At 73.8% G+C, this 44,938-nt stretch carries 35 protein-coding genes; 18 read left to right on the forward strand and 17 right to left on the reverse strand.

Features of this window, described 5'->3' with window-relative positions; genetic code table 11:
- Positions 1-72: 72 nt before the first annotated feature.
- On the reverse strand, positions 73-243 hold the full coding sequence (locus AB0K92_RS28895) for a hypothetical protein (RefSeq protein ID WP_365927668.1): 171 nt from the start codon (positions 241-243) through the stop codon (positions 73-75).
- Between the two features lie 478 nt (positions 244-721).
- On the opposite strand from AB0K92_RS28895, the gene AB0K92_RS28900 reads away from it, so the two are divergent.
- Both AB0K92_RS28900 and AB0K92_RS28905 read left to right on the forward strand, forming a co-directional pair.
- Positions 722-2,077 (forward strand): diacylglycerol kinase family protein, encoded by a 1,356-nt coding sequence (locus AB0K92_RS28900; RefSeq protein WP_365927670.1) that lies wholly within the window; start codon positions 722-724, stop codon positions 2,075-2,077.
- 154 nt (positions 2,078-2,231) lie between these two features.
- A complete protein-coding gene (locus AB0K92_RS28905) occupies positions 2,232-2,852 on the forward strand; it encodes a hypothetical protein (protein ID WP_365927672.1) in 621 nt (206 codons plus the stop codon).
- Positions 2,853-2,882: 30 nt separating this feature from the next.
- On the opposite strand, the gene AB0K92_RS28910 is transcribed toward AB0K92_RS28905, so the two are convergent.
- Positions 2,883-3,626, reverse strand: coding sequence for a sporulation protein (locus tag AB0K92_RS28910; RefSeq protein ID WP_365927674.1), 744 nt, complete (start codon positions 3,624-3,626; stop codon positions 2,883-2,885).
- Between the two features lie 113 nt (positions 3,627-3,739).
- Between AB0K92_RS28910 and AB0K92_RS28915 the strand changes: the two genes are divergently transcribed.
- Both AB0K92_RS28915 and AB0K92_RS28920 read left to right on the forward strand, forming a co-directional pair.
- Positions 3,740-4,933 (forward strand): polyprenyl synthetase family protein, encoded by a 1,194-nt coding sequence (locus AB0K92_RS28915; RefSeq protein ID WP_365927676.1) that lies wholly within the window; start codon positions 3,740-3,742, stop codon positions 4,931-4,933.
- A 216-nt stretch (positions 4,934-5,149) separates the two neighbouring features.
- Positions 5,150-6,430 carry a hypothetical protein gene (locus AB0K92_RS28920; protein ID WP_365927678.1) on the forward strand — a complete coding sequence of 427 codons (1,281 nt, stop codon included), beginning with the start codon at positions 5,150-5,152 and terminating at the stop codon, positions 6,428-6,430.
- 107 nt (positions 6,431-6,537) lie between these two features.
- On the opposite strand, the gene AB0K92_RS28925 is transcribed toward AB0K92_RS28920, so the two are convergent.
- Together AB0K92_RS28925 and AB0K92_RS28930 are read right to left on the reverse strand one after the other, a co-directional pair.
- The gene (locus AB0K92_RS28925; RefSeq protein ID WP_365927680.1) at positions 6,538-6,960 is read right to left on the reverse strand and encodes a helix-turn-helix transcriptional regulator; all 423 of its coding nucleotides are present in this window, start codon (positions 6,958-6,960) and stop codon (positions 6,538-6,540) included.
- A 31-nt stretch (positions 6,961-6,991) separates the two neighbouring features.
- The gene (locus tag AB0K92_RS28930; RefSeq protein WP_365927682.1) at positions 6,992-7,402 is read right to left on the reverse strand and encodes a VOC family protein; all 411 of its coding nucleotides are present in this window, start codon (positions 7,400-7,402) and stop codon (positions 6,992-6,994) included.
- 204 nt (positions 7,403-7,606) lie between these two features.
- Here AB0K92_RS28930 and AB0K92_RS28935 point away from each other — a divergent pair, with 204 nt between their 5' ends.
- The 3 genes from AB0K92_RS28935 to AB0K92_RS28945 all read left to right on the forward strand — a co-directional run bounded on the left by AB0K92_RS28935 (position 7,607) and on the right by AB0K92_RS28945 (position 10,798).
- A complete protein-coding gene (locus tag AB0K92_RS28935; RefSeq protein WP_365927684.1) occupies positions 7,607-7,984 on the forward strand; it encodes a hypothetical protein in 378 nt (125 codons plus the stop codon).
- A gap of 117 nt (positions 7,985-8,101) precedes the next feature.
- Positions 8,102-10,378 (forward strand): catalase, encoded by a 2,277-nt coding sequence (locus AB0K92_RS28940; RefSeq protein WP_365927686.1) that lies wholly within the window; start codon positions 8,102-8,104, stop codon positions 10,376-10,378.
- 234 nt (positions 10,379-10,612) lie between these two features.
- Complete coding sequence (locus AB0K92_RS28945) at positions 10,613-10,798, forward strand: hypothetical protein (protein WP_365927688.1); 186 nt, start codon at positions 10,613-10,615, stop codon at positions 10,796-10,798.
- 130 nt (positions 10,799-10,928) lie between these two features.
- On the opposite strand, the gene AB0K92_RS28950 is transcribed toward AB0K92_RS28945, so the two are convergent.
- Positions 10,929-13,421 (reverse strand): SpoIIE family protein phosphatase, encoded by a 2,493-nt coding sequence (locus tag AB0K92_RS28950; RefSeq protein ID WP_365927690.1) that lies wholly within the window; start codon positions 13,419-13,421, stop codon positions 10,929-10,931.
- Between the two features lie 211 nt (positions 13,422-13,632).
- Here AB0K92_RS28950 and AB0K92_RS28955 point away from each other — a divergent pair, with 211 nt between their 5' ends.
- Positions 13,633-15,702 carry a SpoIIE family protein phosphatase gene (locus AB0K92_RS28955; RefSeq protein ID WP_365927692.1) on the forward strand — a complete coding sequence of 690 codons (2,070 nt, stop codon included), beginning with the start codon at positions 13,633-13,635 and terminating at the stop codon, positions 15,700-15,702.
- Positions 15,703-15,832: 130 nt separating this feature from the next.
- On the opposite strand, the gene AB0K92_RS28960 is transcribed toward AB0K92_RS28955, so the two are convergent.
- From AB0K92_RS28960 to AB0K92_RS28970, 3 genes are all read right to left on the reverse strand, one after another.
- On the reverse strand, positions 15,833-19,417 hold the full coding sequence (locus tag AB0K92_RS28960; RefSeq protein WP_365927694.1) for a hypothetical protein: 3,585 nt from the start codon (positions 19,415-19,417) through the stop codon (positions 15,833-15,835).
- A gap of 97 nt (positions 19,418-19,514) precedes the next feature.
- Positions 19,515-20,312 (reverse strand): GNAT family N-acetyltransferase, encoded by a 798-nt coding sequence (locus tag AB0K92_RS28965; RefSeq protein ID WP_365927696.1) that lies wholly within the window; start codon positions 20,310-20,312, stop codon positions 19,515-19,517.
- A 145-nt stretch (positions 20,313-20,457) separates the two neighbouring features.
- On the reverse strand, positions 20,458-20,637 hold the full coding sequence (locus AB0K92_RS28970; RefSeq protein WP_165995262.1) for a hypothetical protein: 180 nt from the start codon (positions 20,635-20,637) through the stop codon (positions 20,458-20,460).
- Positions 20,638-21,182: 545 nt separating this feature from the next.
- Between AB0K92_RS28970 and AB0K92_RS28975 the strand changes: the two genes are divergently transcribed.
- The 5 genes from AB0K92_RS28975 to AB0K92_RS28995 all read left to right on the forward strand — a co-directional run bounded on the left by AB0K92_RS28975 (position 21,183) and on the right by AB0K92_RS28995 (position 25,553).
- The gene (locus AB0K92_RS28975; protein ID WP_365927698.1) at positions 21,183-21,761 is read left to right on the forward strand and encodes a phosphotransferase; all 579 of its coding nucleotides are present in this window, start codon (positions 21,183-21,185) and stop codon (positions 21,759-21,761) included.
- 70 nt (positions 21,762-21,831) lie between these two features.
- On the forward strand, positions 21,832-22,986 hold the full coding sequence (locus AB0K92_RS28980) for an aromatic acid exporter family protein (RefSeq protein WP_365927700.1): 1,155 nt from the start codon (positions 21,832-21,834) through the stop codon (positions 22,984-22,986).
- Positions 22,987-23,150: 164 nt separating this feature from the next.
- Complete coding sequence (locus AB0K92_RS28985; protein WP_166004516.1) at positions 23,151-23,522, forward strand: phage holin family protein; 372 nt, start codon at positions 23,151-23,153, stop codon at positions 23,520-23,522.
- Positions 23,519-23,932 (forward strand): DUF3618 domain-containing protein, encoded by a 414-nt coding sequence (locus tag AB0K92_RS28990; RefSeq protein WP_365927703.1) that lies wholly within the window; start codon positions 23,519-23,521, stop codon positions 23,930-23,932. The genes AB0K92_RS28985 and AB0K92_RS28990 overlap by 4 nt, the downstream gene beginning before the upstream one ends.
- Positions 23,933-24,332: 400 nt before the next feature.
- Positions 24,333-25,553: an MFS transporter gene (locus tag AB0K92_RS28995; protein WP_365927705.1), complete on the forward strand. Its 1,221-nt coding sequence runs from the start codon at positions 24,333-24,335 to the stop codon at positions 25,551-25,553.
- A 17-nt stretch (positions 25,554-25,570) separates the two neighbouring features.
- On the opposite strand, the gene AB0K92_RS29000 is transcribed toward AB0K92_RS28995, so the two are convergent.
- From AB0K92_RS29000 to AB0K92_RS29025, 6 genes are all read right to left on the reverse strand, one after another.
- Positions 25,571-27,175 (reverse strand): glycoside hydrolase family 13 protein, encoded by a 1,605-nt coding sequence (locus AB0K92_RS29000; RefSeq protein ID WP_365927707.1) that lies wholly within the window; start codon positions 27,173-27,175, stop codon positions 25,571-25,573.
- A 52-nt stretch (positions 27,176-27,227) separates the two neighbouring features.
- The gene (locus AB0K92_RS29005; protein WP_365927709.1) at positions 27,228-28,103 is read right to left on the reverse strand and encodes a carbohydrate ABC transporter permease; all 876 of its coding nucleotides are present in this window, start codon (positions 28,101-28,103) and stop codon (positions 27,228-27,230) included.
- Positions 28,104-28,118: 15 nt separating this feature from the next.
- Positions 28,119-29,105 carry a sugar ABC transporter permease gene (locus tag AB0K92_RS29010; protein WP_365927711.1) on the reverse strand — a complete coding sequence of 329 codons (987 nt, stop codon included), beginning with the start codon at positions 29,103-29,105 and terminating at the stop codon, positions 28,119-28,121.
- Between the two features lie 20 nt (positions 29,106-29,125).
- Positions 29,126-30,538 (reverse strand): extracellular solute-binding protein, encoded by a 1,413-nt coding sequence (locus tag AB0K92_RS29015; protein WP_365927714.1) that lies wholly within the window; start codon positions 30,536-30,538, stop codon positions 29,126-29,128.
- 136 nt (positions 30,539-30,674) lie between these two features.
- Positions 30,675-31,676, reverse strand: coding sequence for a LacI family DNA-binding transcriptional regulator (locus AB0K92_RS29020; RefSeq protein ID WP_365927716.1), 1,002 nt, complete (start codon positions 31,674-31,676; stop codon positions 30,675-30,677).
- Between the two features lie 86 nt (positions 31,677-31,762).
- The gene (locus tag AB0K92_RS29025) at positions 31,763-35,218 is read right to left on the reverse strand and encodes a CARDB domain-containing protein (protein ID WP_365927718.1); all 3,456 of its coding nucleotides are present in this window, start codon (positions 35,216-35,218) and stop codon (positions 31,763-31,765) included.
- Positions 35,219-35,540: 322 nt separating this feature from the next.
- On the opposite strand from AB0K92_RS29025, the gene AB0K92_RS29030 reads away from it, so the two are divergent.
- A complete protein-coding gene (locus AB0K92_RS29030) occupies positions 35,541-37,508 on the forward strand; it encodes a protein-arginine deiminase domain-containing protein (protein WP_365927720.1) in 1,968 nt (655 codons plus the stop codon).
- 89 nt (positions 37,509-37,597) lie between these two features.
- Complete coding sequence (locus AB0K92_RS29035; RefSeq protein WP_365927722.1) at positions 37,598-39,241, forward strand: carboxylesterase family protein; 1,644 nt, start codon at positions 37,598-37,600, stop codon at positions 39,239-39,241.
- Between the two features lie 25 nt (positions 39,242-39,266).
- On the opposite strand, the gene AB0K92_RS29040 is transcribed toward AB0K92_RS29035, so the two are convergent.
- The gene (locus AB0K92_RS29040) at positions 39,267-39,857 is read right to left on the reverse strand and encodes a cysteine hydrolase family protein (RefSeq protein WP_365927724.1); all 591 of its coding nucleotides are present in this window, start codon (positions 39,855-39,857) and stop codon (positions 39,267-39,269) included.
- 186 nt (positions 39,858-40,043) lie between these two features.
- On the opposite strand from AB0K92_RS29040, the gene AB0K92_RS29045 reads away from it, so the two are divergent.
- Entirely contained in the window at positions 40,044-41,039 is a 996-nt protein-coding gene (locus AB0K92_RS29045; protein ID WP_365927734.1) for a DJ-1/PfpI family protein, read from the forward strand.
- A 100-nt stretch (positions 41,040-41,139) separates the two neighbouring features.
- Here the strand turns inward: AB0K92_RS29045 and AB0K92_RS29050 are convergent, their stop codons facing one another.
- Together AB0K92_RS29050 and AB0K92_RS29055 are read right to left on the reverse strand one after the other, a co-directional pair.
- Complete coding sequence (locus AB0K92_RS29050) at positions 41,140-42,495, reverse strand: M28 family metallopeptidase (RefSeq protein ID WP_365927726.1); 1,356 nt, start codon at positions 42,493-42,495, stop codon at positions 41,140-41,142.
- Positions 42,496-42,739: 244 nt separating this feature from the next.
- On the reverse strand, positions 42,740-43,489 hold the full coding sequence (locus AB0K92_RS29055) for a PP2C family serine/threonine-protein phosphatase (RefSeq protein ID WP_365927728.1): 750 nt from the start codon (positions 43,487-43,489) through the stop codon (positions 42,740-42,742).
- 342 nt (positions 43,490-43,831) lie between these two features.
- Between AB0K92_RS29055 and AB0K92_RS29060 the strand changes: the two genes are divergently transcribed.
- Together AB0K92_RS29060 and AB0K92_RS29065 are read left to right on the forward strand one after the other, a co-directional pair.
- Complete coding sequence (locus AB0K92_RS29060) at positions 43,832-44,113, forward strand: zinc-ribbon domain-containing protein (protein WP_365927730.1); 282 nt, start codon at positions 43,832-43,834, stop codon at positions 44,111-44,113.
- A 65-nt stretch (positions 44,114-44,178) separates the two neighbouring features.
- Positions 44,179-44,913, forward strand: coding sequence for a hypothetical protein (locus AB0K92_RS29065; RefSeq protein ID WP_365927732.1), 735 nt, complete (start codon positions 44,179-44,181; stop codon positions 44,911-44,913).
- Positions 44,914-44,938: the final 25 nt, after the last annotated feature.

Here is a 44,938-nt window from a genome sequence, read left to right on the forward strand (position 1 = left end):
CCGCTGGAGTGCGGCGGGGCGGTGAGCGTGAGCCGCGGGCGCGGTGCGCGCGGCGGCCGGGAGAGCGGAAGCTCAGTCCACTTCCAGGACGGAGTTGTCGCCGAAGTTGACCACCGTGGTGATCTCGGTGTCGCCGATTTCGATGCCGTAGAAGTCGTAGTCGTCGGCGGCGGCGGCACCGGCACCTCCGACGACGACGGTGGCGGCGGGCCCGGCGGCGACGAGAATCGAGCGCAGACGCATGGTGTACCTCCTGGTGATCGGGACTACCGCTGCGAAGCCTCACCGGACTCCCGGCGACGGCAACTCGCGTGGGCCGTTGGCGGGAACGCCCCGCGCCGGACGCGGGCGCCGGGACCGGCCGCGCGGCGGGTGGGCGCCGAGCCCCGGGAGGGCGTTCGCGGGGTGCGTGTGTGTGAGTCTTGCGGGCGGCGCGGTCCGTACCCGCGGCGCATGGTGCGTACGGTGCGCAGGATGCCCGAGCCGAGCAGGGCTCGTGCGGTGCGCAGGGCGCGTACGGTGCGCAGGCCGCGCGGACGGACGCGTCGTGCGCAGGGCGCGTACGGTGCGCAGGCCGCGCGGACGGACGCGTCGCCGGGAGCGCCGCCCGCGCGGCCGCCTCCGACGCCGTACGCCCGTGGGCCGTCGCCGTTTTCGGGGAACTGAACGGGAGGACGACGACCGCCGGGAGGGGTCCGGCGGCGTCAGGGGGAGGAGACGAGTGATACCGGTGGTCAGGGAGTGGGCGCATCGCCGTCAGTCCTGGGCGGCCAGGGCCTCGCTGCTGGCCGCGGCCGCGGCACTGCTGCTGCCGCTCGTGGAGGGCGGTGTCCGCGGTCTGCTGCTGCTCGTGGCGGGGTTCGCGGGCCTGGTCGTGACGTTCGCCGCGCTGTGGTGGACGCTGTCGCGCCGGGGTGCGACACGGCTGGCGGCGGCGACGCTGGCGCTGCTCACGCCCGTCACGGTCGTCACGCTCTTCGCGCGGGCGAACCTGCTGTGGGTGGTCGTGGTGTCCGCGCTGCTGTGGTCGGCGGCCGTGGGGAGCGGCCGGTACGCGCTGCGCACCACGGGTCTGCGGAGCTCGCGGGCCAGGGAGTACCGCACTCCTCCCCCGCGGCGCCCCTTCCTGCTGCTCAACCCCCGTTCGGGCGGCGGGAAGGTGGAGAAGTTCGCGCTGCGGGAGAAGGCCGAGCGGCTCGGCGCGCGGGTCGTGCTGCTCGATCCGGACGAGCGGCAGGACGTGGTCGCGCTGGCCCGGGCGGCCGTCGCCGACGGCGCCGACCTGCTCGGGGTGGGCGGGGGCGACGGAACCCAGGCCCTGGTGGCGGCCGTGGCGGCGGAGCACGGCCTGCCGTTCATGGTGATCTCGGCGGGTACCCGCAACCACTTCGCGATGGACCTGGGCCTGGACCGCGACGACCCGGCGGCCGGCCTGGACGCGCTGACCGACGGTGTGGAGGTCCGCGTGGACCTGTGTTTCGCCGGGGACCGGCCGTTCGTGAACAACGCCTCGTTCGGCGTGTACGGGACGGTCGTGCAGAGCCCCGGCTACCGCGACGACAAGGTCGGCACAGCGCTCGAGCTGCTGCCCGAGCTGCTGACCCGGCAGCGCGGTCCGCGGCTGACGGCCACGGTGGGCCGCAGGACGATCGCCGATCCGCAGGCCCTCCTGGTCAGCAACAACCCCTACCGGCTGGACGATCCGTTCGGCTTCGGCCGGCGCCCCCGGCTGGACTCCGGCCGGCTCGGGGTGGTCGCCGTGAAGGTCGACAACGCGATCGAGGCGGCCGAGCTGTTCCTGGCCCCGCGGGGCCGGCTCACGACGACCTCGCACGACGTGATCGTCGACGCCGACACACCCGAGGTGGAGGCCGGGCTCGACGGTGAGGCCGTGGTGCTGCCCACCCCGGTCCGCTGCCGTATCGAACGCCGCGCGCTGCGCGTCCGCGTCCCCCGCGAACGGCCCGGCCTCTTCGACCCGCCGCCCCGCCTGGACTGGCGGCGGCTGCGCAAACTGGCGGCGGCGGTGGGGCATACGGCCGTCCGGTCCCGGGGCGAGCGGCGGGCGCGCGCGTGAGAGCCGGGCGGGGATTCCGCCTGGAGCGGAGGTGAACCGAGGGGCCACGGCGGCCGTGTACCTCATCACCCGCGCGGACCGGACGCTTTCGGCGCCCACCGGCCGTCACCCGGACCGCGGCGCGGGGAGAGCCGTGGAAGGAGCAGTACGTCCCGTGCCCACTGATCACGCGTGCCGCGCGGCCGCCGAGCAGGCCGCGCGCTGTCTGACCCCCGTGCGCCCGGTCCTGGTGCCCGCCGGCCAGGCGGAGCCGGCCGCCGACGCCGAGGTCATGCCGGTCGTCCTGCGCGAATACCTGGGCGTGCGCGCGCGTCCGTCCGCGTCCCGGGCCTCCGGGGGCAGGCGTCCGGCGCCGGTGGACGTCGCCACGGGCGCGGTCGTCCTCGGGATGTGTCTGGACGGCCTGCGGGCAGAGCTGACCGGCACGCTGGCGGCGTGGCACGCGGATCTGGGCACGCGGCTGCGCCAGGCGCTCACCGGTCCGCCCGCGGCGGGGCGGCAGGCCGACGCCTGGCAGCCGCTGGCGGATCTGCAGCAGCGCGCCCACGAGGTGCTGACCGCCGTCGCCGGCAGCGGCCGGGGCGGCGCGGCGGGGCCGCGGTCGCTCGTCGCGCGGTTCGTCCTGCTGGAGGACGCCGTCTGCGGCGTACTGCGCCGGATGGGCGTTCCCGCCGGGACGGCAGGCGCGTGTGCGGGCGGGCTCACCGCAGCGGCCGGTTCCCTGTTCGGGCTGGCCCTGGGCGAGGGCGACGGCGTGGCGGGCCGGCCCGTGTGACCGGACCGGCCGCCACGCCCTGACGCCGCGTCAGCGCAGGAAGGTGGCGCGCATGTGCTCGTCGATGCGCTTGGTCCAGGCGGCCTGGTCCAGGTCGGCGTAGGTGAACAGGTGCGGGCCGGACGAACCGGTGATCAGGTCGAGCGAGTCGGGGCGGGCCACGAACACCGACTCCAGCTGGCCGTCGCCCCGGCCGTACTCGCGCGGGAACCAGGTCTCGATCTCCTGCCAGTAGCCGACCTTGGAGTTCTCCCCGCCCCTGGGCGTGCCCAGCTTCACCTCGGCCTCGTCGAAGCGGAAGCCGAGGTCGACGTAGGCCTGGAGGATCGCGTCCTGGGCGGGCAGCGCGTGGACCTGGAACTCGTCGAAGTCGCCCTTGTCCACGGAGTTGTCGATGGCCAGCTCGGTGCGCACGGCCACGCGCGCGCCGCGCAGCCGCCGGCCGCCCAGCACATGGGTGAGCGGCATCTCCCACGGCAGCTGGATCGCGATCCGCTCGGTGCGCTGCTCGCCCGCGTGCAGGGTCAGCGGGCCGTTCAGGGTCTCGGAGACGATGGTGAACGGGTTGTCCCAGCCGGTCTCCGACTGCTCGCGGTCCTCCGCGCGCGTCACCACGTCCAGCCGCAGCCGCTCCACGTCCACGTCCGCGCCGCCGCCGCGCAGGTGGACGGTGGCCTCCAGGACGTCGCCCGGACGGACCGTGGAGGTGGCCAGCACGGTGTCGACCTCGGGCGCGTTGATGCCGAGCGAGCTCAGGAACTTGCGGAATGCCATGAAAGGGGTCCCCCCTCGGGACGATCATGCCGAACTGTCCCGCGCACCCTACCCGCCGCCTCCGCGAGGGCCTGGGCGGCCCCGGCCGCGACCGGCGTGCAGGTTCGGGCGCCATGGCCGACACCGCTGATCTCATCGAGGAGACGAGGGCCCGCGTCGCCGGGTACGAGAGCCGCTTCAACGCGCGGTTCGCCGCCTGCTTCGACACGCTGGCCGCGACCCTGGACGCACCGGGATCCAGCCGCTTCACGCCGGAGTGCGTGGGGCTGCTGCGGGAGCTGTCGCTGCGCGGCGGCAAGCGGATGCGGGTGGCGCTCCTGTACGAGGCGGCGCGCCTGGTGACGGCCGGTCCCGTCGCGGGGCTGGACGCGGCCGCGCTGAGCGTCGAGCTGCTGCAGACCCATGGGCTGATCCACGACGACATCATCGACGACAGCCCCGTCCGCGACGACAGCCCCGTCCGCAGGGGCGGCCCGAGCACCCACCAGGCCTACCGCGAGCGGTTCCCCGGGCATCCGCGGACCGCGCTCGGCCTGGCCGTCCTGGCGGGAGACCTGGCGCTGGCGCTGTCCCTGCGGGTCCTCCTCGACTCCGACGCGCCGCTGCCGGTGCGGCACGCCATGGTCGAGGCGCAGACCCGGGCGGCGGCGGACACGTTCATCGGGCAGATCGTCGATCTGGAGCGGGACTTCACCGCCGGTCCACCGGACGAGGAGGTCCTGCACGCGGTGGCGGACTACAAGTCGGCCCGCTATTCGCTGCTGGCCCCCATGGAACTGGGGCTGCTGGCCGCCGGCGCGCCGCCGGGGCGCTACGCGGCGGAACTGCGGCGTTACGCCCGGCTGGTGAGGATCTGCGGGCAGATGCGCGACGACTACCTGGACCTCTTCGGTGGCCCGGAGGTCACGGGCAAGCCGGTCGGCACCGATCTGCGCGACGGCAGGCGCACCTTTGCGGTCCGCGCCCTGCTGTGCGCCGTCGGGGGTGCGGAGCCCGGCGTCGGAGGTGCGGAGCCCGGCGTCGGCGGTGCGGAGCCCGGCGTCGGAGGTGCGGAGCCCGGCGTCGGCGGTGCGGAGCGCGCCGTCGTCACCTCCGCGCTCGGCGACCCGTCCTGCTCGGCGGAGACCGTCGCCGCCGTCCGGGAGATCGCCGAACGTCACGGTGTCCCGGAGCGGATGCGCGCCGAGATGCGCCGCCACGCGGAGTCGGCCTCCGCGCTGGCCGGCACCTGGCGCGGGCGGTGGCGGGACGAGGCGGTCGCCTTCTTCGCGTACCTGCCGGTGTGGAGCGTGGAACGCACGGCGTGACGGTGGCCGGCGCACGGTCGGTCCGGTCCGGTCCCGGTGACCGGGACGACACGGCGCCGGTGGTGGCCCGGACCGTCACCCGGTCGCTGAGGCCGGGAGCGGCGATCGCGCCGCGGACGCACCACTTCCCGGAACGCGGCACGGCAGGTCGACTGGAGGACGTGCGGCCTTCGGCCCAGGCTGGTGAGGTCACTGTCGGCCTGACCGAGGAGCGCCATGCCGGATTCCGAGAAGCGTCGCCGGCTGCCGCGGCTCCTCCCGGCGCTCGTCGCCGCGGCCTTCGTGCTGCTGCACGTCGTCGGCTATCCGGCGACGCGCTTCTCCAACGACTCCTACCGGTACGCCCGTCAGGCCTACGAGTTCCTCGGTGACTCCCCGCGTGAGGCCACGCGCAAGGCGGTCGCCGCCTACTGCGCGGACACGGCCAGGCTGGTCGAGCGCAACCGCAGGCTGCACCAGCTGCAATTCCGGGAGCCCGGCCGCGAGGCCGCCTACGCGGCGCGCTGCGAACGCGAGTACGCGCGCGGTCTCGAACCCACCGACCCCCGCTACGAGGAGATCTTCCACGCCCGGCCCGGATACCCGCTGCTCGCGGCGCCCTTCGTGGCGCTGCTCGGCGCCAAGGCCGGGCTCACGCTGGTCGCCCTCGCCTGCGTCACGCTCGCCGGATACCTCGTCTTCCGGCTGCTGCGCGCCCTGCGTGCCCCGCCCGCGGCCGCCCTGCTCGGCCAGATCCTCTGTTACGTCACCCCGCTCGCCTCCTGGGGCGGCCGGCCGCTGGCCGAGGGCCCGACGATCGCGCTGATGACCACGCTGCTGCTGGCCTCGGTGTGGCTGCTGCGGAACCGGGTGCTGCCGGGTGCGGTGCTGTTCACCGGAGCCCTGGTGTGCGGACTCGCCGTCAGGTACTCCAGTTTCCTGGTCGTGGCCCTGTTCCTGACGGCCGCCGCCGTGTCCTCGCTGCTCTTCGTGCGGTCCGTCCGGCACCGCGGCGGCCGGTGGCTGGCCGGGCTGTCGGCGGGCGGCGCGCTCGCCGCCGTCGCCTTGAGCAAGGCCCTCGGTCTGCCCGGCACGACCGACTCGCTCCAGGACACCTTCACCCTGCACTGGACCCGGCCCGAGATCGCCGATCCCTGGCAGGCCCTCGTGCGCCTCAACCTCAACTACTGGGAGCAGTGGCTGCAGAAGGAGGCGCTCGCCCCGATGCTGCTGTTCCTGCTCGCGGCGGGCGTGTGGGGCGTGTGGCAGCGCTCGGTGCCGGTCGCCCTGTGCGTCGTCGCCATGGGGGCCACCGGTTTCGCGACGGCGGCGGCGCACCCGCTCGCGGTCGAACTCGACCGGCTGTACGTCGCCGTATGGCTGATCCCCGTCATCGGCGTCCCCCTGGCACTGGCCCGGCTCACCCAGCCCGCGCCGGAGCGGTCACCGGCGGCTGAGGACCGGCCCGCGACCGGGGACGACGACGGCGCGGCGGAGCCGGAGACCGCGTCGCGGTGAGGGGAGACGGGAGGCGTGTGGAGATGAGGCGACCGGAAATCGCGCGGAGATGAGGCGACGGGAGACCGCGTGAGGGCCACGGGGCCCCGTGGAGCCGAGGGGTGCGCTCAGGGCGTGCGGGCCGGCTCCGGGGCGTACCGCTCCGGGGACGGGGGCCGCGGCGCCGCGTGCGGCCGGTAGGCGCCGGGCGACATGCCGGTCCGTGCGGCGAAGTGGGCACTGAAGGCGGTCGGTGAGCTGCAGCCGACGGCGCGGCGGACGCCGGGGACGTGGAGGTCGCCGCGGCACAGCAGCGCTTGCGCGCGTTCGACGCGTCGCCTCATCAGGTACGCGTACGGCGACGCGCCGTACGCCAGCCGGAACTGGCGGCAGAGGTGGCCGGTGGACATGCCCGCGCCGCGCGCGAGCGCCGGCACGTCCAGTGGCCGGGCGTACTCCCGGTCGATACGGTCGCGGACGCGGCGCAGTCGTGCGAAGTCGGCGAGCCGCTGGGCGGCGATGCGTGCGCGTCCCCAGGCGGGATGACACATGGAGGAACTCCTTCTCCGGGGATGCGGCGGGTCAGTGGAGTTCCTGGATGCGGATGAGATTGCCGGCGGGATCGCGGAACGCGCAGTCGCGGATGCCGTACGGCTGCTCGGTGGGTTCCTGGACCACCTCGGCGCCGTGGGCGCGCACCTTCTCGAAGGTGCCGTCGAGGTCCCGGGTGGCCAGCAGGATCCAGCCGTAGGTGCCCTTGGCCATCATCTCGCGGATGGTCTGCCGCTCGGCCTCGGTGATGCCGGGGTCGACGGCCGGCGGGGCGAGCAGGATGGACGTGTCGGGCTGGCCGGCGGGGCCGACGGTGATCCAGCGCATCCTGCCCTGCCCGACGTCGGTGCGGACCTCGAAGCCGAGGGCGTCCCGGTAGAAGGCCAGGGAGGCGTCCGGGTCCTCGTGCGGCAGCGAGGTGGTGTGAATGGTGATGTCCATAACGATCAGGCTAGGCGCGGGTCCGGCACCCGCGCTTCTCCATTCCTGACCGAAGCCCCCGGAAATGACCGCGGCGTCGCGTCCGCCGCTTCCCCGGCCCGTGGGTGTCGCCCGGCTGAGCCCGTCCGGTCGGGGCGCGGGCGGAGGGCGGTGACGCTGAGGGGGCGCGGGGGCACGGGGGCACGGGTGAGAAGGAGTAGTGCGATGAACACGTCGTCGTGGGTGCCGGCCGCGGTGCTCGCCGTGTCGGTGCTGTGCGCCGCGGCCCCCGCATCGGCCGCCGCCGCCGCGCAGACCGCCGCCGACCCGGTCACCGCCGCCCCGGTCACCGCCGCCGCGCAGACCGCCGCCGGACCGGTCACCGCCACCACGCGGGCCGTCCCGGCACCGGCCGTCGCCGCGCCGGCCGCCTCACCACAGGTGGTTCCCGCCCAGGGCGCCGCCAGGGCTCCCCTCGACATCACCGCGGGCGAGTGCGTCCAGGGCGGCGGGATGATCATCATCGTCGCGGACGGCACGGTGCCGGGCGGGTTCTCGAAGACCTGCCAGGGCGGCGTCCACGACGGCCAGACGATCATCTGACCGTGTCCTCGGCGAACCCGCGTCCCCGGTGGCGCTACTGACCGGCGCGGATGTGGGTACCCGCCGCGCGCGCCCGCAGGGCGGCACCACACGACACGAGCCAAGGAGTCAGGACGTATGAGCGAGGCCAACCCTCTCAAGCGCGCGGTCCACAAGGTCGCCGACAGCCTGACGGGCGACGGCGGGCCCGCGGAGGGGATCCCCGGGAAGCCGGGGGCCGAGTCGCCGTCGGCCGCCGAACCGACCGAGCCGAGGGAACCGCTGCCGCCGAAGCCCGACCAGAGCGGCCCGGAGACGGTGTCGCCGACCGGTCAGCCCACCGGCGCGGACCAGGCGCGGATGGCTCAGTCCGGCGCCTACCTGACGACCGCCCAGGGAACGCGGCTGCACGACACCGACCACTCGCTGAAGGCGGGTCCGCGCGGACCGGTGCTGTTGCAGGATCACCATCTGCGCGAGAAGATCATGCACTTCGACCACGAGCGCATCCCGGAGCGCGTGGTGCACGCCCGGGGCGCGGCGGCGCACGGGGTCTTCCAGAGCTACGGCACGGCGGCCTCCGTGACGAAGGCCGCGTTCCTCGGCAAGGACGTGGAGACACCGGTGTTCGTGCGGTTCTCCACGGTGCTGGGGTCGCGCGGATCGGCGGACACCGTGCGTGACACCCGCGGGTTCGCGACCAAGTTCTACACCAGCGAGGGCGTCTTTGACCTGGTCGGAAACAACATCCCGGTCTTCTTCATCCAGGACGCGATCAAGTTCCCGGACGTCATCCACGCGGGCAAACCGCATCCGGACCGGGAGATCCCGCAGGCGCAGAGCGCGCACGACACCTTCTGGGACTTCGTCAGCCTGCACACCGAGGCCGCCCACCACACGCTGTGGAACATGTCCGACCGGGGCATCCCGCGCTCGTACCGGATGATGGAGGGCTTCGGCGTCCACACCTTCCGGCTGGTGAACGCCGAGGGCAGGACCACGCTGGTGAAGTGGCACTGGAAGCCGAAGCTGGGCGTGCACTCCCAGGTGTGGGAGGAGGCGCAGATCACCAGCGGCGTCGACCCGGACTTCCACCGCCGGGACCTCGCGGACGCCATCGAGGCGGGCGCGTACCCGCAGTGGGAGCTGGGCATCCAGACCTTCCCCGACACCCCGGACCAGACCTTCGAGGGCATCGACCTGCTGGACCCGACGAACATCGTCCCGGAGGAACTGGCGCCGGTGCAGCCGGTCGGGCTGCTCACCCTGAACCGCAACCCGTCGAACTTCTTCGCCGAGACGGAGCAGGTCGCCTTCCACGTCGGCCACCTGGTGCCCGGCATCGACATCACCGACGACCCGCTGCTCGCCGGGCGGCTGTTCTCCTACCTGGACACCCAGATCACCCGGCTGGGCGGCCCCAACTTCGCGCAGCTGCCCATCAACCGGTCGCACGCGCCGGTCAACGACATGCAACGCGACGGCATGCACCAGACGGCCGTGCACCGGGGCGTCGCCCCCTACCGGCCCAACTCGCTGGACGGCGGCTGCCCCTTCACGGCGGGCGCGGACATGGGGGCGTACGTCGAGACACCGGTGCGCGTGCCGGAGGCGGCGAAGGTGCGCGAGGCGCCCGAGTCGTTCGCGGACCACTTCAGCCAGCCGCGCCGGTTCTGGCTGAGCATGAGCCCGGTCGAGCGCGAGCACATCATCGGCGCGTACGTCTTCGAACTCGGCAAGTGCTACGAACAGGCCATCAAGGAACGGCAGTTGCAGGTGCTCGCCAATATCGACCCGGAGCTGTGCGAGGAGGTGGCGCGAGGGCTGGGCCTGCCCGTTCCGTCGCCGACCGTGCCGCTCGCGGACGTGGCGCCCAGCCCGGCGCTGTCGCAGGTCGGCAGGACCTGGCCGGTCGACGGGCGCATCGTGGGCATCCTCACCGGCGCGGACGGTGACCTGGAGGGCGTGCGGGAGGTGCGCGAGGCGGTGCTGAGCGCCGGCATGGTGCCGCTGGTCGTCGCGCCCGTCGGCGGCGTCCTCGGTTCGGGCGACGGCGCGGTCACGGTGCAGCGCACCTACGTCACCGCGCGTTCCGTGGAGTTCGACGCGGTGCTGCTGGCCGGCGCCCCCGCCGTGGGCGGCGACGCGTACACCGCCCGCGACGCGAAGTCCACGCCGTCCGCCGCCGATCCGGCGGCGTGCGATCCGCGGGTCCGGCTGCTGCTGGCGGAGGCCTTCCGGCACGGCAAGGCGATCGGCGCCTGGGCGGGCGGCAGGGCCGCCCTGGAGGCGGCCGGCGTACCCGCCGACGCGCCCGGCGTGATCCTCACGGACTCCCCCACGGCCGCGCTGGAGCAGGTCGTGCGGCTGCTGGGCGCGCACCGGGTGTGGGAGCGGTTCACGACGACGGTCTGACGGGGACGGGCACGAGCACGGGTATCGGCACGGCACCCTGGCACCCCGCCACCCCGGCATCCCGGCACCCCGGCACCCCGGCACCCCGGCCCTCCGTGAGGCACACGGAGCGGCGCGGCGGCCCCTGCGGCGCGGTGCGCCCTACGGCGTACGGGGCGCGCCGGGGGGCGCCGCGTCGTCCGGTGTGAGCTGCTGAGAGGATGACGGGAGCGTTGACCGGAGGGGGAACCGACCGTGACCGTATTCGTGCTGTCCTGTGTGGCGCTGCTCGCCGCGGGCGGTTGCGTCTGTGTGGTCTGGGCGGCGCGCGGCGGACCCCGCTGGGTGCGCGTGGTGGCGCGGGGGACACTGCTCGCGGGTGAACTGGTCGGCCGGTCCACGCGTTCGCGTGACAGCCGCGACGGCGACGCGGACGACTGACCTCGGGCGGTGCGCCACTCCCCCCGGTGCCGCGTCCCATGGGGCGGGCGTCCCTCCCGGCCGGTGTCACAGGCGGCGGCGACCGGTGTCGTACGCGCGTGACGTCGTACGCGCGTGACATCGACGCCCGTCACCCGGCGGCGGGGGCGGGCGGCGCCGCGGGGAAGTCCTGTTCCGCCCAGATGATCTTGCCGTCGGGTGTGTAGCGGGCCCCCCAGCGGTGGGCGAGCTGGGCGACCAGGAAGAGGCCCCGGCCGCCCTCGTCCGTGCTGCGGGGGTGCCGCAGGCGCGGGGCGGTGCTGCTGCCGTCGGCGACCTCGCAGGTGAGCCGGGAGTCGCGGATCAGCCGCAAGCGGATGGGCGGGGCGGCGTGGCGGATGGCGTTGGTGACGAGTTCGCTGACGATCAGCTCCGTCGTCATGGCCAGGTCGGTGAGGCCCCAGGCCGCCACCTGCCGGGTCGCCCGGGCGCGGACGTCGGCGACGGCGGCCGGGTCGGCGGGTACGTCCCAGGAGACCACGTGCTCGGCGTCCAGGGCGTGGGTGCGGGCCAGGAGCAGGGCGATGTCGTCGCGCTGGGACAGCGGCACCAGGTCCTGGACCGCGGTGCGGCAGTGGGTGCCGAGGTCGCGGGCGGGGCGGGCGAGGACCTGGCCGAGCCGGGACATGCCCGCCTCCAGGTCGCCGTCCGGTCCGGCGATGAGCCCGTCGGTGTACAGGCCGAGGAGGCTGCCCGGGGGCAGGTCCACCTCGCCGGACTCGAAGGCGATGCCGCCGAGGCCCAGCGGGGGTCCGGCGGGGGGTTCGGGGAACGAGACCTGTCCGTCGGGGGTGACGACGACGGGCGGCGGGTGTCCGGCGCGGGCCATGGAGCAGCGCCCGGTGACCGGGTCGTAGACGGCGTACAGGCAGGTGGCCCCGAGGAAGGCGGTCGCGCTCCGGTTGGCGCCCTCGTCGGCGGCGGCCGGTTCCTCGCTCAGCCGGAGCACGAGGTCGTCGAGGTGGGCGAGGAGTTCGTCCGGAGGCAGCTCCATGTCGGCGAGGGTCTGTACGGCGGTGCGCAGGCGGCCCATCGCCGCCGCTGCGGTGATGCCGTGGCCGACGACGTCGCCGACGGCGAGCCCGACGCGGGCTCCGGACAGGGGGATCACGTCGAACCAGTCGCCGCCGACCCCGCCCGTCGCGTCGGCCGGCAGGTAGTGGGAGGCCACTTCCAGCGCCTGCCCGCCGGTCAGCGCGTGCGGCAGCAGGCTGCGCTGGAGGGTGACCGCCGCGGTGTGTTCGCGGGTGTAGCGGCGGGCGTTGTCGACGCACAGCGCGGCCCGCGCGACCAGCTCCCGGGCCAGCAGGATGTCGTCGGACTGGAAGGAGACGGGGTTGAGCGAGCGCAGGAAGGTGGCGAGCCCGAGCACGGTGTTCCGGGCGCGCATCGGCACGGAGATGAGCGAGTGCAGGCCGTACTCGCGCATAGCGGCCAGCCGCTCGGGTGGTTCGCCCGCCCACATCTCGTCGGACGGGTCGAGGACCGGGATGAGGACCGGTTCCCCGGTGATGAGCATGTTCAGGTCGCCGGGCGGCGGGATGAAGTCCACGCGTTCGCCGACCCGTGCCACGGCCTCGGGGCAGCCCTCGCGCACCGAGCTCATCCCGGCGCGGCGCATCACCGGCCGCTCGGACGCCGGCCCCTCGGCGGTCGGCCAGGCGTCGGGCCCGGGGGCGCTGACCACGGACTCCAGGAGGTCGACGATGACGAAGTCCGCGAAGCGGGGCACGGCGAAGTCGGCGAGTTCCTGCGCGGTGCGCGTCACGTCCAGCGTCCGGCCGATGCTGTTCCCGGCCTCGTTGACCAGCGACAGCAGCCGGCGGACGTTCCAGCGCTCGGTGACGTCCAGGACCATGTAGCAGACGCCGGTGACGGCCTCGTCCGCGTCGACCAGCGGGAAGAACGAGGTGGAGTAGGCGTGCGGGCGGTGCGGGTCGGCCCAGCTCCAGCCCACGTACTCGTAGTCGGTGACCGGGACCCCGGTCTCCAGCACCTTGCGCATCAGGCCCTCGATGGCCTCCCCCTGCAGCCCGGGCAGCACCTCGCTCAGCCGCCGGCCCAGGCGCTGTTCGCGGGGCACGCCGCCGAGGCGTTCCAGGGTGTCGTTGAGCCAGACGTAGCGCAGGTCGCGGTCCATCACGGCCATGCCGACCGGTGAGCGGGTGAGGAATCCGTCGAGGACGGACCGGCCGACCGTCCACTGCTGGCGCCGCTCGCGCGCGGAGAGCAGGAAGCATTCGGCGCCGCCGATCCGGAAGGACGCCGACACCCGCAGGTCGACGTCGATCCGCCGGCCGTCGCGCCGCCGGACGGTGATCACGCCGCTCCAGCCCATCCCGGACCGGCACCGCTCGACGACGGCGGCCACCCGGGCGGGATCGGCGCGCATCGCCACCAGCGGCGCAGCGGACCGGCCGACGAGCTCGGACGCCGGATGGCCGAGCAGTTCCTCGGCGGCCCTGGTCCAGGCGAGCACGACACCGTCGGCGCCGAGGACGACGGCGGCGTCGGTGGACGCGTCGAAGAGATCACGCGATGCCGCGGACGCGGGCGGATCGGAGCCGCCCCGCACAGATTCCATGGAGCCCTCCTCCAGGACCATGTTCCCTTCTGACCGCGATGTGCGCACGATCCACGGGAACGAACCGGGTGAAACGCCGCGACTGGGCAAGAAAGCGGCCCGGAGGGAGCATGGAAGGGCCGGCGGTCACGGCAGTACGGCGACACCCGCGGGAGCCGGGCAACGTGCCGCCTGCCGGCCGGCCGGTCGAGCCGGTACAGGAGGCCCAGGGATGACAGCCGAATCCTTCCCGCCCGACGGTGGCGCCTACGACCCGGCGCCGCCGCGCCGCCAGACCAGCCTGCTGGACGTGCTGAGCGTGGCCGCGCTGGTCCTCGACGTCGACGGCCGCATCGTGTTCTGGACCCCGCAGGCCGAGGATCTCTTCGGCTACACCGCCGAGGAGGCGCTGGGCAGACCCGCGGCGCGGCTGATCATCCACCCCGAGCACTACCAGGCGGTCCTGAAGATGTTCGCGGAGGTGCTGGAGACGGGCCGCAGCTGGGCCGGCGCGTTCCCGGTCCGGCACAAGGACGGCAGCGGCCGTCTGATGGAGTTCCGCAACATGCGGCTGCTGGACGACCTCGGGGACGTGTACGCCTTGGGGCTGGCCGCCGACCACACCCTGCTGCAGCGGGTGGAGACCGACCTGGCGCTGTGCGAGCGGCTGATCAACCAGTCCCCCATCGGTCTCGCCCTGCTCGACCCCGAGCTGCGGTATCTGCTGGTCAACCCGGCGCTGGAGCGGATCGACGGGATCCCGGCCGAGGACCACATCGGCCGCCATCTGCGGGACGCCGTGCCCTTCCCCGACGTCGACACCGTCGAGTCCGCGCTGCGTCAGGTGCTCACCACGGGCACCCCCCTGCTCGACCAGTACCACGTGGGCCGGCCCCTGGCCGATCCCGAGCACGAGCGGGCCTGGTCGCTGTCCTTCTACCGGCTGGAGGACCCCGGCGGGCGGGTGCTCGGCGCGGCCGCGTCGGTCGTCGACGTGACCGAGCGGCACCGGGCGGCCGCCGAGGCGGACCGGGCCCGGCGGCGGCTCGCCCTCATCGCCGACGCCTCCACCCGCGTGGGCACCACCCTGGAGGTGGAGCACACCGCGCGGGAGCTGGCCGAGATCGCGAGCCCGGAACTGGCCGACGTGGTCGCCGTGGACGTCCTCGACTCGGCGCTGGCGTGCCGCCGGATGCGGACCCCCGACAACGGGCCGGAGCTGTTCCGCGCCCTCGCGCTGAAGGCGGCGCATCCGACGGTGGCGCTGAACGCCGCCGACCCGCCCGGCGACCTCGCCGCCTACGAGGGCGACCGGCTGGTCACGCTGTGCGTGCACACCGCCCGGCCGATCCTCGTCCGGCATGTCGGCGACCGGGATCTGCCGCGGATCGCCCGGGACGACGAGGCCGCCGCGCTGCTGGCGCGCGCCGGGGTGCACTCGTATCTCGCCGTCCCGCTGATCGCGCACGGCGAGGTGCTGGGCGCGCTCGACCTGAAGCGCACCCACAACCCGCTGCCGTTCGACGAGGACGACGTCATCCTGGCCGGTGAGCTGGCCAGCCGGGCGGCGGTGGCCATCGACAACGCCCGCTGGTTCCAGAGCGTGCGCAACACCGCGCTGACCCTCCAGCGCAGCCTGCTGCCGGACCACCCGCCGCACCACACCGGTCTGGAACTCGCCTCCCGGTACCAGCCCGCGCAGGCCACCAGCGAGGTCGGCGGCGACTGGTACGACGTGATCCCGCTGAGCGACGACAAGACCGCGCTGGTCGTCGGCGACGTGATGGGCAACGGCATCGACGCCGCCGCGACGATGGGCCGGCTGCGCACCGCGACGTGCGCCTACTCGGATCTGGACATGGATCCCGGGGAGGTGCTCCGGCATCTCGACAAGATCACCTGCGATCTGGAGCACTACATCGTCACGTGTCTGTACGTCGTGTTCGACCCGCGCACGCGGCGGTGCTGCATCGCCAACGCGGGCCACATGCCGCCCGCGCTGGCCCGCACCGGCCGGCCGCCCGTCCTGCTGGACCTGCCCCCCGGGACACCGCTGGGCGTCGGCGACATGCCCTTCGAGACGACGACGGCCGCGCTCGGCCCCGGCGATCTGCTCGTGCTCTACACCGACGGCCTCGTCGAGACCCGCCAGCACCCCATCGACGACCGTCTGAACACCCTGCTCGGCTTCCTCGACGAACCCGGACGCCCGCTGGAGGAGACCTGCGATCTGCTCCTGTACGGCCTGCGCCATCCCGACGACCACGACGACGTGGCCCTGCTCGTGGCGCGGGCCCTGTGACGGGGTGGCCGGGCTCCCGCGCTCACCGCACGCCAAGGCCCGGCCCCGGCCCTCGCACAGTCCGGCCGCCGAACTGCGAGCGCCGGAGTCCGCCCCGAAGCTCCGGGGCCTGGACGATCGGCTTCCCGTGCTAGGCAGTGAGCAGTGCCTCCACCGTGAAGTTCGGGTCCCAGCCGGGGTCCAGGCCGGTCAGTCGCTCGGCGACCCGCTGCCAGGCCGCCGGGTCCGTGCCCAGTCGGGCGCGCACCAGGTCCGCGACGAGCGTGCGGGCCTCGGCGGTCTGGGGCGGGGCGTCCGTGCGGCGGGCCGCGGCGCCCAGGTAGGCGAGCAGGCGCGCGGCCGGGGCGGCCAGGTTCACCAGGTCCGCGCCGTCGAGCAGCCCCGCTGTGAGGAGTCCGTCCAGCTGGGTGGTCGGCGCGCAGTGGTACTGGCCGCCGAGGCCGTGCCGGGCCCGCTCCCGGGTGAGCCGCGCGTTGCCGGGCAGGCCGTCGGGGCCCGGCTCGGGCAGCAGTGCCGCATGCCGCAGTCTCACATCCTCGGGGACGCCGTCGAGGCAAACGATGTCCTGCCAGTACGGGAGTGGTTCCCGGGCGTGGGCGGCTTCGAGGGCGGCCCAGTCCACGGACTCGCCGGGCGGGCGGGACTCGATGAGGTCGCGGGCGTGCGCGGCGTGCCGGGCGCGCCGCAGCTTTTTGACGAGCTTTTCCGGCGCGAGTTCGCGGTCCAGCCGGGCGCGGAGGACGGCGGCGGGGTCGGGGGACGCCAGGGCCTTCGCGCAGACGGTGGTGGCGGAGCGTCCCAGCACGTTGCGCGCCGCGAGCCGCGCCAGCCGGTCGGCGCCGCCGTGCTCGAACAGGCTCAGGCAGCCGCGCAGTTGATGCCCGAGGCCGAGCCGCGTGCCCTCTCTTTGGAGCAGTTCCTCCACGAGGTCGGGTTCGGCGGAGCACAGCCACCGCAGACCGCCGGCCGGCCGCGCGGAATGTCCGGCACGCCAGTCGGCGAGCACCCGGGCGCCCAGGGACGGTCCTCGGGCGTCGGGTCGTGACCTGGTCACGATCCGGTGGACGACGGGCCAGGGATTCCAGTGCCGCAGCAGGGCGAGGTCGACGTCGGGGTCGTCGAGCTCGACCAGCCGCTCCACCGCCCCGCTGCGCTCCATCCAGCGCGACTGGGCGGCGAGGACGCGCAGCGCGTCGGGGTCGCGGTCCGCGAGCAGCCGGTCGAGGACGGCGCGGGGTGTGCGGTCGTGGCGCAGCAGGTACGCGGCGAGCAGCCAGGGGCCGTCGGGGCCGAGCCGGGGCAGTACGGCGTCGACCACCTCGGGGTCGGCGAGGCAGAGCAGGGTGCCCTCCGGCCAGGCCCACAGATGGTCGCCGTGTTCCAGCAGCTCGATGGCCTCGTCGGGGGTGGCCGGCCGGGGCCTGCCGATGCCTGGTCCCGGGCGGGGCGCGGGGCTCGCACCGGATTGCGCGCGCTCCAGCAATTGCGCCCAGGTCAGATCCTCCGAGGCGGCCTGGGACGCCGTCACGGTCGCGGCCAGGCGCAGCCAGGCGTCGGGGTCGGTGCCGAGTTCGGCGCGCAGCCGGCGGGCGAGCGCGGCCCGCCACGCCTCGGCGAACGCCAGCCGACACCAGTCGTGCGGCAGCAGGAGGAGGCGCTGGGCGGGCAGCAGGGACAGCAGTTCGTCGGCCGGCAGGACGCCCTGGACGTAGGCCCGCTCCATGTGCCGCGCGCCGGATCTGTACGTCTCGGGCAGGCGCGCACGCACCTGCGCGAGGCCGGGCGCCTTGTACGCCGCGCCGTCCGGGGAGGCGGGGATGCCGTGGGTGGCGCAGGCGCGGGCGAACCAGTCAGGGGTGGCGAGGCCGGGCGCGGTCGCCGGCTCGTACCCGGCCAGTGCGCGCAGTACCTCGGGGTCCTTCGGCCGGGGCGCGTCGTCCTGGGCGAGGGAGTACAGCAGGTCGAGCGCGGCGAGAGCATGCGTGCGCTCGCGCCGGTGGCGGGGTCTGGGCGTTGGAGCTGCGGGCCCGGGGGATGGAGACGCCGAGGTGCGTGGTGCGGGATCGGCCGCCGGCCGGGGTGCGGCGGTGCGCTCAGCCGTTGGTTCGGCCCGGGCCGGTGTTCCGTGCGCGGCCGGTGGTTCGGGCGCGGTGGACTCGTCCGCGGTCTTCCCCGCCGCGGCGATCAGTTCCGCGACCGTTCCGCCGTGGTCGGGCAGCAGGAGGTCGAGTGCGGCCCAGGCCGGCTGCCGCTCCCCCAGATGTGTCCGCGTCAGTGCCCTCAGCTCGGCGACCGCCGCCGTGCCCAGCAGGCCCCGTTCGGTGAGGCGGGCGAGCGCGGCCAGGGCGCGGGCGGCGGGGCGTGCGGTGCCGATCAGCTCGACCGGGTCGAGGAGGCCCGCCGCCGCCATGCCCTCCGCCCAGACGGCAGCGCTGTCGTCCAGTATTTCCTCGGCCAGGCGCCGCGCGGGCGGGGTGGCGTTCCCCGCGCGACGGCCCGCGGTGCGCCACGGCTCGTTGAGGACGCTCAGCCGGAACGCCTCGCGCTGCGCATCGCTCGCCGCCTCGTGGCGGGCCAACTCCTCGCATGCCGCGGGCAGGAACGGAGTCGAGGCATGCGCCGCGGCGAGGGCGTCGATGTCGTGCACGTACGGCTCGGACAGCAGGTCGCGCAGGGTGCTGGTGCCGCGTGTGGTGGCGAGCAGCGCGGGCAGTCGGGCCGGATCCTCGTACGGCTCGCACCGTGCGCGCAGCCGGCGGGGCCCGTCGCCGTCCGGGGCGGCCAGCGCCTCGGTGACCGTGGCCGCGACCGCCCGGCTGAGCCAGGCGGTCGCGGCGGGGTCGTCGAGCAGGGCGCGTACGGCGTCCGGACCGGTCCGTTCCCAGATCCGCAGCAGGGCGTACTGCTGGGCCACTTGGCGCACGCCCGTCCGCAGCGCCGCCATCACGAGCTGCGGGTCGCCCGAGCCGAGCAGCGGGGCGAGCCGGCTCCGCGGAGTCCTGCCGTGCGGTGCCGTCAGCTCGGCGCGCAGCGCGGGGTCGAGCGGGACGGTGTCGAGCCGGTCCACGATGGTGCGGCGCAGGGACTGTGTGGTGCGCGGGTTGCGGTAGACGGCCGCGGCGACCTCGGCGTCGCCGACCGCGACCAGCCGGGCCAGGACCCGGGTGTCGAGCCGGGGATGGCGGGCCAGGGCCGCCCGGGTGCGGCTGTCACCGTGCTCGACGACGGCGGTCACGAGGGTCGGTGCCGGGTGGGTCCCGCCGGCCAGCAGCTCCGTCGCCACCCGATCGGGCAGGGCGGCGAACGCGGCGGCGGCGTGACGCGGCTCCGCGTGCTGGAGGAGCAGGCCGAGCGTGCGGTGGACGCTGCGGGGCGCGGGCGGCCGGAGCGTGCCGTCGGACTCCGGTGGCGCCGGCGGTGCGGCGAGCAGCTCGGGCAGGCTGCCGGGGTACCCGACGAGTGCGTCGTGCAGGTCCCGCCAGCGGGTCCCGTCCGCACCGAGGTGACGCCCCGTCACCTGCCTGAGCCAGGCGGCCGCCTCCTCGTCCGCTCCCCCGGTGCCGGCGACCTCGGCAGCCACCGAGCGCGCGGGCCGCACCCGCTGGACCACGGTCAGCGCCGCGCCCTTCGGCGGACCCGCGTCCTGCGCCTCCTGACCGGCCCGAGTCATCTCGCGCAGCAGCCGCTCAGTCGCCCCCACCTGCGTCTTCGTCATGGTCGCCATGCTAGGCAGGGCCACTGACAATGCCGTCGGCCGCACGTGACCTCGCCGGCATCCGCATCTCGTCTCGATGCCGACCGTGAGACGGAACCTAGCGGAGGGTGAAGAAGTGCAGGGGTGAGTTCGACTGGAAGCCGATGCGGGGGTAGACGGGGGCGCCGGCGGCCGTGGCGTGCAGGGTGGCGCGGGTGAGTCCGGTGGCGCGGGCGCCTTCGTGGAGGGCCTTGCGGGTCACCGCCTCGCCGTAGCCCCTGCGTTCCCACGCGGGGTCGGTGGCGACGAGCACGACGAACAGCCGGCCGGCCGCCGGGATCGTCCCGGCGCAGGTCACCGGGGTGTCGCCGCGCAGGCCGAGGTAGGCGTGCACCTCTGTCTTCCACAGCGCCGAGCCGTCGAGCCCGTCGCGGCCGTGTTCGAGCGGGAGGCCGTAGGCACGGGAGTTGAGGTCGGCGTAGGCGCGCAGGTGGTCGTCGGTGCGTACGCGGACGAAGGTCAGGTCGGGGTGGACCGGGTCGGGGACGGGGAGCAGATCCCCGGCCATGCCGGTGCCGGAGAAGGCGTGGGTGAGGCCGGCGCGTCCGGCGGCCGCGGTCAGGGTGGCGCGGGCCTCGGTGTCCAGCAGGTCCTCGAAGACCCACAGGAAGCCCGGCTCCCGCTTGGCGCGCATGATCTCCGCCGCCTCGGCCAGCCGCCGCTCGGCGAGCGCCGGGTCCGCCCCCACGTCGGTGAGGGTGACGCAGTTCCAGAAGGCGAACCGGGAGTCGGCCCAGCGCACGGCGATGCCCGGCAGATCGCGTACGTCCGCTTCCGCGTCCCGGTCGAGCACCATGGCCCGCCAGACCATGGCGAGTTGCTCCATCGATTCGACCGACTCCGCGAGATCCTTCATGTGGCGCTCCCTCTTCCCGGCGGCGGTTCGTGCGTCGCCGACGGTTCATCTCTTCCCGGCGGGGCGCCCGGTGATCCGGAGGGCGCCCGAGCGGTCCGGTAAGACGCCGTCGTCGGGACGGGCGCGCCCGCCCGTGCCGGGCGGGTCAGCGGGGCGGGCGCTGGAAGCCGGGCTGGGCGGGCAGGCCGGTCAGGGGGCCGCTGGGGACGACGCGCATCACGGATTCCAGCTCGCGGAGTATGCGGTCGGCTTCGCCCCTCACCTGGGTGGGGATGTCGCCTCGCTCGGCGACGAGGCGGCTGTAGATCGGCGTCTCCTGGAACAAGGGGATCTGCTTTCTCGGGTCGTGGCCGGGTGATGTGACGGCTGGTGCCGGCTGCTGGTTGTCCGTGTGACGGTGATCAGTATCGCCGACGGGGTGCGGCCGTGGTGCGGTCGGCCGGAAGCCGTGGGTATGACAATCGCCTCGTCGCGGTCCGGCCTTGGACACCGCCGAGGGACCCCGACACCATGAGAGCGCTCCCAAACCCCGCTTTTTAAGGGCGTGTTCCATGCAGAGCCGGACCAAGCGCCGTATGTCTCCCGAGGAGTTGAGCGCGCTCCTGCGCGCCTCCACCGGCATGGGGTGCCGCTTGGAACACAGTTGACGGACGGAGGCGGTGGTCTACCGGCGCCTGGCGGGCGTCTCCCCGCTGGAGGGGACCGGCGGGGACGAGGCGGCGGGTCGCCCGCCGGTGCGGCGGGGCTGCGCCGTGAGCTGGGCGCGATCACCGCGCGCCCGCACACCCTCGCCCCGGGGGGCCGCCGGTTCGGGTATCCGGCCGCCCGTCCGCGCTGTCCGCGGGCGACTGGCGGACGGCGTTCACCGCGATGGTGGACGCACTCCTGGACGAGGCGGAGCGGAGACGGTCCCCGCTCGGCCTGCCGGCCGCGGGTCTGCGGGCGCTGGTGGCGGAGGGCGGGTACGCGTTGGACGAGGTCACCGAGCCCCGGCTGGTCCACTTCGACCTGCTGGTCCGCTTCGACCTGCTGGTCCGCTTCGACCTGCTGGCCCACTTCGACCTGCTGGTCCGCTTCGACCTGCTGGTCCGCTTCGACCTGTGGCCGGGCAACATCGTCGTCGACGTCGCTCCCGACGGGTCGTCCGGCCGGATCGCCGGGCCCATCGATCCCGAGCGGGCCTTCCGGGGCGACCCGGCCGCCGAGCTGGTCTCCCTGGCGTTCGGCGGCGACACCGGCCCGGACAGCGACCGCGTCACCGGGTACACCGGGGCCGGCGGCCGCCCGGACTTCACCCCGGCGTCGCGGCACCGCCTCGCCCTGTACCGCCTCTACCCGGCCCTGGTGCTCGTCGTCGCGCGCGGGCCGCGCGGCTTCGGTGCCGACCGGGTGGCCTACGGCCGCGACGCCCTCGCCGACGCCGTGGCCGGGCTGCGGGCACTGGGGTAGGCGCGCGCCCCCTGCGGGAACGTGCGCAAACACACGGCATTCATCCGGGCTGAGGTGGCACCTGCCAGGGATGGACGGGATAGGACGGGCGTTGTGGCGCGCCCGGCGCCACGCCGCGGCGGCGGTCGCCGCGGCGCGCCGGGCGTGCGCGGAGCCGGGACGGGAACGGGATCTGGCGGCGCAGGCGGTCAAGGCGGCGCTGGCCGCGTGGGTGGCGTGGGCGGTGGCGGGCTGGTGGCTGCAGGCGCCGATGGCGTTCGTCGCGCCGTGGGTGGCGATCGTGCTGGTGGAGTCCACGGTGTACCGCTCGGTGACCCACGGGCTGCAGCAGGTGGCGGCCATCGCCACCGGGACGGTCGTGGCCACCGGCGCCGCCCTGCTGCTGGACTCCACGATGGCGGCGATGAGCCTGGTGCTGCCGGCGGCCGTGCTGATGGGCAACTGGAGGCGGCTGGGCAGTCAGGGCGTGTACGCGGCCACCGGCGCCCTGTTCGTGCTGACCAGCCCGCCGGTGACGGTCGCCGCCTCGGCGGCCCGGGTCGCGGAGGCCGTGTTCGGGGCCGTGGTCGGGATCGCGGTCAACGCGCTGATCCGGCCGCCGGTGTATCTGCGCAGCACGCGTGCCGCGCTGGAGGACGCGGCCGGTGAGGCGCGGGACATCCTCGACGCGGTCGCCGACGGCCTGGCCTCGGGCGAGTGGGACGCCCGCGCGGCCGGGGTCCTGCACGAGCGGGCACTGCGGCTGGGCCGTCTGGTGGACCAGGCGCGCGCCGCGGTGGGGTGGAGCCGGGAGAGCCTGCGGGTCAACCCGCGGCGCCACACCGGAGCCGTGTCCGAGCCCGGCCGGGACTACGACGACGCGGTCACCGTCCTCGACTACGTGGCCGTCCACACCGCGGGGGTCACCCGGGCGGTGCTGGAGGCCTGCGACGGGGACCGCGACGAGCCCCGTCCGGGCCCGCACGTCACCGAGCCGTACGCGGCCTTCCTGCACAAGAGCGCGTACGCGATCCGGCTGTACACCACGAGCCGGTTCGCGCCGGGCGACCAGGGCCGGCAGGCCGGCCGGGAGCTGCGCGAGGTGGTCGACGACCTGGTCCGCACCCTGGAGGACCTGCGCAGCCGGCTGCCCCGCGCCGTACCCGATCATCCGGACGCGCTGGCGACCTACGGCACGCTGCTGTCCCAGGCGCGCCGGCTGGCCGACCAGCTGGTGGACCACTGAACGCGGCGTGACCGGCCGGTGGCGCCGCAGACATTCGGGGTACTCGCGCAGGGTCGCAGAAACGAGACGGACGGGAGGTGATCGCCGTGTCGAGTACGCAATCGCATACACAGTCGCACCGCACCGCACCCCACGGGCAGGTGCGCGAGCCCGGCCAGGAGCCGGTGGGCGAGCTGGTCCAGCGTGCGTCGCAGCAGCTGACGGAGCTGGTCCGCGGCGAGATGCGCTTGGCGCAGGCCGAGATGAAGGAGAAGGGCAAGCGCTACGGCAAGGGGGGCGGGCTGTTCGGCGGCGCCGGAGTCGTCGGCTTCCTGATGCTGCAGGCGCTGGTGGCGACGGTGATCGCCGCTCTGGCGGTGCCGTTGCCGGTGTGGGCGGCCGCGCTGATCGTCACCGCGCTGCTGGGTGTGATCGCGGCGGTGATGGCGCTGGCCGGCAAGAAGCAGGTGGACCGGGGGTCCCCGCCCAAGCCCGAACAAGCGATCGAGAACGTGAAGGCCGATGTGGCCGAGATCAAGGGGAGCGCGCATCGATGACCCAGTCGCCGCACGACGAGACGCCCGCGTCGAGCCCGGAGGAACTGCGCGAGCAGGTGGAGCGGACCCGCGCCGAACTCGGGGAGACGGTCGAGGCGCTCGCGGCCAAGGCCGACGTCAAGTCACGGGCCCGGGAGAAGGCCGCGGAGGTGAAGGAACACGCCACGGCGAAGGCGGCCGAGGTGAAGGAACACGCCGCCGCGAAGGCCGCCGAGGTCCGGGAACAGACCACGGCGAAGGCCGGTGACCTCAAGGCGAAGGCCTCCGGCGTGGCCCATCAGGTGCAGGACAAGCTGCCCGAGCCGGTCAGGGACAAGGCTCTGTCCCGGGACAACCGCACCCTGTTGCTGGTGGCCGTGGGCGTGGCGAGCGTGGTGATCTGGCTGGCGGCCAAGCGCCGGAAGGGGTGAACACCCGTGAAGGCATGTGGACCGCGGCGGCGGGAGCGCGCGCGGGCTCTGACCGGCACCTGGCCCGGCTGACCCGCCACGTGACCCGGCCGGTCCGCCACCTGGCCCAGGCGGCCTGTCCGCCTTGACCCGCCGGCCCGTCGGCCCTGGCCTTGCCCCGCCGGCCCATCGGCCCTGGCCTTGATGCGTCGGCCTCGTGGCCGGCTGGAGCGCCGGGCCTCCTCACGATCCGCCGTGACGACCGGCGGTCACTCACCTCGACGGCCCGCCGGGCCGGCCACCTCGTCGGCCCGGCGGGCCGTCGGGTGTCCACGTCCCGTACGGCGCGGTCGTTCTCGGTGCCGCCATCGTCTCGGTACGGTGAGCGCTGCCCGGCGCGCCTACGTCAGGGAAGATCACCATGACGTTCCCGCAGCCGCTCCTGTCCCCCGGCTCCGTTCTGGTGGCGGTCAGCGGGGCCTGGGGAGTGTTCTGGGGCACCTGGTCGGCGCTGCTGCCCGCGGTCCTGCAACGCGCGGGCACCTCGCCCGCCGAGTTCGGTCTCGTCCTCACGGCCGTACCGCTCGGGGCGATGCCCGCGATGGCGGTGGTGGGCCGGCTCGCCGTCGGCCGGGAGCCGCGCGCCCTGCTGCTCACCGCCTTCTCGCTGGCGGCCGGCATCGTGCTGCTGGGCGGGGTCTCGGGTCCGGCCGGTCTGGGGGCGGCGCTGCTCGTGGTCGGCGCCATGAGCGGTGCCCTCGACGTGTGTCTGAACTCCGCGACGGCCCGCGTCGAACGCACCACCGGACGGCCTCTGTTCCAGGCGGTGCACGCCGCGTTCCCCGTCGCGGTGATCGCGGCCGCGCCGCTGACCGGGCTGGCCCGGCAGGCGGGCGTGGGCATCCCGTCGGTCCTGCTGGTGTGCGCCGTCCTGCAAGCCGCTTCCGCCCTGCCGTTGTTGCGGCCCGCGGCCGTCGGTGGACGCGGGGAGGAACGCGAGGGCAGGGGCAAGGGCGGGGCAGGGCCGGCCGCCGGACCGGTCCGGCGGGTGGTGGGTCCGGCGTGGCGCTCCGCCTGGGTGTGGGGATCCGTGCTGGGCGCGCTGGGCGGCTGTGTGCTGGTGGTGGAGAACGCCGTGGAGCAGTGGTCGGTGCTGCTGCTGGAGGAGCACCGCGACGCCCCGGCGGTCCTGGCCAGCGCCGCGCCCGCCGTCTACATGGGCGCGCTCACCGTGTCCCGGCTGGTCGTGCAGCGGATGGCGCCGCCGCCCACCCGTGACCTGGTTCTCCTCGGTGCCGTCGGCGGCTGCGGAGGCATCGCCTGGGCGGCGCTCGCGCCGGCGGCGTGGCTGTCCCTGACCGGGTTCGCCGTGTGCGGTCTGGCCCTGGGGCCGCTCATGCCGGCGCTGCTCGGCCACGCCGGCCGCACCGACCCGAGCGGTTACACGGTCTCCGTGGTGTCCGCCGTGTCCTACGTCGCGTTCCTGGTCAGTCCGCTGCTCGTGGGGTCCCTGACCCGCTGGGTGTCCCTGCCAGTGGCGCTCGCCTGTCTGTCGTCCGCGGCCGTGCCCCTGCTCGCCGCCGCGGCGGCGGCCCGGTGGCGGCCGGCGTGGGCGCGGCCGCGCACGCCGGCGGACCGGTGAGGGGAGGCCGCCCGGCGTCAGGTGCGCAGCCAGACGGCGGTGTCCGCGGGGAGGCGGGTGTCGGGGGTGAGGGGACCGCTGGTGAGGAGGAGGGAGGTGTGGGCAGGGAGGTCGACGGGGGCGGGTGAGAGGTTGACGACGCAGGTCAGGCCGTGGGGGCGGGCGAAGGCGAGGACGTCGTCGGGGGCGGGCAGCCAGGTGAGGGGGCCGTCGCCGAAGCCGGGGGTGGAGCGGCGCAGGGCGATGGCGCGGCGGTAGAGGGTGAGCATCGAGCCGGGGTCCGCAGCCTGGCGGTCGGCGGCGTACGCCGGCCAGCCGGCGGGCTGGGGCAGCCAGGGCTCCCCGTGCGAGCCGAAGCCGCAGTGGGGGTCCGCGGCGGTCCAGGGCAGGGGGACGCGGCAGCCGTCGCGGCCCGGGTCGGTGCCGCCGGAGCGGAAGTGCATGGGGTCCTGGATGCGGTCGAGGGGGATGTCGGCCTCGGGCAAGCCGAGTTCCTCGCCCTGGTAGACGTAGACGGAGCCGGGCAGGGCCAGGGTGAGCAGGGCGGCGGCGCGGGCCCGGCGGGTGCCGAGGGTGAGGTCGGTGGGGGTGCCGAAGGCCTTGGTGGCGAAGTCGAAGGCGGTGTCGGCGCGGCCGTAGCGGGTGACCGTGCGGGTCACGTCGTGGTTGCACAGGACCCAGGTGGCCGGGGCGCCGACGGGGGCGTGTTCGGCCAGGGTGTCGTCGATGGCGCGGCGCAGCCGGCCGGCGTCCCAGGGGCAGGTCAGGAAGGTGAAGTTGAACGCGGTGTGGAGTTCGTCGGGGCGCAGGTAGCGGGCGAAGCGTTCGGCGTCGGGCAGCCACACCTCCCCCACGAAGACGGCCCCGTACTCGTCGGCGACGGCCCGCCAGGAGCGGTAGATGTCGTGGAGTTCGTCCCGGTCGACGAACGGGTGGGGGTCGCGGCCCTCGGTGAAGTCGGGGAGCGCGGGGTCCTTGGCGAGGAGGGCGGCGGAGTCGACGCGTACGCCGGCGACGCCGCGTTCGAACCAGAACCGCAGGATGTCCTCGTGTTCCTGCCGGACGGCGGGGTGGGCCCAGTTGAGGTCGGGTTGTTCGGGGGCGAACAGGTGCAGGTACCACTCGCCGTCGGGGACGCGGGTCCAGGGGGTGCCCGCGAACTGGGACGGCCAGTCGTTGGGCGGCAGTTCGCCGTTCGGCCCGCGTCCGGGGCGGAAGTGGAACAGTTCGCGCTCGGGGCTGCCGGGGCTGGCGGCGAGGGCGGCGCGGAACCAGGGGTGCTGGTCGGAGACGTGGTTGGGGACGATGTCGACGATGGTGCGGATGCCGAGTTGGCGGGCCTCGGCGATGAGTTTCTCGGCTTCGGCGAGGGTGCCGAAGGCGGGGTCGACGGTGCGGTAGTCGGCCACGTCGTAGCCGCCGTCGACGAGCGGGGAGAGGTACCAGGGGGTGAACCAGACGGCGTCCACGCCGAGTTCGGCGAGGTAGGGCAGCCGGGACCGGACGCCCGCCAGGTCCCCGGTGCCGTCGCCGTCGCCGTCCGCGAAGCTGCGCGGGTACACCTGGTAGATGACGGCGTCACGCCACCAGTCGTCGGTGCGGTGCGGGGTGGGGGCTGCCACGTGACGGTCCTTTCGGGGCGGGGCGGGGTGGGTGCGGGGCGGCGGGGCGGGGTCAGCCCTTGAGGCCGCCCGCGGTGAGGCCGCTCATGATGTTCCGCTGGAAGACCAGGAAGATCAGCAGGGTGGGCAGGGAGGCGATGGTGAGGGCGGCGATCAGCACGTTGACGGGGACGCCGTTGGAGAGTGAGTAGATGCCGACGTTGAGGGTCTGCTTGCCCGGGTCGGGCAGGGTGAGCATGGGCCACAGGAAGTCCTTCCAGACGCCCACGACCGCGAAGATGGACACGACGCCGAGGATGGGCCGGGAGACCGGCAGCACGATCGACCACAGGGTGCGCACGGGACCCGCCCCGTCGATCGCGGCGGCGTCCAGGAGTTCCTTGGGGATCGAGTCGAAGAACCGCTTCAGCAGGAAGATGTTGAAGGCGTTGGTGACCGAGGGCAGCCAGATCGCCCAGGGCGTGTTGAGCAGGTTGCGTTCGAAGACGGGCACGTCGAGCACAGTCAGGTACTGCGGTACGACGAGCACCGTGGCCGGGATCATCAGGGTCGCCAGCATCATGCCGAGGACGGCCTTGCCGAGGACCGGGCGGAGCCGGGAGAGCGAGTAGGCGGCGGCGACGTCCAGGACGAGCTGGAAGGCGAGCGCGCCGAACGCGTAGTAGAGGGTGTTGAACAGCAGTCCGGCCAGGTCCATGACCTCCCAGGCCCGGCTGTAGTTGCCCGGCTCGGCCGATCCGGGGACCAGGGTGGGCGGGGTGCGGACGACTTCCTGGGCGTCCTTCAGGCCGCTGGAGACCATCCAGTACAGGGGGCCGAGGAAGACCAGCGTGAAGAGCGCGACGACGAGGGTGAAGGTCACCCAGTAGAGGGCCTTGCCGCGGGGGCGGGCGAGCCGGGCCGGTGAGATCAGGGTGCGGGTGGACATGCGGGGCCTCCGGTCCTACTCGTCCTCGGCGCGGCTGAGCCTGACGTACGCCGCGGAGAAGCCGGCGAGGAGTACGAGCAGCAGCAGGCCGAGGGCCGCCGCGGCGCCGTAGTCGTTGAAGTTGAAGGCGTACTGGTAGATGAGGTACACGACGGTCGTCGTCGATCCCTCGGGGCCGGCGCCGCCGGTCAGCAGGAAGGGTTCGGTGAAGACCTGCATGGTGGCGATGATCTGCATCAGCAGCATCAGGGAGAGCACGAGGCGGGTCTGCGGGATCGTCACGTGCCAGATCTTGCGGAACAGGCCGGCGCCGTCGAGTTCGGCCGCCTCGTACAGCTCGCCGGGGATGCCCTGGAGGGCGGCCAGGTAGATGAGGGCGGCGCCGCCCATGCTCATCCAGGTCGCGGCGATGACGACGGAGAGCATCGAGGTGTCCGGGTCCTGCAGCCACTGCTGCCGCGGGAGCCCGAGGAGGCCGAACAGTTCGTTGAGGAGCCCGTAGCCGGGGTCGTAGAGGTACTTGAACAGCAGGACGGAGGCGACCGGCGGCAGCATCACCGGGAGGTAGACCAGCAGTCTCAGATAGCCCTTGCCGTGCCGGAACTCGTTGATGACGACGGCGACGACGAACGGCACGGCGAAGCCGAGGACCAGGGCGAGCACGGTGAACAGCAGGGTGTTGCGCCAGGCCTGCCAGAACGCCGGGTCGTGGTAGACGGTGGCGAGGTTGTCCAGGCCGGCCCAGGTGGTCCGGCCGTCCTCGGTCTGCTGGAAGGCCAGCAGGAACTCCCGGACCATCGGGTACCAGGAGAAGAACCCGAAGCACAGGACCGCGCCGATGAGGAAGGCGTGGGCGGTGAGGTTGCGCCGTACGCTCCTGGCCAGCCGGCTGCCGCCGCCGGGCGGCACGCGGCCCGGCGCGCGGGGCCGGGAGCGGCGGGGGCGGGGGCGGGTGCGGCGGGGGCGGTCCGTCTCGGTGGAGGCCGGGCTGGGGGCCGACATCGTTCTTCCTCCCGCTCGGGTCACCGCTGGGCGAGGACCTGGTCGACCTGGGACGCGGCGGTGGAGAGCAGCTCGTCGATGTCGGCGTCCTCGTTGGTGAGGAGCGCGGACATCACGTTGTCCAGGACCTTGTAGATCTCCTGGGCCTTGGGCGGTTCGGCCTTGCCGGGGACCGGGTTGTCCAGGAACGGCTTGAAGTTCTCGACCGGCATGGTGGCGTGTTCGGCGCGGGCGGCGTCGTCCTTCGCCTTGGTCTCGTCCAGCCAGAAGTTCGGCTGCGGCACACCGACGGGCAGCCCGTCCGCCTTGGCGCGCGCCCAGTCGAACTGGCCCTTGCCGGGGGTGAGGTTCTTGAAGTTGAGCCAGGCGACGGCGGCCTTGATCTTGTCGGGCGAGATGCCCTTCTTGATCATGTAACTGTTGCCGCCGGCGAGGGTGTTGCGTCCGCCGGGGATGGGCCCCATGCCGAAGTCCTCGTACTCGGCGCCGAGTTGCTGCACCATGTAGGCGATGTCGTCGGGAGCGGCGAGGAACATGCCGAGCTTGTCGGTGGCGATCTGCTTCTGGAGGTCGCCCCACTTCAGCAGCTGGGTCTGGCCCATGCTGTCGTCCTCCCAGCGCATGGCGTGGAGGTTCTCGGCGACCTGCCGGCCCAGCGCGTCGTCGAAGGCCGCCTTGCGGCCGCTCGGGTCGACGATGTCGCCGCCGACGCTGTAGAGGTGCGCGGTGAAGTGCCAGCCGCCGGTGTTGCCCGCGCTGTACTCGCCGAAACCGGCGATGCCGTCGCCGAGTCCGGCGATCTTCCGGGCGGCGGTGCGGACCTCGGCCCAGGTGCGCGGCGGGCTGTCGGGGTCGAGTCCCGCCCGTTCGAAGAGGCCCCGGTTGATCAGCAGGCCCATGGTGTAGTTGCTGGTGGGCAGGCCGTAGAGCTTTCCTTCGTGCTTCAGCGCGGCGAGGACGTCCGGGTCGATGTCCTTCAGCCGCGGCACGGTGTTCTCGTTGACGTACGCGGTGATGTCCTCGGCGCCTTCGTGGTCGAGGACCTGCGGCAGGTCGGTGAAGTAGGTGTAGAAGACGTCGGGCTGGGACCTGGCCTTCAGCATGGCCGTGAAGCGCGGTGGCTCCAGGCACTGGCCGGGGGTGGAGCGGCCCTCGATGGTGACGTTCGGATAGGTCTTGTTGAACTCCGCGACGTCTTCCTTCCACTGCTTCAGCTCGGCGGCCTTCGCGGCGGGCGGCATGCAGTCGATGGTGAGGGTGACCTCGGTCTTCGGGTCGAGCGGGGCGGCCGGGTCGGAGGAGCCGCGCTGCCCGGCCTGTTCCGGGTCGTCGCTGCTGCTGGTGCCGCAGGCGGCCAGTGCGGTGAGGGTGAGGGCGGAGACGAGGGTCAGGACGCCGGCCCTGCGGGCACGGCTCGACCGGGCACTTCTCATGGGTGGCCCCCTTCGGGCGGGAACGAGGAAGGCGCCCCACCGCCGGGCGTTGTGGGGCGCCGCACACTCAACCACCGAGAACTGACTGACGCAATATCTCGCGCGAATTCCGAAAATCTTTGACAGTTGGGTTGCCTCACTCCGCCCGCGCCTGTGCGGTGGAGCCGCGGACGACGAGTTCCGGTTCGAAGAGGAGTTCGCTGTGCGGGACGTCCGTGCCCTGGATCTGGGCGTTGAGCAGCTCGACCGCCGCGCGCCCCATGGCCTCGATGGGCTGGCGGACCGTGGTGAGCGGGGGCTCGGTGCAGGTCATGAAGGCGGAGTCGTCGTAGCCGACCACGGACACGTCCTCGGGGACGCGCAGGCCGCGGCGGCGGGCCGCCCGCACCGCGCCGAGCGCCAGCGGGTCGCTGGCGCACACGATGCCCGTCACGCCCCGCTCCAGCAGCCGGGAGGCGGCGGCTTGGCCGCCCTCCAGCGAGAACATCGACCGCTCCACGAATTCGTCGGCCAGCACGCCGCCCGCGGCTCCCGCGGCCGCGTTCAGCCGCCGCCGCGAGGGGATGTGGTCGGCGGGGCCGAGAACCAGGCCGATCCGCTCGTGCCCCAGGGACACCAGATGGCGCCAGGACTGCTCGACGGCGACCGCGTCGTCGCACGCCACGCACGGGAAGTCGAGGCCGTCCACGGCCGCGTTGATGAGCACGACGGGGATCCCGCGCTGGGCGAGCAGGGCGTAGTGGTCGTGCGGCGCGTCCGCCTGGGCGTACAGGCCGCCCGCGAACACCACCCCGGACACCTGCTGCTGGAGCATCAGCTCGACGTAGTCCGCCTCCGACACGCCGCCCTTGGTCTGGGTGCACAGCACGGGCGTCAGTCCCTGCTGCGCCAGCGCGCCGCCGATGACCTCGGCGAACGCCGGGAAGATGGGGTTCTGCAGCTCCGGCAGGACGAGGCCCACCAGCCGGGCGCGTTCGCCGCGCAGCTGCGTCGGCCGCTCGTAGCCCAGGACGTCCAGCGCGGTCAGCACCGCCTGCCGGGTCGACTCGGACACCCCCGGCTTGCCGTTGAGCACCCGGCTGACCGTGGCCTCGCTGACCCCCACCTTTTTCGCCACTTGAGCAAGTCGTCGCGTCATGAACGCAAGCGTAGCGCAAGCGATGCAAGTGGCTTGCGCTACGCTCGCGAGCGATGCCGCGTCGGTCCCGGGTCCGCCGCCGGGCCCTAGCGGTTGATCACGAACTGGGAGCCGGGCTCCACCACGACGTCGCCCCGGGCGGAGTCGGTGATGGTCACGTCGGTGAGCGTCGCGCTGCCGCGCGCGCCGCCCATGGCGAGGATGCCGGACCCGTTGTTCGACTTGCTGATGGTGACGTTGCGGATCTGGACGCCGGGGGTCGCGCCGCCGCCGGTCTTGAACTGGATGCCGTCGTAGGTCGAGTCGTGGATGTCGGTGTCACGGATGGTGACGCCGGGGATGTCGGGCCCCTGGGCGAACAGGGTGATCGCGCCGAACTCCTGGGCCTCGCCCCAGAACGCGCCGCCGGTGCGGTACAGACCGTTGCCGGCGATGAGGGTCTGTCCGGAGAACGGCAGCGGGTCGTGGTCGGTGGCCAGCATGATCCCCGGGTAGTTCATGGTGTCGGAGATGAGGTTGTTCTCGATCGTGTTGCCGTATCCGCCGTAGATGGCGATGCCGTTGGCGCGCCAGGGCAGCTGGACGGTGTTGTTGCGGAAGTGGTTGTCGTGGCCGATGTCGACCGAGGTGTCCTTGACGTACTTGCTGGCCCACACCGCGAGGGCGTCGTCCCCGGTGTTGCGGAAGGAGGAGTTGAACACGGTCGAGTTGCGGGTGCCGTTGGCGAAGTTGACGCCGTCGGCGTAGGTGTTGCGGATGCGGACGCCGCTGAACTCGACGCCGTCACCGGGGCCCCACAGCTCGGGGATGTTGGAGTAGTCCCGGCCGACCCAGGCGCCGACGTTGGCATGCTCGATCCACACGTTGGTGATCTTCGTGCCCTTGCCGAAGCGGCCGTTGAGGGCGACGCCCCCCTCCGCGCCTCCGTCGCCGCCGCGGATGGTGCCGGAGCCGAAGATCGCGAGGTCGGAGATCTTCGTGTTGTCGTCGATGTCGAAACCGAAGTTGCCCTCGTGCGGGTGGTTGATGCCGCCGGCCTGGTGCGGCGGGATGAGGGAGTACAGCTGGGAGTGCCACATGCCGGCGCCGCGCACGGTCACGTCCCGGATGCCGACCTGGTTGTACTGCCCCCGGTTCAGCGGGTCGTCGGTGAGGATCTTCTTCTCCTGCCGCCACTGCCCGGCCGGGATCCACACGCAGGGGATCTCGCCCTTCTGGTCCGCCGTGACGGCGCGCTGGAGGGCGTCCGCGTCGTCGATGCCGTCGTTGGGCACGGCCCCGTAGGCGGTGATGGAGACGCAGTCGGCGGGCTTGGCGGCGGGCGGGGCGACCTGCTCCAGGTCGATCAGGTCGATGACGTAGAACGCGGCGTCGTCCCCGGCGTCGCGCTGGAGCCGGAAGGTGGTGCCCGCCGGGTAGGTGTCGGCGAGCAGCGCGTGGGACTCGTCGAACAGCCGCCGGGCGTCGCCGCCGGGCCGGTTGGTCAGGCCCTCCGGGTCGTCGGTCGAGCCGTAGAGCCAGCTGTGCTTGGAGGACAGCGTCAGCTTGCGGACGAACTTCCCGTCCGCGTACAGGCTGATCGTGGCCTCGCGGCCGCCGCCGCCCGCCGCGTCCGGGATGGAGTTGCGGACGACGACGGAGTTGGCCGGGGCGGTGGCGGTGAACTCCACGTACTGGCCGGTGGCGTCCAGGCGTACGGACTCGCGGCCGGAGGACTCGCTCGCGAAGTTGGTGTGGCCGAAGGTGCGCTTCGCGTCCGCCTTGAGCACGGTGCCGTTGTGGCGGCCGTGCTCCGCCTCGTACGCGACGTACGGCACCGCCGCGCCGCGTCCGACGACCAGGGAGCGGGCGAGGACGTTGTTGTTCTCGAGGGTCTCCGCGACGACGGCGGTCGCGTCGGCGGTCGCGGTGAGGGTGGCGCCGCCGCCGGTGGCGGTCCAGCTGCCGCCGATGGCGACCGTGACGGTGCCGCCCGCGGGGACGGCGGCCGTGGTGCCGTTCAGGGTGGTGTCGCCCGCGGTGAGCCGGGTGACGGAGCCGGCGGGCACCGGGCTGGTGCCGCGGTTGCGGACGGCGACGGTGAAGGTGACCTTCGCGCCGACGGCCGGGTTCGCCGGGCTGGTGGTGATGGAGGTGACCTCCAGGTCCGGGCCGGGCGCCTGCGTGACGACGAGCCTGGTGGCGGCGTTGCGGCTGTTGTTGCTGTTGTCGAGTTCGGCGACCGTGTCGGTCGGGTCGACGACCGCGGAGACGGTGTACCCGCCCATGGGCCGCTTGCCGACGGTGACGGGCACCTTGACCGACTCGCCCGCGCCGAGCGCGCGCACGGGCGCGCTGCCCGCGACGGTGCCTTCGAGACTGACGTCGACCGTGGTCGCGGGGGCGGCCGCGGTGCCGGTGTTGCGGACGGTGGCGTCGACGGTGATCGGGTCGGCCTCGGACGGGGACGCCGGTGACCAGCTCAGGTCGGTGACGGTCAGGTCGGGCGCGGGCGCGGCGGCGCCGACGACCTCGAACTCGGCGACCTGTCCGCCGCCGGCGCCGGTGTTGCCGGAGAACTGCAGGCGTACGTCGGCGTACCGGCCGGAGACCGGGATGGTGACCGTGTTCCGGTTGCCGGACGGGCTGAAGGTGTAGTCGGCCCGGTCCTTGAGCGAGGTGAAGGCGGTCTCGCCCGCCTTGCGGCCGAGGACCTGGACGCTCTGGGTGCGGGTGCCCCAGACGGGGTCGGGGTTCAGTCTCAGCACGATGCCGGTCAGGTCGGCGTCGGCGCCGAGCCGTACCGTCAGCGCCGACGACTGGCCGCTCGCCTCCCAGTAGGTGGTGGTGCTGCCGTCGTTGGCGTGGGCGGCGACGTAGTTCTGGGTGTGCGAGGTGGCCTCGATGGGCTTGCGCAGCGCGAGGTTGGTGCCGGGCGGGGGTTCGGGGTCACCGCCCCCGGAGTCGCCGTAGACCTCCAGCTCGGACAGCTGCGCGGCGTTCCAGCCGGTGTTGGCGCTCACCTGCACGCGGACGTACCGCGTCTCGGCGGTGACGTCGAGCGTCACCGTGTTGCCGGACGACGGCGAGAAGGTCCGGCCCGCGGCGCCGGACAGGGAGGTGAAGTCCCTGCCGTCCGTGCTGCCCTGGACGCCGACGGTCTGGTTGCGGGACTCCCAGGACGCGGGGAGCTTGAGCACCAGCCGGTCGACGTCGACGGTGCCGCCGAGGTCGACCTGCACCCACTGCGGGAACGATCCCGCCGGTCCTTCCCAGTACGACGCCTGGCTGCCGTCGGTCACCTGGCTCGCCGGATAACCGCTGTGCGCTCCGCTCGCCGTGACCGGTCGGCCGAGCGCCAGGTTGGGCGCCTCGGCTGCGCGCCGGCCGGTCTCCTGGGCGGCACGCTGGCCGGCGCTTTGACCGGCCAGCTGGCCGGCGCTGTGGGGGGCGTGCTGTGCGGCGTGTGCCGCCGGGGCGGCCACGGGCAGCAGTCCGGCCGTGAGGAGCCCTGCCGTCACCAGCCCGGCGAGTCCCCACCGGCCGTGTTCTCTCCGTCTCATCGACCCTCTCGTTCCCTTGACGGGCGTGACGGGCTCACCAGGTGGGGGTGGGTCACGGGGTGGTGCGCGAGGGGGAACGGTTCCTGTCCTGGTGAGACCGAAACGCTGCTGATCCGATTCTTGAGTGATTTCGTCAATCTTTTGCAGCGCTGGGCTGACAGGTTTCTACCAGGGGTCGACTTTGTCAACGCCTCGGTACGGGTCCGTGGGGAGCGACCGGAGTGTGGCGTGAGGCACGCAACTCACCTCGACAGCCAACGCCCCGCGCGCTTTTCCCCTCTTGCACGGCGAAACCCCCCACCGTCAGAAGGGACAACACGCCGTGCGCTCACCAACGCGCGTACACACCGCCTCGGTTCGGCACGCGATCCTCGCCGTCACGGCGGCGGGATCGGTGCTCGCGGCACCGCTCTCCCCCGCCCACGCGGCGACGCCGTCCCCGAGACCCGATCTGCGCGCGGACGTGAACCGCGACGGACGGGTCGACGTCACCGGCACCACCGACACGGCCGGCGAGGACACGTGGGCCGTCGGGCGGGGCGCGGTCCACCTGCCCAACCTGGACGACGACACCAAGCGCTGCCCGGCGAAGGGCGCCGACGGCCGGCCGCTGTCCGACACCGAGCTGGCCGCGTGCAACGACGCCTCCGACGGCAAGGTCAACGGCACGGCCGACGCCGCGGACCTCGCCCGGGTGCGTTCCGTCCCGGTGCCCGGCCTGGCGGCGGACGCCAAGGGCAGCGTGCAGGTGACGACGGGGGCGAAGCGGACCCACGTCTTCGTCAAGCGGTCCGGCGGGTGGACCCGGGTCACCTCGGACACCCGGCTGACCGCCGCCGAGCTGCGCGCCGGAGTGGAGTTCGGCGTGGAGGCCACCGATGTGATCCGGGACAGCGCCGTGTGGGACGGCCGGGCGGTGATCCGGCTGTCCGTGACCTCCGGCGGCCGGACCGCCTCCGACTCGGTCACCCTGCGGGCCGCTCCCCTTCTCACCCACCACCACCTCCAGAGCGCCCGGCAGGTGATGGTCACCAAGGTGAGCGGCGCGGGCGAGTACGGCCGTCTCCAGCGCCAGTTCGTCAAGGACCTGGAGAAGGAGGTCAAGGCCGCCGGCATCACCAAGCCGCTGGTCACGTTCGAGAAGTACGGCGACCCGTGGGCGCAGGACTTCGTGGAGCCGGCGTACGTCAGCATGACCGGCCCCGGCGGCAAGCGGCACGTGATGCGGGTGATGCTGCGCTCCGCCCAGCTGGACCGCGAGGCGGGCCGGGAGCTGTTCGAGAAGGTGCGCGGCCGGGACGTGGGCGTCGTCCAGGTCACCGACCGCGCCGAACCGGACGACTGGTCGCTGAACTCCATGGGCAACCTGGAGACCATCCCGCCGTACGCGCACGGCGGCCGCTCCTTCCCGGCCGGGCGGATCATCATGGGCTGGCGCAAGGACAGCGATCAGCGGCCGTCGCCGGCGATGCGCACGCTGCTGAAGTCGCAGGGCCTGCAGGACCCGCTGCTGCTGGACACCTCCTGGCTGGGGGTCGGGCACGTCGACGAGTTCGTCCAGTTCCTGCCCGCCGACACTCCGCGCGGCTGGCGGATCGGCGTCGCCGACCCGGAGGCCGGGCTGCGGCTGCTGCGCGACGCGCAGGCCGGCGGCCACGGCGCGGTCAAGATGTTCTCCGTGCCCGGCCTCGGCGGTGACGTCCCGGCCCCGGAGGAGACCATCGACCAGGTCCTCGCCACCCGGCACTTCGTCGCCGACAACACCATGGCGGCCGAGCGCATCAAGGCGAACCTGGAAATCCTCAAGAAGGCGACCGGCGTCACCGACGCGGAGATCGTCCGCGTTCCGGCCCTGTACACCCGTGAGGCGCTGACGCGTGCGGCGGACGGCGACGAGGTGCCCATGCCGCGGCTGACCCGGCTGGGCGGCGGCACGTCCCTCGCCGACACGTTCCAGGACCGCGGCCAGCAGAAGTGGCTCGCCGGGAACGGCCGCGGCACCGGCAAGACCGCCCGGGCGACGGTCATGACCAGCGCCTACGTCCCCGGCGCGGTCAACGGTGTCCTCCTCGGCCGCGACCGCTACCTCGCCCCGCGCCAGTGGGGCCCGCTCGTCGGCGGCAAGGACATCTTCACCGAGGCGGTGAACGCCGCCTACCGCAAGGCCGGTCTGAAGGTGTCGTACATCGACGACTGGTACACGTACCACCTCGGCATGGGCGAGGTGCACTGCGGCACCAACACCCTGCGCGACGCCTCCGCGGCCTGGTGGGCGGCCCCGCGGCGGTAGCCGTGACGACTCGCGGCACGCACGCGGAGCGCCGATGATGCCACTCGGGGTGATTCCCGGGCGGAACGGACAGAGCGGAGTGTGCTGCGATGGCGAAGAGGCGGGGCCCGGCGGTCGCCGCGCTGGGCGTGGCAGTGGCGCTGCTGGCCACCGGGGCCTGCGCGCAGTCCGCCGCGCGAGGGCCGGCGGACGCCGGGCACGGCGCGCCCACGGCGGTGGTGCGGACGGACGCGGGAACGGTGCGCGGCACCGTCTCCGGCCGGCACCGCTCGTTCCGCGGCATCCCGTACGCGGGACCGCCGACCGGTGAGCACCGCTGGGCCGCGCCCCGTCCCGTGCGCCCCTGGCAGGGCGTACGGGGCGCCACCCGGCCCGGTCCGCTGTGCCCGCAGGTGCCCGCGCAGTACGGCGGGACCACCAGCCTGGAGGAGGACTGCCTGGTCCTGAACGTGACCGCCCCGGCCCGGTCCGGCCGGGGCCGCGGGCTGCCGGTGTTCGTGTGGATCCACGGCGACGGCACGATCGGCGGCGGGCACCTGTTCGATGCCCGTCGGCTCGCCGACCGGGGGCTGATGGTCGTCACCGTCAACTACCGGCTCGGGGTCTTCGGTGGGTTCGCCCACCCCGGACTGCCGGGTTCCGGGACCTTCGCGCTGCAGGACCAGCAGGCGGCGCTGCGGTGGGTGGCCCGCAACGCGGCGGCCTTCGGCGGCGATCCCGGCAACGTGACCGTGGCCGGCACCTCGTTCGGCGCCGCCGCGATCGTCGGACACCTCACGTCGCCCTCCGCGCGGGGGCTGTTCCACCGTGCGGTGCTCTCCAGCGGCGAGGGCATGATGGACATGCTGGCCGGCATGATGGGGCCGCAGGTCCCGGCGTACCGCTGGTACACCTGGCGCACCGTGCGCGACCTGCGCGACGCCGGACGGGATGTGGCCGCCGGGCTGGGCTGCGCCGGCCCGGACCCCGGCCGCGCCCTGCGCTGTCTGCGGGCGCTGCCGGTGAAGCGGATCCTGGAGGTGCCGTACGTCATGAACGTCTTCCAGGCGTTCGCGTTCGGCGAGGGTGTGCTGCCCGAGCTGCCGGAGAAGGCCCTGGAGGAGGGGCGCTTCCACCGGGTGCCGGTGCTGTCCGGGGCGACCCGCGACGAGCACCGGCTGTTCGTCGGGCTGACGTGGGACGCGGTGAACGGCAAGCTGACCGAGGGGCAGTACGAGGAGCTGGCGGTGACGGCGTTCGGGAAGGAGCGCGCGGCCGCCGTGCTCGCCGAGTACCCGGTGGACGCCTTCCCCTCCCCCGCCCTCGCCTGGGCGACGGTGGTCACCGACCGCATGTGGGCGCGCGGCACCTACGCCCAGCACACCGCCCTCGGCCGCCATGTGCCCACGTACGCCTACGAGTTCGCCGACCGGCGGGCGCCGATGTATCTGCCCGTGCCGGCCGGGGACTTCGACTTCGGCGCCTACCACGCCTCCGACACGCCGTACGTGTTCGAGGACGAGGCCCTCCGCGGCCGGTTCACTCCGGCCCAGGCGCGGCTCGCGGACGCCGTCACCGACTACTGGGCGACGTTCGCCGCGACCGGCCGGCCGGGGCGTCGCGGCCTGGCGCCCTGGCCGGCGTTCGAGCCGGGCTCCCCGGTCCCGCACACCCAGTCGCTGGCGCCCGGCGCGGTCACGGCGGTGGACTACGCGGCCGCCCACAACCTCGCCTTCTGGCGCCGCCTGGGCTGAGCCGTCCAGCGGTCGGCGGGCCGTGTCAGGCCAGCGTCCTGCCGGACTCGACGACGACTCCGTACAGGTCGCCGATCGTCGCGAGCGCGCCGCGGTGGAGCTGCGCGGCGGGCACCTCGGTTCCCGCCGCCGGCAGCGGGCGGGTGGCGCAGGCGTCGGCGACGACCGTGGGCCGGTAGCCGCGCAGGAACGCGCCCTGCGCGGTGAACAGCACGCACATGTGCGTCATGAAGCCCGCGACGACGACGTCCTTGTGTCCGGCGGCGGCGACGAGGTCACCCAGGTCGGTGCCGACGAAGGCGTCCGGGACCTTCTTGACGACGACGGACTCCCCGTCGGCCGGTGCGACGCGGGGGTGAATCTGCCCGATCTCGGCCCGGATGTCGTACAGGGTGCCCGCGCCGCCGTCGTTGACGACGTGGATGACCGTGGCGCCCGCCTCCCGGGCGCGGTCCAGCAGTCCGGCGGCGGAGTCGAGCGCCGCCTGCCAGCCGTCCAGTTCCAGCACGCCGCGGACGTAGGTGTTCTGGTAGTCGACCAGGATCAGGGTGGCGTCGGCGAGGGACGCGGGCGTCTCGTCGAAGCCCATGAGTGTGCGCAGCGTGGTCGTGGCCATGGAGGTTCCCCTAAGAATCGGTACGCCAAGTCCGTTGAGCGGAACGGCAGTTGTGGCTCCGGACGGGCGGGGTGCCGCTCGTGCCGGGTACGTGGGGAACGCTACGGGCCCGCTTCACGTGTCGGCAATGTCATCTAACCTGCAGATCCGGACATGACCGTTGCCGACCGGGCGGAGACAGCAGCCTTGAGCACCGTGGAACGACTCGTCGTCATCCTCCTCTTCGACGGCGTCGACCTGCTCGACGTGACCGGCCCGCCCGAGGTGTTCTCCCTGGTGCGGCGCGAGCTGAACGGGGTCTCCCCGGTCTACCGGGTGGTCCTGGCCGCCGAGACCCCCGAACCCGTGACCACGGCCGCCGGGGTGCGGGTGCTCCCCGACGCGACCTTCGAGGAGGTGGCGAGGGAGAGCATCGACACCCTCATGGTGCCCGGCGCGGTCGAGACCGACGACCGGGGCCGGGTGCGCGCGGTCACCGACCCGGTGGTGACCGGCTGGGTGAAGACCCTCGCCGAGCGGACCCGCAGGGTCACCTCGGTCTGTGTCGGGGCGCATGTCCTGGCCGCCGCCGGGCTCCTCGACGGCAGGCGCGCCACGACCCACTGGTCCACGGCCCGGCAGCTGGCCGCCGAGCACCCGGCGGTCCGCGTCGACGCCGACCCGATCTTCATCCGCGACGGTGAGGTGTGGACCGGCGCGGGGATCAGCGCCTGCCTCGATCTGTCCCTCGCCCTGGTCGCCGACGACTTCGGGGAGGCGCTCGCGCTGCGCGTCGCCCGGCAGCTGGTGATGTACCTGAAGCGCCCCGGCGGGCAGAGCCAGTTCAGCGTGCCGCTCGAACCGCTCTCCGCCACCCGGCGTGTCGAGGAACTGCGTCACCACATCCTGCGGCACATCGCGCAGCCGCTCACGGTCGCGGACCTCGCCGCCCACGCCCATCTCAGCGAGCGCCAGCTCACCCGCGTCTTCACGTCGGAGCTCGGCATGACGCCGAGCGCCTACATCGAGTCCGTGCGCGTGGAACTCGCCCGCCGGCAGCTGGAGTCGACCGACGCGACACTGGAACGCATCGTGTCCGTCTGCGGGTTCGGTACGACGGACACCCTCGTGCGCGCGTTCCGCCGCCGCCTCGACACCACTCCCACGGAGTACCGCCGCCGCTTCCGGGCCGCCACCGGCTGAGTGCGCGCGGCCCGGGGCGTGCCGCGCGGCGGTACCGGGAAGGCCGGCACCGCGCCGGTCACCGGGGACGGTGCGGGCGGTGCCGGCCTGCGGGCCGGTGTCAGAAGGTCAGTTTCCAGCTGTCGATGTAGCCCGTGTCCTGGGCGGCCACGTCCTGCACCCGCAGCCGCCAGTCGCCGTTGGCGGGCTCGCTGGAGGCGTCGACGGTGTAGGTGGTGGTGACGTTGTCCGCGGAGTCGGAGCTGCTGGAGTTCTTCAGCCGGTAGGCGGTGCCGTCGGGGGCGAGCAGGTCGACGACCAGGTCACCGCGCCACGTGTGCTTGATGTCCACGCCGACGCGGAGCGTGGCGGGGGCGTTTCCGGTGCGGCCGGTGACGGGGACGGTGGAGGTGACGGCCGCGCCGTTGTCGGGGATGGCGACGTCGGTGGTGTTCTCGTACGTCGTGCCCGGCGGGGGCGTTGTCGCCGTGCTCAGCGTCCAGATGGCGTGGGCGAGGGCGTCGCTGTTGCGGTCCAGGGCGGTGTCGTTGATGTTCGCCGTGGTGTCGCACGACGAGTGGTAGCAGCGGTCGAAGGGCTGGCCCGCGGTGCCGCCCCACTTGGCGGCCTGGGCCGACGTCTTGGTGCGGCTGGCGCCGGTGAACAGGCCGCCGACGGGTATGCCCGCGTTCTTGAAGGAGGCGTGGTCGGAGCGGCCGTCGCCCTCGGTCTCGATCTCGGTGGGCACGCCGATGCCCGCGTACCAGTCCTTGAAGACCTTCTCGATCGCCGGGTCGTCGTCGTAGACGAAGTAGCCGGGGTTCGGGGAGCCGACCATGTCGAGGTTGATGTAGCCCGTGATGCGGGCGCGGTCGGCGGCGGCGAGGGTGTTGACGTAGTGCTTGGAGCCGACCAGGCCCAGTTCCTCCGCGCCCCACCAGGCGAACCGCAGGTGCTTGGCGGGCTGGAGCTGGGCCCGCGAGACGGCGAGCGCGGTCTCCAGGACGGCCGCCGATCCGGAGCCGTTGTCGTTGATGCCGGCGCCGGAGGAGACGGAGTCGAGGTGGGCGCCGGCCATGACGACCTGGCCCGGGTCGCCGCCGGGCCAGTCGGCGACGAGGTTGTAGCCGGTGGTGCCGGAGTAGGTGAACTGCTGCAGGGTGGTGGTGAATCCGGCGGCGTCCAGCTTGGCGCGCACGTAGTCGATGGAGGCCTTGTAACCGGGGCGGCCGTGCGCCCGGTTGCCGCCGTTGGCGCCCGCGATGGACTGGAACTGGGTCAGGTGCGCCTTGACGTTGGCGAGCGGGATGTCGGGGGCGGCGAGGACCCGCGCCGCGGTCGCCACCGAGGGGGCGGAGGCGGCCGGGGCGGAGTGGGCCGGGGCGGCGGCGAGCAGCGCGCCGGCCAGGGTGAGGGCGGTCGCCGTCGCGGTACGTCTGAAACGGCTTCTGGGCAGGGTGAACCGGGGAGTCGTCACGTGGGGGTCCGCACTTTCTCGTCGTGGGTGGGGTTGCCGGACGAAGTCTGAAGCGGTGGTGCCAGAGCTGTGCGGGTGCTGTGTGTGCCCGATGGTCAGGGAGATGTCGATGTCCCGTCAAGACGCTTGCCGGACATCGGTGTTCGCTGAGCGGACAGGACGGGGCGGCCCGTCGGCGGAGACGGTGCTTGACCGGCGGGGACCACGCCGGATCGGCGGGGACTGCTCCCGGTTAGGGCGGCGACTACTCCTCGCCGACGCGGACCACGGCCAGCGTGATGTTGTCCGGGCCGCCCGCCTCGATGGCCGCCCTCCACAGCTCGAAGGCCGCGCGGCCGTCGTCGTGCTCCCGGAGCACGTCCTCGATCACGTCGTTCGTCAGCGGGTCGGTCACCCCGTCGGTGCAGATGAGATAGCGCTCACCGGGAGACAGCGGTACGGGGGTGACGTGCGCGTGGACGGCGCGGAAGACGGGGCTGCCGCCGAGGCTCTGGGTGACGAGGGACGTGGTGCGCTGCCCGGGCTCCAGCGGCGGGCTGTCGTCGACGCTGAGCTGGCGCAGCCCGTCCGGGGAGAGCGCGAGGACGCGGCTGTCGCCCACGTTGAACACCAGCAGCGAGTCGTCGCGTACGACGACACCGGCGACGGTCGTCCCCATGGTGGCCAGCTCGCCTCCCATGTCACCGCCCGCGGCGTCGTAGACGGCCCGGTTGCAGGCGTCCAGGAGGTCGCGGACGGCGGCCTCGGTGCCGAGGTCCGAGCCGTTGGAGGCGAGCCCGCGCACGACGAGGGAGCTGGCCAGATCGCCGCCGGGGTGGCCGCCCAGGCCGTCGGCGACGGCGACGACGAGGGGGCTCCCGAGCGGGAAGACCAGGGTCTGCGGGCTCTCGGTGACGGTCGCGCACAGGGTCCAGGGGCCGATCACGAGACTGTCCTCGTTCCCGGTCCGCCGCAGCCCGGGATGGCTGAGCGCACTCACAGCGACGTACTGCATGGGGCGCCACCGCCTTCCGTCCGGCCGCGTCGGCGGGCCGGGTCCGGTACCAGTCTAGGAAGACGGCGGTCGGCCCGTGCCCGGGGGCACGGGTCGCGGGGGTACGGGCGCACGGGGGTACGGGCACGGGGGGGGGGGGGGTACGGCCGGCGCGGGGCCGGAGGCCGGGCCTCGGACCGCACCGAGCCGCGCCGGACCGCACCGGACCGGGCCGCACCACACCGGCGCGCCGGTCCGCGTCAGGACGCTCACCGCGACGTGCGGAAGACTGGGGACGTGGGCGTGGCTCACCGCCCGGCCGGCACGGTGCCGGCGGGCGCCGGCTCGGGAGGGATCAGCGACATGATCATCTTTGGTACCAAGGGGTATCTGTACCAGCTCGCGATACTCACGCTGGTCTGCGGCCGCTGCGGCAATCCGGCCGCGCACACGCTGAGGAAGCGCGTCACCAAGTTCACCCTGTTCTTCGTGCCGCTGTTCCCCTTCTCGACGAAGTTCGCCACGCAGTGCACGTTCTGCGGGGCGGAGCAGCAGGTGACCAAGGAGCAGGCGGAGCAGCTGCAGGCGCAGGCCACGGGCGGCCAGACCCAGGGGCAGCCCCAGCAGCAGCCGTACGGTCACTGAGTACGCGGCGAAGGGCGGTGCCCCCGCCCGCGCCGGGGCGCGCCCGGCCCGCCATGATGGCGTGCGTGACGAACAGCGCGACGACGCATCCCTCCCGCATACCGGGCTACGACGGCGGCCCCTTCACCCACCGCCCCGAGCTGCTGGCCCAGCCCCTTTTCTGGCTGGGCCACCTCTACAGCTGTGCCGCCGAGGCCGAGGCCGAGGAACTGCTGCTCGGCGCGGACGAGGAGGCCGCCGCGGAGGGTCAGCGGCGGTTGCTGGAGGGGGACGAGTGGCCCGTCTTCACCGTGCCGCTGCAGGGCGGCCACCGGCTGTACGTCGTCTACCGCGCCGCCCCGGACGACCCGGGCATCGACTACCTCCTGCACCACCCCGACTGGGAGCGGGCCGAACTGCTCGCCCAGGACGAGGGCCACTTCATGGGTCCCGCACTGTCCTGGCCCGAACTGTGCGCGGCGGCGGACAACGGTCTGCCCGGCGGCAGCACGTCCGACCCCGGGGCCCGGCTGCTGCTGTTGCTGCCCGCGCTCGGGGACGAGGCCGTGCCCGACGAGGCGGCCGGCCGGGTGGCCGCCGCCCTGCGCGCGTGTACGGCCGTGGAGGCGCCCGAGGCGCTGGCCGCGGCCCTGCTCGACGCCCAGGGGCCGGCCGGTGCCGCGCGCTGGTCCACCGCCGAGGGCGTCGGCCGGGTCAGCGACGGCCCGTACTCGTACCGCAACCCGGACAACCACTTCGCGCTGCCGCCGGCCCGGCTGGCCCGGATCAGCGCCGCGCTGGACGGTGTCGGCAGCGCGTGAGCGGGCCGGCGCGGGGCCCCGCGGC

The sequence above is a fragment of the Streptomyces sp. NPDC052687 genome (assembly GCF_040678395.1).
In the GTDB taxonomy this organism is placed as follows: domain Bacteria; phylum Actinomycetota; class Actinomycetes; order Streptomycetales; family Streptomycetaceae; genus Streptomyces.

Coding starts and splice junctions, on each gene's coding strand:
- AB0K92_RS28950 (WP_365927690.1), bottom strand. CDS start 13,421: ATGGAATCTGTGCGGGGCGGCTCCGATCCGCCCGCGTCCGCGGCATCG.
- AB0K92_RS28910 (WP_365927674.1), bottom strand. CDS start 3,626: ATGGCATTCCGCAAGTTCCTGAGCTCGCTCGGCATCAACGCGCCCGAG.
- AB0K92_RS28930 (WP_365927682.1), bottom strand. CDS start 7,402: ATGGACATCACCATTCACACCACCTCGCTGCCGCACGAGGACCCGGAC.
- AB0K92_RS29060 (WP_365927730.1), top strand. CDS start 43,832: ATGATCATCTTTGGTACCAAGGGGTATCTGTACCAGCTCGCGATACTC.
- AB0K92_RS28995 (WP_365927705.1), top strand. CDS start 24,333: ATGACGTTCCCGCAGCCGCTCCTGTCCCCCGGCTCCGTTCTGGTGGCG.
- AB0K92_RS29025 (WP_365927718.1), bottom strand. CDS start 35,218: ATGAGACGGAGAGAACACGGCCGGTGGGGACTCGCCGGGCTGGTGACG.
- AB0K92_RS28990 (WP_365927703.1), top strand. CDS start 23,519: ATGACCCAGTCGCCGCACGACGAGACGCCCGCGTCGAGCCCGGAGGAA.
- AB0K92_RS28925 (WP_365927680.1), bottom strand. CDS start 6,960: ATGTGTCATCCCGCCTGGGGACGCGCACGCATCGCCGCCCAGCGGCTC.
- AB0K92_RS29015 (WP_365927714.1), bottom strand. CDS start 30,538: ATGAGAAGTGCCCGGTCGAGCCGTGCCCGCAGGGCCGGCGTCCTGACC.
- AB0K92_RS28965 (WP_365927696.1), bottom strand. CDS start 20,312: ATGAAGGATCTCGCGGAGTCGGTCGAATCGATGGAGCAACTCGCCATG.
- AB0K92_RS29055 (WP_365927728.1), bottom strand. CDS start 43,489: ATGCAGTACGTCGCTGTGAGTGCGCTCAGCCATCCCGGGCTGCGGCGG.
- AB0K92_RS28920 (WP_365927678.1), top strand. CDS start 5,150: ATGCCGGATTCCGAGAAGCGTCGCCGGCTGCCGCGGCTCCTCCCGGCG.
- AB0K92_RS29010 (WP_365927711.1), bottom strand. CDS start 29,105: ATGTCGGCCCCCAGCCCGGCCTCCACCGAGACGGACCGCCCCCGCCGC.
- AB0K92_RS29020 (WP_365927716.1), bottom strand. CDS start 31,676: ATGACGCGACGACTTGCTCAAGTGGCGAAAAAGGTGGGGGTCAGCGAG.
- AB0K92_RS28895 (WP_365927668.1), bottom strand. CDS start 243: ATGCGTCTGCGCTCGATTCTCGTCGCCGCCGGGCCCGCCGCCACCGTC.
- AB0K92_RS28980 (WP_365927700.1), top strand. CDS start 21,832: ATGGACGGGATAGGACGGGCGTTGTGGCGCGCCCGGCGCCACGCCGCG.
- AB0K92_RS29040 (WP_365927724.1), bottom strand. CDS start 39,857: ATGGCCACGACCACGCTGCGCACACTCATGGGCTTCGACGAGACGCCC.
- AB0K92_RS28975 (WP_365927698.1), top strand. CDS start 21,183: ATGGTGGACGCACTCCTGGACGAGGCGGAGCGGAGACGGTCCCCGCTC.
- AB0K92_RS28915 (WP_365927676.1), top strand. CDS start 3,740: ATGGCCGACACCGCTGATCTCATCGAGGAGACGAGGGCCCGCGTCGCC.
- AB0K92_RS28955 (WP_365927692.1), top strand. CDS start 13,633: ATGACAGCCGAATCCTTCCCGCCCGACGGTGGCGCCTACGACCCGGCG.
- AB0K92_RS28960 (WP_365927694.1), bottom strand. CDS start 19,417: ATGACGAAGACGCAGGTGGGGGCGACTGAGCGGCTGCTGCGCGAGATG.
- AB0K92_RS29035 (WP_365927722.1), top strand. CDS start 37,598: ATGGCGAAGAGGCGGGGCCCGGCGGTCGCCGCGCTGGGCGTGGCAGTG.
- AB0K92_RS28935 (WP_365927684.1), top strand. CDS start 7,607: ATGAACACGTCGTCGTGGGTGCCGGCCGCGGTGCTCGCCGTGTCGGTG.
- AB0K92_RS29005 (WP_365927709.1), bottom strand. CDS start 28,103: ATGTCCACCCGCACCCTGATCTCACCGGCCCGGCTCGCCCGCCCCCGC.
- AB0K92_RS28940 (WP_365927686.1), top strand. CDS start 8,102: ATGAGCGAGGCCAACCCTCTCAAGCGCGCGGTCCACAAGGTCGCCGAC.